This is a genomic window from Anaerovibrio slackiae (genome assembly GCF_009695585.1).
Classification (GTDB): domain Bacteria; phylum Bacillota; class Negativicutes; order Selenomonadales; family Selenomonadaceae; genus Anaerovibrio; species Anaerovibrio slackiae.
In genome coordinates, this window is the sequence record NZ_VUNR01000010.1 from 1 (window position 1) to 57671 (window position 57671).

At 50.8% G+C, this 57671-nt stretch carries 49 protein-coding genes (1 of these 49 running past the window's edge); 27 read left to right on the forward strand and 22 right to left on the reverse strand.

Translation table 11 applies throughout. The features are described 5' to 3' along the window. Positions 1–104: 104 nt before the first annotated feature. The 4 genes from FYJ84_RS06375 to FYJ84_RS06390 are packed head-to-tail and all read right to left on the reverse strand — an operon-like array spanning position 105 to position 5073. Entirely contained in the window at positions 105–1055 is a 951-nt protein-coding gene (locus tag FYJ84_RS06375) for a hypothetical protein (RefSeq protein ID WP_154406765.1), read from the reverse strand. Next, the gene (locus tag FYJ84_RS06380; protein ID WP_154406766.1) at positions 1052–2746 is read right to left on the reverse strand and encodes a hypothetical protein; all 1695 of its coding nucleotides are present in this window, start codon (positions 2744–2746) and stop codon (positions 1052–1054) included. The genes FYJ84_RS06375 and FYJ84_RS06380 overlap by 4 nt, the downstream gene beginning before the upstream one ends. Before the next feature lie 17 nt (positions 2747–2763). After that, the gene (locus tag FYJ84_RS06385) at positions 2764–4473 is read right to left on the reverse strand and encodes an ATP-binding protein (RefSeq protein ID WP_154406767.1); all 1710 of its coding nucleotides are present in this window, start codon (positions 4471–4473) and stop codon (positions 2764–2766) included. Positions 4474–4488: 15 nt separating this feature from the next. Next, entirely contained in the window at positions 4489–5073 is a 585-nt protein-coding gene (locus FYJ84_RS06390) for a hypothetical protein (RefSeq protein ID WP_154406768.1), read from the reverse strand. Positions 5074–5584: 511 nt separating this feature from the next. Between FYJ84_RS06390 and FYJ84_RS06395 the strand changes: the two genes are divergently transcribed. Continuing rightward, positions 5585–6877, forward strand: a complete 1293-nt coding sequence (locus tag FYJ84_RS06395) for an IS110 family RNA-guided transposase (protein ID WP_328596346.1) — start codon at positions 5585–5587, stop codon at positions 6875–6877. 65 nt (positions 6878–6942) lie between these two features. Here FYJ84_RS06395 and FYJ84_RS06400 read toward each other — a convergent pair whose 3' ends face one another. Beyond that, entirely contained in the window at positions 6943–7410 is a 468-nt protein-coding gene (locus FYJ84_RS06400; protein WP_154406770.1) for a hypothetical protein, read from the reverse strand. Between the two features lie 496 nt (positions 7411–7906). Between FYJ84_RS06400 and FYJ84_RS06405 the strand changes: the two genes are divergently transcribed. From FYJ84_RS06405 to feoB, 11 genes are all read left to right on the forward strand, one after another. Further along, the gene (locus FYJ84_RS06405; protein WP_154406771.1) at positions 7907–8314 is read left to right on the forward strand and encodes a hypothetical protein; all 408 of its coding nucleotides are present in this window, start codon (positions 7907–7909) and stop codon (positions 8312–8314) included. Positions 8315–8408: 94 nt separating this feature from the next. Further along, entirely contained in the window at positions 8409–9206 is a 798-nt protein-coding gene (locus FYJ84_RS06410) for a response regulator transcription factor (protein WP_277009071.1), read from the forward strand. Between the two features lie 153 nt (positions 9207–9359). Continuing rightward, complete coding sequence (locus tag FYJ84_RS06415) at positions 9360–10178, forward strand: HAD-IIB family hydrolase (protein WP_154406772.1); 819 nt, start codon at positions 9360–9362, stop codon at positions 10176–10178. A gap of 201 nt (positions 10179–10379) precedes the next feature. After that, positions 10380–11249: a prephenate dehydratase gene (gene pheA, locus FYJ84_RS06420; RefSeq protein ID WP_154406773.1), complete on the forward strand. Its 870-nt coding sequence runs from the start codon at positions 10380–10382 to the stop codon at positions 11247–11249. 69 nt (positions 11250–11318) lie between these two features. Continuing rightward, the gene (aroF, locus tag FYJ84_RS06425) at positions 11319–12350 is read left to right on the forward strand and encodes a 3-deoxy-7-phosphoheptulonate synthase (protein ID WP_154406774.1); all 1032 of its coding nucleotides are present in this window, start codon (positions 11319–11321) and stop codon (positions 12348–12350) included. Positions 12351–12391: 41 nt separating this feature from the next. After that, complete coding sequence (locus tag FYJ84_RS06430; protein WP_154406775.1) at positions 12392–13615, forward strand: hybrid sensor histidine kinase/response regulator; 1224 nt, start codon at positions 12392–12394, stop codon at positions 13613–13615. A gap of 261 nt (positions 13616–13876) precedes the next feature. Then, the gene (gene nadA / locus FYJ84_RS06435) at positions 13877–14833 is read left to right on the forward strand and encodes a quinolinate synthase NadA (protein WP_328596347.1); all 957 of its coding nucleotides are present in this window, start codon (positions 13877–13879) and stop codon (positions 14831–14833) included. Positions 14834–14901: 68 nt separating this feature from the next. Then, complete coding sequence (locus FYJ84_RS06440; RefSeq protein ID WP_154406776.1) at positions 14902–16086, forward strand: L-aspartate oxidase; 1185 nt, start codon at positions 14902–14904, stop codon at positions 16084–16086. Beyond that, positions 16083–16940 carry a carboxylating nicotinate-nucleotide diphosphorylase gene (gene nadC, locus FYJ84_RS06445; RefSeq protein WP_205764128.1) on the forward strand — a complete coding sequence of 286 codons (858 nt, stop codon included), beginning with the start codon at positions 16083–16085 and terminating at the stop codon, positions 16938–16940. The genes FYJ84_RS06440 and nadC overlap by 4 nt, the downstream gene beginning before the upstream one ends. Before the next feature lie 3 nt (positions 16941–16943). Next, positions 16944–17480 (forward strand): transcription repressor NadR, encoded by a 537-nt coding sequence (locus FYJ84_RS06450; RefSeq protein ID WP_154406777.1) that lies wholly within the window; start codon positions 16944–16946, stop codon positions 17478–17480. 401 nt (positions 17481–17881) lie between these two features. After that, positions 17882–20230 carry a ferrous iron transport protein B gene (feoB, locus tag FYJ84_RS06455; protein ID WP_154406778.1) on the forward strand — a complete coding sequence of 783 codons (2349 nt, stop codon included), beginning with the start codon at positions 17882–17884 and terminating at the stop codon, positions 20228–20230. A 134-nt stretch (positions 20231–20364) separates the two neighbouring features. Here feoB and clpX read toward each other — a convergent pair whose 3' ends face one another. After that, positions 20365–21651 carry an ATP-dependent Clp protease ATP-binding subunit ClpX gene (clpX, locus tag FYJ84_RS06460; protein WP_154406779.1) on the reverse strand — a complete coding sequence of 429 codons (1287 nt, stop codon included), beginning with the start codon at positions 21649–21651 and terminating at the stop codon, positions 20365–20367. Between the two features lie 281 nt (positions 21652–21932). Here clpX and rpmE point away from each other — a divergent pair, with 281 nt between their 5' ends. The 5 genes from rpmE (at position 21933) to FYJ84_RS06485 (ending at position 26034) form a co-directional block, all read left to right on the forward strand. After that, positions 21933–22130, forward strand: a complete 198-nt coding sequence (gene rpmE / locus FYJ84_RS06465) for a 50S ribosomal protein L31 (protein ID WP_154406780.1) — start codon at positions 21933–21935, stop codon at positions 22128–22130. A 184-nt stretch (positions 22131–22314) separates the two neighbouring features. Then, entirely contained in the window at positions 22315–23208 is an 894-nt protein-coding gene (locus tag FYJ84_RS06470; RefSeq protein WP_154406781.1) for a DUF1385 domain-containing protein, read from the forward strand. 105 nt (positions 23209–23313) lie between these two features. Next, positions 23314–24384 carry a peptide chain release factor 1 gene (gene prfA, locus FYJ84_RS06475; protein ID WP_154406837.1) on the forward strand — a complete coding sequence of 357 codons (1071 nt, stop codon included), beginning with the start codon at positions 23314–23316 and terminating at the stop codon, positions 24382–24384. Between the two features lies 1 nt (position 24385). Beyond that, on the forward strand, positions 24386–25318 hold the full coding sequence (gene prmC / locus FYJ84_RS06480; RefSeq protein ID WP_235901378.1) for a peptide chain release factor N(5)-glutamine methyltransferase: 933 nt from the start codon (positions 24386–24388) through the stop codon (positions 25316–25318). Between the two features lie 74 nt (positions 25319–25392). Then, positions 25393–26034, forward strand: coding sequence for an L-threonylcarbamoyladenylate synthase (locus FYJ84_RS06485; protein WP_154406782.1), 642 nt, complete (start codon positions 25393–25395; stop codon positions 26032–26034). Positions 26035–26239: 205 nt separating this feature from the next. On the opposite strand, the gene FYJ84_RS06490 is transcribed toward FYJ84_RS06485, so the two are convergent. The 3 genes from FYJ84_RS06490 to FYJ84_RS06500 form a co-directional block, all read right to left on the reverse strand. After that, positions 26240–26536 (reverse strand): hypothetical protein, encoded by a 297-nt coding sequence (locus FYJ84_RS06490; protein ID WP_154406783.1) that lies wholly within the window; start codon positions 26534–26536, stop codon positions 26240–26242. 85 nt (positions 26537–26621) lie between these two features. Continuing rightward, positions 26622–26936, reverse strand: coding sequence for a hypothetical protein (locus tag FYJ84_RS06495; protein ID WP_154406784.1), 315 nt, complete (start codon positions 26934–26936; stop codon positions 26622–26624). 229 nt (positions 26937–27165) lie between these two features. Beyond that, on the reverse strand, positions 27166–27618 hold the full coding sequence (locus FYJ84_RS06500; protein ID WP_154406785.1) for a helix-turn-helix domain-containing protein: 453 nt from the start codon (positions 27616–27618) through the stop codon (positions 27166–27168). A gap of 247 nt (positions 27619–27865) precedes the next feature. On the opposite strand from FYJ84_RS06500, the gene FYJ84_RS06505 reads away from it, so the two are divergent. The 6 genes from FYJ84_RS06505 (at position 27866) to FYJ84_RS06530 (ending at position 35680) form a co-directional block, all read left to right on the forward strand. Further along, positions 27866–29998 (forward strand): autotransporter outer membrane beta-barrel domain-containing protein, encoded by a 2133-nt coding sequence (locus tag FYJ84_RS06505; RefSeq protein ID WP_154406786.1) that lies wholly within the window; start codon positions 27866–27868, stop codon positions 29996–29998. Between the two features lie 384 nt (positions 29999–30382). Continuing rightward, the gene (locus FYJ84_RS06510) at positions 30383–31207 is read left to right on the forward strand and encodes a M48 family metalloprotease (RefSeq protein ID WP_154406787.1); all 825 of its coding nucleotides are present in this window, start codon (positions 30383–30385) and stop codon (positions 31205–31207) included. A 211-nt stretch (positions 31208–31418) separates the two neighbouring features. After that, entirely contained in the window at positions 31419–31865 is a 447-nt protein-coding gene (gene rpiB, locus FYJ84_RS06515; RefSeq protein ID WP_277008843.1) for a ribose 5-phosphate isomerase B, read from the forward strand. A 50-nt stretch (positions 31866–31915) separates the two neighbouring features. Then, positions 31916–33163, forward strand: a complete 1248-nt coding sequence (glyA, locus tag FYJ84_RS06520) for a serine hydroxymethyltransferase (protein ID WP_154406789.1) — start codon at positions 31916–31918, stop codon at positions 33161–33163. A gap of 116 nt (positions 33164–33279) precedes the next feature. Then, positions 33280–33918, forward strand: a complete 639-nt coding sequence (gene upp, locus FYJ84_RS06525) for a uracil phosphoribosyltransferase (protein WP_154406790.1) — start codon at positions 33280–33282, stop codon at positions 33916–33918. 577 nt (positions 33919–34495) lie between these two features. Further along, positions 34496–35680 (forward strand): iron-containing alcohol dehydrogenase, encoded by a 1185-nt coding sequence (locus FYJ84_RS06530; RefSeq protein WP_154406791.1) that lies wholly within the window; start codon positions 34496–34498, stop codon positions 35678–35680. 169 nt (positions 35681–35849) lie between these two features. On the opposite strand, the gene FYJ84_RS06535 is transcribed toward FYJ84_RS06530, so the two are convergent. The 5 genes from FYJ84_RS06535 to cysK all read right to left on the reverse strand — a co-directional run bounded on the left by FYJ84_RS06535 (position 35850) and on the right by cysK (position 39983). Beyond that, entirely contained in the window at positions 35850–36374 is a 525-nt protein-coding gene (locus tag FYJ84_RS06535) for a 2-oxoacid:acceptor oxidoreductase family protein (protein WP_154406792.1), read from the reverse strand. Next, entirely contained in the window at positions 36374–37195 is an 822-nt protein-coding gene (locus tag FYJ84_RS06540) for a 2-oxoacid:ferredoxin oxidoreductase subunit beta (RefSeq protein WP_154406793.1), read from the reverse strand. Before FYJ84_RS06540 ends, FYJ84_RS06535 begins: the two co-directional genes overlap by 1 nt. After that, positions 37195–38343, reverse strand: a complete 1149-nt coding sequence (locus tag FYJ84_RS06545) for a 2-oxoacid:acceptor oxidoreductase subunit alpha (RefSeq protein WP_154406794.1) — start codon at positions 38341–38343, stop codon at positions 37195–37197. The genes FYJ84_RS06540 and FYJ84_RS06545 overlap by 1 nt, the downstream gene beginning before the upstream one ends. After that, positions 38340–38540: a 4Fe-4S binding protein gene (locus FYJ84_RS06550; RefSeq protein WP_154406795.1), complete on the reverse strand. Its 201-nt coding sequence runs from the start codon at positions 38538–38540 to the stop codon at positions 38340–38342. Before FYJ84_RS06550 ends, FYJ84_RS06545 begins: the two co-directional genes overlap by 4 nt. Positions 38541–39050: 510 nt before the next feature. Continuing rightward, positions 39051–39983: a cysteine synthase A gene (cysK, locus tag FYJ84_RS06555; RefSeq protein WP_154406796.1), complete on the reverse strand. Its 933-nt coding sequence runs from the start codon at positions 39981–39983 to the stop codon at positions 39051–39053. Between the two features lie 206 nt (positions 39984–40189). Here cysK and FYJ84_RS06560 point away from each other — a divergent pair, with 206 nt between their 5' ends. Further along, positions 40190–40636, forward strand: coding sequence for an RrF2 family transcriptional regulator (locus FYJ84_RS06560; protein ID WP_154406797.1), 447 nt, complete (start codon positions 40190–40192; stop codon positions 40634–40636). A 102-nt stretch (positions 40637–40738) separates the two neighbouring features. Here the strand turns inward: FYJ84_RS06560 and FYJ84_RS06565 are convergent, their stop codons facing one another. The 6 genes from FYJ84_RS06565 to FYJ84_RS06590 form a co-directional block, all read right to left on the reverse strand. Beyond that, on the reverse strand, positions 40739–42421 hold the full coding sequence (locus FYJ84_RS06565) for a phospho-sugar mutase (RefSeq protein ID WP_154406798.1): 1683 nt from the start codon (positions 42419–42421) through the stop codon (positions 40739–40741). Between the two features lie 237 nt (positions 42422–42658). Continuing rightward, the gene (gene dnaB, locus FYJ84_RS06570) at positions 42659–43987 is read right to left on the reverse strand and encodes a replicative DNA helicase (protein WP_277008364.1); all 1329 of its coding nucleotides are present in this window, start codon (positions 43985–43987) and stop codon (positions 42659–42661) included. Positions 43988–44008: 21 nt separating this feature from the next. Beyond that, a complete protein-coding gene (locus FYJ84_RS06575; RefSeq protein ID WP_154406799.1) occupies positions 44009–46117 on the reverse strand; it encodes a S16 family serine protease in 2109 nt (702 codons plus the stop codon). Then, the gene (gene rplI / locus FYJ84_RS06580) at positions 46117–46563 is read right to left on the reverse strand and encodes a 50S ribosomal protein L9 (protein WP_154406800.1); all 447 of its coding nucleotides are present in this window, start codon (positions 46561–46563) and stop codon (positions 46117–46119) included. The genes FYJ84_RS06575 and rplI overlap by 1 nt, the downstream gene beginning before the upstream one ends. Further along, positions 46535–48547, reverse strand: coding sequence for a DHH family phosphoesterase (locus FYJ84_RS06585; RefSeq protein WP_154406801.1), 2013 nt, complete (start codon positions 48545–48547; stop codon positions 46535–46537). Before FYJ84_RS06585 ends, rplI begins: the two co-directional genes overlap by 29 nt. Before the next feature lie 155 nt (positions 48548–48702). Next, entirely contained in the window at positions 48703–49659 is a 957-nt protein-coding gene (locus tag FYJ84_RS06590) for a YybS family protein (protein ID WP_154406802.1), read from the reverse strand. A gap of 248 nt (positions 49660–49907) precedes the next feature. Here FYJ84_RS06590 and FYJ84_RS06595 point away from each other — a divergent pair, with 248 nt between their 5' ends. Beyond that, complete coding sequence (locus FYJ84_RS06595; RefSeq protein WP_205764129.1) at positions 49908–51422, forward strand: phosphohexomutase domain-containing protein; 1515 nt, start codon at positions 49908–49910, stop codon at positions 51420–51422. 1217 nt (positions 51423–52639) lie between these two features. Here FYJ84_RS06595 and FYJ84_RS06600 read toward each other — a convergent pair. Continuing rightward, a complete protein-coding gene (locus tag FYJ84_RS06600; protein WP_154406803.1) occupies positions 52640–53977 on the reverse strand; it encodes an MATE family efflux transporter in 1338 nt (445 codons plus the stop codon). Positions 53978–54056: 79 nt separating this feature from the next. After that, positions 54057–55157, reverse strand: coding sequence for a LacI family DNA-binding transcriptional regulator (locus FYJ84_RS06605; protein ID WP_154406804.1), 1101 nt, complete (start codon positions 55155–55157; stop codon positions 54057–54059). Between the two features lie 320 nt (positions 55158–55477). On the opposite strand from FYJ84_RS06605, the gene FYJ84_RS06610 reads away from it, so the two are divergent. Continuing rightward, complete coding sequence (locus FYJ84_RS06610) at positions 55478–56764, forward strand: adenylosuccinate synthase (RefSeq protein WP_154406805.1); 1287 nt, start codon at positions 55478–55480, stop codon at positions 56762–56764. A gap of 189 nt (positions 56765–56953) precedes the next feature. Beyond that, positions 56954–57671: the 5' portion of an ABC transporter ATP-binding protein gene (locus tag FYJ84_RS06615; protein WP_154406806.1), read on the forward strand. It continues 35 nt past the right edge of the window; the window shows 718 of its 753 coding nt (coding positions 1–718); the start codon lies at positions 56954–56956; its stop codon lies beyond the right edge, outside the window.

Sequence of the window (57671 nt, forward strand, 5' to 3'; positions counted from 1 at the left end):
AACTGTTTGTCATGTTGTTTAGCCATTCTGAAATCCTCCTCAAGATAGGTACATATATTGTACCATGTCATGAACTTATTTAGGATTTCTCATTTTGACTTGTACTATTTATATTCTAACTCCAAGTTATTTCTCAAATTTCTAATAGCAATCTCATAATAATTTGGTGCTACATATTTTGCTCCTTTTATAAAGCCGACTTCTTTTATTTCATCTATGATAGCATCAAAATCTTTAGATGCAAAGACATTATTATCCAACAATAACAAATGTCTTTTTTCTCCGAAACGCTCCCTTGTATCTTGTATTCGATTCAATAAAGGAATGTGAGATTTATATTCAGGTTCAAGTTTTGGCACAACACAGAATGCACAGTGATTAACACAGCCTCTTGTCATGTAACCATAGTATCCATCATGTTCAGGATAAACATAATCTATCTCTTCCAATATAGAATAGTCTAATGGTAATTGCTCTATGATGATATCGTTGTCATCAAGCTCTCCACCTTTGTCCAATAATCCTACGATAGGTTTGATGCCTGTTTCTTTTTCAATCTCTTCTGGGACAACAGAAGCGGCAATACCACCAACAAAAACTTGACTTTCATCTTTACAAAACTGTTTGTAGTAATTTATCGCATCTACGGTTTTCTGCCAATAGAAGGTAAACAAAGTTGTTATGCAAACTCTATCCCACTGTGGGTATTGCAAATACTTTTTCTGATGAAAATATTTTCTATATGCTTCCAGTGTTCTTTTTACTAGAGGATATTGAGAATATTTTAATAAACTGTCTAATTTCTGCTGCCCACCTTTTGTAATGTATTCTACAAGTTCGTCCCAAAGAGTGTTCCACCTTACTGTTGGCTCATTGTTGTTTAAATTTTCCAACAGTAACTTCATGGTTTCATTAATGGCAAAATCTTTATCTGTACCCTTGTAAAAAACTACTTCGTCCCCAAGCATTCTGTGATAAGTCGCCAATTTCATAAGACTTAATGGTGGATATTTATTTTTATAGTTTGGTTCTATAAGTAGTATTTTACGTTTCATCTGTTGTTCTTTAGCTCCTCATGTATTTTTCTTACCAAATCTGTTGCTTCTTCCGCAATCATATTTTTGTAAATTACATCATAAATTCTTGAAATGATTTTTCTTGTCTTTTTATCATAACAAGAAAGTTCTTCTGTTAAATATTTAGTTTTTTCTTTTTTATCTGTTGGTTGTGTAGTTGTGTATTTTTTTGAAGGATGTGTAGCTTTTGTAGCATTAGTAGTTGTGGTAGGATTTTCAGTTTCAGTAGAAGTATTTGTTTCATTGATAGTCTTGTAGGAACCAAAAGCTTCTTCAACTTTATCCATATCTACATTTTTGTCGCTCTTTATGGCATTGACAATTTTGGCTACGGCAGAGTTCTTATCTTTATTAGCTTTCGTGTTATACTTTTTTATTGTAGCTAACCCTTCCTTGGCTTTTTCTTTTGCTTTAGCCAATTCAGCTTCCATTTGGTTTTTGTTTTCAGGTGAAATAAATCTGGTTTGTAAACTTTCATTATACTTTTCTTGTAACTTTTCAGCTTTATCAATGTTGTTATAGCTACTATTGATTTCACTACCGGCTTTATAAAGTTTTGACAAGCCTTTAAAATACTCTCTTAACGCATCTTCCAATTCTCTAACTTCTATTGTTTCATTAAAATAATCTCTGCGGGCATTAGGACGCAACTTTGGCGAAATCGTATGAATTTCTCCCATAAAGTAACTGTTGCCTCTAGTTTCTTTAAAAAATTTTACCAAAGTAGTTTTATCGCCAATCTGAATATTAAACTGTCTTAATCTCAACCCTTTGTAAGGATTGCCCATATCGTTTATTGCCCCCTTGAAGGAAGAAATAGCATACCAAATCCAAGCAATGGGGTTTCCTTTAGTGTCATATATGATATCGGTCTGTACGCCTTTTATGTCATCTAATCTCTTTTTTTCTTTGCCTGCCATCTTGTAAATGGCATTAGGATATTCTTTGGAAATATAGTTCAATTCACCATCTTGTCTTCTGATGCCTATATCATAACAATGAATAGGTGGAACTTCTTCATTGTTTTTTACAAAATTGTAAATTTCACTTCTGAATAGAAATGTTTTCTTAAAATCAACAGGGGCAACTTCTGAAATATACTGCTTTATATCCTTATAGTCAAGTAATTTATCATTTCCTTCTGTAATTCCAAGCATTTGAACTTCAAAGTAATGAGCATCTTCATCTGCTTCTTTTGCTTCATAAGTAATAATTTCGTCTAAAATAGCTTCTGCTGACATATGATTTTTAGAATCCCAAAAGATTTCCTGTAGCCTTTTTGCGTTCCAAATCATTGTGGTTTCTACTTTTTCTCCACGGAAACTTGTAATAAATCTAAGTTCATTACAATAACCAATGCCACCTAATCTGCCAATACCTCTAAAACCTTTATTTTGTCCCTGTACTTTTTCAGAATCAGCAACGTCACCCAGGCGTTTTTCTACTTCTTTTACAGAAATACCATTAGCGTTATCTCTTATAAAAATATTACGTTTTTTTTCATCTATGGTAATGATAACTTCTAATTTTTCATCAGGAAAAGAGTTCTTCTCTTTAGCAACATCTATTTGGTCACAACTATTTTGCAAATACTCTCTGTAAACAATTCGTGAATCATCATACATTGCCTGTGTCAGATTTTCCAAGACACCTTTGCCAATCTTGCTCATAAATATCTCTCCATCTTTTATTTAAACTGCTTGTAAATAGGTTCAGGGAATCGTATTTTTAATAAAGAGTTAAAACAGAAACTTTGAATCATATATTGTCCTGGCTCTAAACGTGTCATCATGTTTTGATAAACCTTTGGTATATACTTGTAGTTTGACTTGGAAACTTCAATAGCGTTTGTCCTTCCATAAGCGAAAGAACCGCAGTTGCCTGAAACCCTATTGTGGATAGCACTCATAAACTGCTCTGCTCCGAACAAAACTACGCCTAAAGAACGGCCACGTTCTGCTACCTCTAAAATCTGGCGGCAAATAGGTGAATTTTTAGCACCTTCGGAAGGTGCATATTTGTTAAGCTCGTCCATAAAGATTATGATTCGAGAAGGTGGCTTTTTGCCATCCTTTGGTTCAGGTTTTACGCTAAGCTGATAATCCATAATTTCTCTAACTGTTGTACCGAAGACGAATGCTTGCATATCAGAATCGAGTTTTGCTATGTCAATTACATAAACATCATTAGCGTTAATGTTTTTTATCATATCGCCAATACGAGCTTCTCCATCTTGGGTTGAACCAAACAGAACATTATTAGAGATAGATTTTTTTATTAAACGATAGAATTTACGCCATGATAATACCGGAATTTCTTTATCCTTCTTGCTTGAACCTCCACCTGCTTCCTGCATGGATTCAACTTCATTTATGAAGCGGTGCCATTCTTGAATGTTTTTAAAACCACCCTGACCACTAATAATGTAGTTAATAATGGAATCAATTGTCTGATTTGGGTCATCAATGTTAGAAAACATCATATCTAAGTTTTGTTTGTCTTTGTTGTAATCAAACTTGTACTCAAATGCCTTTTTCTGTGATTTTTGCCTTTTCAATCTTTCAGGTGGTACAAAGCTGTTTTTATGGTTATGGTCAGATGCAGGATAGAGGTAAGTTACGTTTTTAAATGCCTCTTGCGTTAAACCAAGATTTTCATACTTTTTCAAAACAGTTTTTCTGTCGCACATGCTTTGCTTAAAGTCATTCATTTCATCTATTGCCAAAAGGTCATTTCCTTTTACGTTAAAAGCAACAATTGCTACGCCGTTACTATCTTCATCTTCATCATCAATAGTATTTTCTGCATCAGCAATATATTTGTCCTGGATAGCTTTTAACAGAAACATAGCATAGGATGTTTTGGCAGCTAAGCCTGAAATGCCGCTAATATTCAAATGAGCCCCTTCTGGTCCAATCAAGAAGTCGGCACTCAAATGAACAGGTAAAATCTCTTTTTTGCCATGATTATCTTTATCGTGTACTTCCAAATAACCACATACAATAGGATTCTTTACTTTATTTAAGCCTAAAGCGGTGATAATTTCATCCTTGTTAGCCAAATATACCTTTGAGTTACTGATGACAGGAGAATCTATATTATGTGAATTTCCTACAACTTTTACTTTGACATAGTTCATACCAATTCGATAAGTAGAATCTTCAATTTCTGTATCACCAAAGTCATTGGAAATAAAACTGCTCAAAAAGCTTGCGGAGTCAGTAATATGAGAAATTTCTTCAATAACACCATAAGTTGTACTGTCATTTAAATGTTTAACTTTCACAACATCAAATGGGCGTAAAATGGTTTCAGGTTGTGTCCAAAAGTGAAAACTATCTATTGTAGTAGGAACTTTTTCTGTGGCAATAACTTTACCGATTGGTTTGTTTGGCATAACTATTCTCTCCCCTTAAAACAGTTTTAAAAAAGTATCATTAAAAATGTATTTACTTTTAGCAAATAATTCTGTCACATATACAGGATACAAGTGATTTGCCCATCTGCCATCTTTGCCATAAGCAACAGGGTTTCTTTCCAACAAAAGCCATGCAGAAATTCTGTCTATAATCTCTGAATCTATGCCATCTTGTTTTTCATCTTCCTGAATAAGTTTTTCGATTTTTACAATACCATCGAAAACATTTTTTGTATATTTGCTATCTCTAAGTCTTAAATACCAAACACAGAAAGATACTCCTTCACCTGAAATTTTAGAGCGGTAACAATAAGCAGGTGTTCTTTCGTTCTTTTTCAATCCTGCAACAATGCTGGAATTTGTACCTCCGCCCTTCACTTGACACATAGTTGGATTAAACGATTTAGAAACTCCAATAACATATTGGTACGCATTTTTCATTTTGGCATCCGTCAAATCCATACTTCTGTTATTGGTTGCCTTATATTCCAAGGAGCCATCTTTGATTAAATACGCATCATCTCTTATTTTTCCCTCTTTTACTAATTTTAAAACTGCTTTTTTCTCTTGTTCAATCATATAATCTTGAATTTTTGCAATTCCTTTATTTTCAAACTTTTCGCCCCTATCAAGATTATAGAGAAGGATATCGTCTAATTTTAAATTTCTCTTTGTTAAGTTTGTACTTTGGTTCAGTTTTCCTAAAAGTTTGGTTGCTTCGATATCTTTGTTAAACTCACTCGTATAATAAGTTTTGTAAGCAAGATATCCGCCTTGTATGCAAAACTTATTTTTCTTTTTACAACTAAATATTTTTCTATGAAATTGGATTTCCTGATGCTACAATAATCAAAGAGATTATGCGGCAAAGGCAACGTCTTTCACTCCTCGCAGCATCTTTGTATGACTGCTTAATTAGCTTGACGCCTGCCTTAATCGTCAAATACTGCTTACACAGGTGTTGCAGCCCTGGGCGAGAGCACTACCAGCAAGCATTACTCTCACAGGTGACTGCTTATTAGCGAGGGTGCAGTCAGCGATTAAGATCAGGATAATCCTTGCCCATCATCCATCACTAGCCGGAAAGGTGGTGTTTACTTTGAAGAAGGCGGATCTTCTTTCTACTCTATTTGTCGGTATTGACATCAGCTCAAGGGAAAATGTTGTGGCCCTCATGGACTTTGAATCCACTAAGCCAATTGCATCTTTTGCAGTGCCCAATAATGAGCCAGGTGCCGAGAAAATGGCTAAGAAAATATCAGAGTTTTTTACACCTGAAAGTGGTCTTCGTAGACTTGTAATCAGCTTGGAATCTACATCCTTTTATGGAGTGCATATCGCCAATTACTTGTCTACATGCCGCATCCTTATGCCATTTCACACCGAAGTGTACTGTTTAAATCCTAAAAGTATTGCCAACTACAAGAAGTCCTATATTGGGCTTGGCAAAAACGACTACGTTGATGCATTCATCATTGCCGACTTTGCCCGTGTTGGCAGGATTACTACTAAACCATGGCGCGGTTGCCAGTATCTCGCTTTGCAAAGGCTGACACGCCATCGCCTTCATCTGGTCAAAGCCCTTACAAGGGAAAAGACCTACATGCTCTCTAATATATTCCTCAAGTTCAGCGAATTTACCATGCTGGATGCAGAGGAGCAGCCATTCTCCAATGAGTTCGGAGCTACAGCATCTGCGGTTCTTACCGAATTCCTCTCTACTGAAGAGATTGTTGACATGCCTATGGAAAAGCTTGTTGAATTCATCTGCGAGAAAGGCCGCAATAGATTTACAGATCCTCAGAAAACAGCCAATCTCTTGCAGGCAGCTGCAAGAAATTCCTATCGTCTGGATAAGTGTCTGTATGAGCCTCTTACAGTCGCAATCGCCTCATCCTTCACCATGATCTCTACATACAATGCGGAAATCAAGAAGGTTAATAAGGCTATCGAAACAACCATTAAAGGGCTCAATCCAAATGCTTTCCTGTCGCTCCAGTCTATCCCTGGCGTTGGCCCGGTTATGGCTGCAGGAATCATGGCTGAAATCGGAGACATACACATTTTTAAATCTCAGGAATCGTTAGCCAAGTATGCTGGCCTGGTATGGCGTGAAAACCAATCCGGTCAGTTCAAAGCTGATGATACACCCATGAGCAAGGCCGGTAACTCCTATCTTAGATATTATCTACTGGAAGCGACCAGCCATATTAGAATCCATTGCCCCGAATACGGGGAATATTACTCCAAGAAATACGCTGAGGTGAAAACCCATCAGCATAAACGTGCACTCGCTCTCACAGCTCGTAAAGCCATAAAGTTGATTTTTGGATTGCTGGCCAGGAATCAGCTCTACTCCAGAAACAGAGTAGGCCAAGCATAATATTTACAAACATGCCTTTGGGATTTTTGCTTATAATCCTGAAGGTTTGTTAAGTGCACTTTATTTCAAGAATTTGCTTCAAAAACTTTTGAGAAAACCTGTTGACATATTACCAGGTTGCTAACAATGGCACCGGTCGGAATACAAATAACAAGTTTTCGTTCAAAAAACTCTGTCATCATTTTTTTATTAACACGTTTGCAACAGCTAATACCTACTTGTCCTGCCAATATTGGATAGACATTTTCTCTTAAAGCTATATCATCAATTTTGTAAGTGTGCCTTGACCCATCTAAAAAGTATTTGAACCATGACTCTTCTTGAGAATTCCGAAGTATTTCTACCAACCCTGTCAAATCTTTTGCCTTTTTTATATGCTCTGATTCGCCATATTCTTCCCATTCTACTTCCTGGTCAGAATCATATTCTACTACTGAATTATTTTGAGTATCATAACAAAACTTGTGTGATTGATACCTCTTGCTATGAAGCTTTTTGGTGGCTTCTATAAATGTGTCCATAACTCCATTCATGTTCTGTGCCCCTTATATCCTATATATGTTCTTAGGTAAAAAGCTATAATAGACTTTTTTATTGTACTAACTCAATGATAATTTTAACACGATTGCTTTGTAAGGTCACTTAATTTTTATTCTATGAAAAAATTTTTTCAGTAAAACTATGGGAAGTGTCAGTTTTTCTGTTGATGGCTTTACAGAAGTTACGACATAAAAAGATTATAATTCGCCATCGACAGTTATCTTTATCTTATTAGTAGTACGTAGCAGTCAGATAGCATTTAGTGCTACGTGAGAGAGTATTTTTTAGCCTATAATAAGTTTATTATCTGGGTGATTTGGTTTATAATATTGACGTGAGAGCTTTGGAACGGTGCGGATTAGCTTACTGCAAAGAATATAGATGAGGACATCGACTGTTGCAGGAAATAAGGAATTATTAGCTGTTAAAGAATGGGAATGAATAATGAGAAAACATACAATACGCATTAAATGGAGTTATCCAGTGCTTTTGGAGAATATCGATAATGCAAAGTTTAAGGAATATAATGGTGTATATGCGATTTCTCGTGTCTGGGGCGAGAAAACTTCTGAACCGCAGAAGGAGAAGCTTTTGTATATAGGCAAGACTGAGAGAAGCTTCGAACAGCGTATTTTTGAACATACCCAGTATAAACTGGCTGACAAGCGTGGAAATATGTATGTGCGTTTTGGTATTATACAGAATGAATTTCCCCCGGAGGTTTTGGATGACATTGAAAGTGCTTTGATATGTAGCTTACAGCCGGAATTGAATCGCTCCAAGATAAAAGAGTACACATATAAGAGCGATTATTTTGTTTATATAATCAATGAAGGGTATAGAGGTGTCGATGTTATTGCCAAAGAGATTGATGCAAAGCTTCAATTTTATGAATAGAGGTAAAATTCTGCGTAGATTTTAAGAATGCCTGTGATATGGATGGTGCACAGATGCTCCGGCATCGTATTAATAAAAGAAAAGGGGTGGCAATGTGCTGAAAATAGCCATTGTGGAGGATGAGGAAATCATCCGCATGGGGCTGGCGTATACGGTAGACTGGCAGTCCATGGGGGCGCAGGTGGTTGGCGAGGCGGCAGATGGCCTGGAAGGGCTGGAGATAGTGGCGGCAGCCCGGCCTGATGTGGTGCTGACGGATATCAGGATGCCCCGCATGAACGGGCTGGATATGGCAAAGGTGCTGGCGGAGAAGCATCCGGCAGTCAAGGTGGTGTTCCTCACCAGCTATGCGGATTTTGAGTATGCCAGGCAGGCGGTGCGGCTGAATGCCTGTGATTATCTCCTGAAGCCGGTGGATGAGGGGGAGCTGGCAAAGGTTTTGGCCAGGCTCCATGAGGAAATGGCACCCCGGGAGGCCGGGGGGCATGGCGGCGGCGCAGATGATGCCGGGGCGGAGACGCTGGTGGACTGGCAGGAGCTTTTGGCACAGGAGGGGCTGAATGCCTATGTGCGGCAGGTGCTGGAGAAAATCCAGGTGGAATATGCCTCAAGGCTCAGCATAGAGGATTGTGCTGAGGCCATGCAGGTCAGTACCAGCTATCTGAGCCGCAAGCTGAAGGAGGTCACCGGCCATACCTTTGGCACCCTTCTGGCAAGGTACAGGCTGCAGGAGGCGTTGAAGCTTCTGGATGATGGCAGGTACAAGGTCTACGAGGTGGCGGAGTACACGGGCTTCGGGGAGTACAAGAATTTCTGCCAGGTGTTCAAGAAGTATTTGCAGGTATCTCCCAAGCGGTATATGCAGGAACGGGAGCTGAAATTGTCGAAATGAAAAGGGGCACCGGCATTGACTTGTGAAACAGTGTTGTATGATGGTAAAATAGTGGTATATATTTGTGGAATAGTGTACAATTGTGTACGCTTGTGAGAAAGTATGCTGTGGTCAAGCGAGCAGTTTGAGATTTAGTTTTTAGGAGGCAGTTTGATGGGTAAATATAGTGATTATGTGCTGATTTCGGATATGGATGGGACACTGCTCAACTCTAAGCGCGAGGTTTCCCAGGAGAATCGGGAGGCTTTGCGGCGCTTTACGGAGGGGGGCGGCAATTTCTGCGTTGCCACAGGCAGGACGCCGGAGGACACCCGTAAGTTTTTGCAGGGGATTGAGATAAATACCTCCTGCGTGTTTTTTAACGGAGCCATGCTCTATGACTACAGGCAGGATAAAATTACAAAGGCTGTGACCTTGCAGGGGCAGAAATGGCGTGATTTTGCGGCCTTTGTGGTGGAGAATTTCCCGGATTTGTGCACTCAGGTGTTTACGGCAGAGGTCTGCTATGTGGTCAGCCAGATTAATCTGGAAGACCCTTTGTGGGAGAAGGCTACTTATGAGCATATTTTCTGCCCATTGTCTGAGGTGACGGACAAGGAATGGCTGAAAATCATGGTGCACGGTGAGCTGTCACTTATCCGCCAGATGGTGGCAGAGGCCAGGAAGATGGGCATGGACGAGATTTCCAACAACTTTTTTGCGGCGGATGTCTGCTATGAGTTTGTGGACAAGGAGGCTTCCAAGGGGCACATGCTGAAATACCTGCGCCAGCTGCCTGAGAACAGGGGCAGGAAGATTATTGCCCAGGGGGATTATGGCAACGATACCTACATGCTGCAGATGGCAGATACAGGCGTGGCCTCCGGCAACGCCCACGAGGATACCAAGGCAGCGGCAGATATTGTGGGGGTTACCTGTGATGAGCATCTGGCGGCATATGTTATCGGGCTGATAGACAGGGGCGAAATTTAAGTATTGGCTGCGGTGGAGCAGCTACAGAAAAAGTCTTTGCATGGTTCAATCTGAAAAAATTGGTGATAATCTGAAAACAATTTGAAAACAATTCTTGAATCATACGAAATCATAAGATATAATATAAGGTGCCTTAGTGCCAGTATCTTTTCGGGATGGCTGGCGGCAATAGCGCAGTAGTGTGTATGGGAGACATGTCAGATGAGCAAGATGGGATTTTTGGGGCCTCCGGGCACCCACAGCGAAGCGGCGGCTATTTATTTGAACAGCCTGCTGCCGGTGCGTTATGAGCTGGTACCCTGCGGCAATATTTACGAGGCGATTCATGCCGTGGAGCAGGGGGTACTGGATTCCTGCCTGGTGCCTGTGGAAAATTCCATTGAGGGCTCTATCAACATTACCCTGGATACCCTGGCTGGCAGCGACCATCTCTGCGTGGTGCGGGAGCTTATCTGGGGTGTGCACAACAACCTCATGGTGAAAAAAACAGAGGTTGAGGGGGTGCCTATCAGAAAGATTTTATCCCATTCCCAGCCCTTGTCCCAGTGCAGGGATTTTATCCGCTGCAATTATCCTTTGGCAGAGCTGGAGGCAGTGGCAAGCACGGCAATGGCGGCAAAGCTGGTGGCCGAATCTGAGCCTTTGGATGGCTGGGCGGCTATCTGCACCAGGCGGGGCGGTGAACTGAACGGCCTGGTGCTGGTGGCAGCCAATATTGAGGACAAGGACAACAACTGTACCCGGTTTTATCAGCTGGTCAGCAAGGACAAGCGGTCAAGGCTGGAGGATGATTATGGCAGGGCGGAGAAGTCACTGCTGATTTGCCAGATTGACGGCAAGGATGCCGGGCGGCTCTGTGAGATACTGATGGAGCTTGCCACCCGGGATGTGAACCTGACGAGGATTGAGTCCAGGCCTGCCCGGACCGGGCTGGGGGAGTATATCTTCTTTTTGGATGTGGAGATACCGAAGCGGCTGGAAAATCTGGAGGGAGCCCTGCAGGGCATCCGCCGCAAGAGCATCTGGCTCCGGCAGCCGGGAGAGTTTCCTGTGTTCAGGGCCGCCAATTAAGAGGCATGTATATTTTGTTCCAAGGAACGGAGCCTGCTGCGGGCAGGCTGTGATAGAAAGGGGATTTTTATGGTTGTTATTATGCATCCTGATGCAAGTGCAGAGAGTATCAAGGAAGTTATTGAGGCAGTGCAGGATTTGGGCCTGACTGCCAAGGTTATGGAGGGCGAGTCGCAGAAGATTGTAGGCGTTATCGGTGACAAGGCCAAGATGTGCTGCCTGAACGTGGAGTCCTTCAAGGGCGTGGAGAAGACGGTGAACATCTCCAAGAGCTACAAGCTGGTAAGCCGTGAGTTCCATCCGCAGCCTACCGTAATTGATGTGGACGGCATCAAAATAGGTGATGGCAGCCTGGTGGTTATGGCAGGTCCTTGTGCTGTTGAGTCCAAGGAGCAGCTCCTGGAGGCGGCTCAGATTGCCAAGGCCGGCGGTGCCCAGTTTATCCGCGGCGGTGCCTACAAGCCTAGGACTTCCCCTTATTCCTTCCAGGGACTGGAGGAGCTGGGATTGAAGTATCTGGCAGCTGCCCGTGAAGCAACCGGACTGAAGGTTGTTACCGAGGTTACCGAGGTGGAGGCAGTGCCGGTAGTTGCCGAGTATGCAGACGTGCTGCAGATTGGTGCCCGCAACATGCAGAACTTCCGCCTTTTGAAGGAAGTTGGCCGCATTGACAAGCCTGTTATGCTGAAGCGGGGCCTGTCCGCTACCCTGGATGAGTGGCTGAATGCAGCGGAGTACATCATGAGCGAGGGCAACAGCAAGGTTATTTTCTGCGAGCGTGGTATCCGTACCTATGAGACCTATACCAGAAATACCCTTGACCTGAGTGCTGTAGCTGCTATCAAGCATCTTTCCCATCTGCCGATTGTGGTGGATCCGAGCCATGGTACAGGCAAGTGGCGCATGGTGAAGCCTATGAGCATTGCAGCTGTGGCTGCCGGTGCAGACGGCCTGATTATTGAGATGCATCCAAATCCTGCCAAGGCATTGTCTGACGGGCCTCAGTCCCTGACGCCTGAGAGCTACAAGGATTTGATGCAGGATGTGCTGAAGCTGTCCAATTTCATGCATGAGTCCGGCATCAAGCCGCAGGAAATCTGATATTCTGATATATTGATATTTTTGTAAGGTGGCCTCATATCATGGAAGATAGAAATCCCAAGGTAAAGAACCAACTGAATACAGCGGCTGATGAAAAAAAGCGCATAGAGGAGCTGTGGCAGAATATTGATTGCCGCAAGCTGCTGGCACATATGAGTCATGACCTGCGCTCTCCCCTCAGCAACGTGCTGGGACTGACGGAGCTGGCACGAAACAAGTCTGATGACAGGGAATATGTGGAGTATTGCCTGGAGAAAATTGATGCCTCTGCGCATTTTCTGATGGATATGCTGACGGATGTGCTGTATATTATCCGGCTGGAGGCAGGGGAGAATAACCTGCGCAAGAGCAGCGTTGATTTGAAGGAGTTTTTTAATTCCCTGAGCGATACTGCCAGGGCAATGGCATACGAAAAGCGGCTGAACTTTTTTGCTCATTTTGATGAGCAGATTGTGCCGCTGGTGCGGACTGATGGCAGCCGTGTCCGTCAGGTGCTGCAAAATCTCCTGTCCAATGCGGTGAAATTCACGCCGCGCTTCGGCAGGGTGGATTTTTCGGCGAAGCTGCTGGAAGCTGATAATGACAGGGTGCGCATCAGGTTTACAGTGAAGGATACGGGTGTAGGGATTGCTGATGAGCTGAAGGATATTATCTTCCTGCCCCTGACTAAGGAATATCGCGGCAGTACCAACGTGTATGGCGGCTCCGGGCTGGGGCTGGCAATCTGCAAGCAGCTGGTTGACCGGCTGGGTGGTACGCTGGACTTTACCAGCAGCAAGGGAGACGGCTCAGAGTTCTGGGTGGTGCTGGATTTTGAGCTGGACAAGGCTGCCCTGCAAAGACAGTCCGAGGCTCCGGCGCAGGCGGTTGATTTTTCCGGGAAGTATGTGCTTTTGGCAGAGGATAACCACATCAACTGCGAGATTGTCAAAAGGCTGCTTACCCGTCGCGGCCTGACGGTGGAAACGGCTGAGAACGGTCAGGTGGCACTGAACAAGTACATGATGAATGCGCCCCGGACCTATGATTTGATCCTTATGGATGTGCGGATGCCCTACATGGACGGCTTGAAGGCTGCCCGCATGATCAGGGCCTCCGGCAAGTCTGATGCTAAGACTATCCCGATTATGGCCATGACTGCCAATGCCTATGAGGAGGATATTCAGCAGTCTATGGAGGCCGGTATGAATGCCCACCTGGTGAAGCCGGTGGAGCCTAGCGAGCTGTACCGGGCGGTGCAGAGGGCATTGAACGGCGAGCTGTAGTATCTCCTGTGGTATGGGTGGTGTAATCAATCTGCCTGATTGGCAGCAGAGAAACAAATAAAATACGCGTGATAAGCAGGTATGAGACTGAGTATACTGAGTATATATCAGGCTTTGTACCTGCTTTTTTTGCATGTTTACATGAAAACATTATATGTGTCTTGTCACATGCAGGTTAAAGTGCTATACTGTTCATTGTATTTTGTGCATGTATCTGATGCATATATCTTATATGTATTGTATGTGCTATTGATGTGATGTGTGTTATATGTATTTTATATGCTGCCTGAGGGCAGCGGAAATGGGGACGAGATGACAATTCAGGAAGAAATAAGGGCTTTGAAGGAGTCCAGGGATGCGGTTATCCTGGCGCACTACTATGTGGAGCCGGAGGTGCAGGAGCTGGCGGATTATGTAGGTGATTCCTTTTATCTGAGCAAGGTGGCGGCAGGGCTTCAGTGCAAGGTGCTGGTATTCTGCGGTGTTTCTTTTATGGGGGAGAGTGCCTGCCTTTTGAGCCCGGAGAAAGAGGTGCTGATGCCTGACCCGGCGGCGGACTGCCCTATGGCGCACATGGTGACTGAGGATGAGGTGCTGAAATACCGGGGCTATTATGATGACCTGGCCGTGGTGTGCTATATTAACTCCACTGCGGAAATCAAATCCTGGTCCGATGTATGCGTCACCTCCGCCAATGCGGTGGATATTGTGCGCAGGCTGCCTCAGAAGAATATCTTGTTTATTCCTGACAAGAACCTGGGACGCTATGTGGCAGCCCAGGTGCCGGAGAAAAATGTCCTGCTGGTGAACGGCTGCTGCCCGGTGCATCAGGAAATGCAGCTGGCAGAATTGCAGGCTCTGAAGGAGGCGCATCCGGAGGCGGCTGTCTGCGTGCATCCTGAGTGCAATGAGGAGGTTACGGCATTGGCTGACTATGTGGGCTCAACCTCCGGGATTATTAAATTTGCTTCGGCAAGCAAGGGGCAGGAGTTTATTATCGGCACGGAGGTTGGCGTCCTCTATAAGCTGCAGGCAGAAAATCCTGACAAGCGGTTTTATTTTGTTGAGACCACTCCTATCTGCCGTGATATGAAGCTGGTTACCCTGGAAAAGGTGCTGGCGGTGCTGAAGGATGGCGGCAGCAGGGTGACAGTACCGGCGGAGCTGGCGGAAAAGGCGAAAAAGCCTCTGGAGCGGATGCTGGCACTGGCAAAATAATGAAAACCTAAAATAGTATGCAGTCAAAGGATATGCACAAGGATATGGCACAAGGAGACGGATTGTTCATGGCAAAGGATATAAATGTTGATGTGGTAATTGCCGGTACAGGGGTGGCAGGGCTCTTTACAGCCCTGCACCTGCCTGCTGACAAAAGGGTGCTGATGATTTGCAAGGAGGACATGGAAAGCTGCGATTCCATGCTGGCACAGGGAGGCATCTGCGTTCTGAAGGATGCTGAAGACTATGATGCCTTTTTTGAGGATACCATGCGGGCAGGGCATTATGAGAACCGCAAGGAGAGCGTGGACATCATGATACGTTCCAGCCGAAATGTGATTGACCAGCTGCTGGAACTGGGTGTAAGATTTAATAAGAATGAAGACGGCAGCCTGATGTATACCCGGGAGGGGGCCCACTCAAAGCCGCGCATCTGCTTTCACGAGGATGTGACTGGCAAGGAGATTACGGAAACCTTGCAGCGCCGGGTGCAGGAGCTGCCCAATGTGGAAATCATGGAGTACACAGTCATGGAGGATATCCTGCTGCAGGATGGCTGCTGCGCAGGCCTGGTGGCAAGGGACAGCTCCGGCGATACCCTGCATATCCATGCCGGGGACACGGTGCTGGCCACTGGCGGCATCGGCGGCCTCTATGAGCACTCCACCAATTTCCCTAGCCTGACGGGGGATGCCCTGGAGGTGGCCAAGGAGCATGATGTGGCACTGGAGCATCTTGACTATGTGCAGATTCATCCCACCAGCCTCTATACGGAGCATGATGGCAGGAGCTTTTTGATTTCCGAGTCTGCCCGGGGGGAAGGGGCGATTCTGCTGAATGGCAAGGGGGAGCGTTTTACGGACGAGCTGCAGCCAAGGGATGTGGTGTCCAAGGCCATTCAGGCGGAGATGGACAAGGAGGGCAGCCGCCATGTGTGGCTTTCCTTTGAGAATGTGCCGCAGGATGTTATCCTTGAGCATTTTCCCAATATCTACCGCACCTGCCTGGAGGAAGGCTATGATATTACCAAGGAGCCTATCCCGGTAGTGCCTGCCCAGCATTACTTTATGGGGGGCATCCATGTGGACTCCGACTCCCGGACTACCATGGAGCATCTCTATGCGGTAGGGGAAACCAGCTGCAACGGCGTTCATGGCAGGAACCGCCTGGCCAGCAACAGCCTGCTGGAGAGTTTGGTTTTTGCCCAGCGGGCTGCAACAAAAATTGCTAGTGAAGGAAAGGATAGAAGATGAACGATATAACTATGCTTTTGGCAGCTGACAGGTTTATTCGGCTGGCGCTGGAAGAAGATATAAACAGCGAGGATGTGACCACCAATGCTGTAATGCCTGAGTACAGGAAGGGGCAGGTGGAGCTGATTTGCAAGGAAGACGGCATTATTGCCGGGCTGCGGGTTTTTGAGCGTGTATTTAAGCTGCTGGATGGGAATACCGAAGTACGCTTTGATGTGCAGGATGGCGACCGGGTAACCAAGGGGCAGCACATGGCAACTGTAGTGGGGGATATCCGCGTGCTGCTGTCCGGGGAGCGCACAGCCCTGAACTACCTGCAGCGCATGAGCGGCATCGCCACCTACACCAGCAAGGTGGCAAAGCTTTTGGAAGGTACAAAGACCACTTTGCTGGATACCAGGAAAACCACCCCTTGCATGAGAATTTTTGAAAAATATGCCGTAACAGTTGGCGGCGGGGCAAATCATCGCTATAATTTATCTGACGGGGTTCTTTTGAAGGACAACCATATTGATGCTGCCGGTGGCGTGAAGGCGGCTGTGCTGGCTGCCAAGGCATACGCCCCATTTGTCCGCAAGATTGAGGTGGAGACCGAGACCTTGGCGCAGGTGCAGGAGGCACTGGAAGCCGGGGCGGACATCATCATGCTGGACAACATGACCCCTGAGCTGATGGCAGAGGCGGTAAAGCTGATTGATGGCAGGGCAAAGACGGAGTGCTCCGGCAATATTACCAGGGAAAACATTGAGAAGATTACTGCTATAGGCGTGGACTACGTGTCCAGCGGCGCCCTGACCCATTCGGCACCAATTCTGGACATCAGCCTGAAGCATCTGAAAGCATTGGAGGAATAAGCTATGATGAGCGGAGCAGAACGCAGAAAGAAAATATTGGAGATGATGCGCGAGGCCTCTGCTCCGCTTTCCGGCGGAGCCTTGGGGAAGGCCACCGGCGTCAGCCGTCAGGTGGTGGTGCAGGATATTGCCCTGCTGCGCACTGAGGGGCATCCTATCCTGGCTACGGCCAGGGGCTACATCCTTGACCAGCCCAAGCATGCGGTGCGCCGGTTCAAGACCCATCATGCCACGGAGCGGACGGAGGAGGAGCTTACCCTGATTGTGGATCTGGGGGGCTGCGTGCTGGATGTGATGGTCAACCATCGTGTCTACGGCAAGATTTCTGCGCCCCTGAATATCAAGAACCGCCGGGATGTGCAGCATTTTATGGAAAACCTGCGCACCGGCAAGTCCACGCCTTTGCTGAATGTGACCTCCGGGTATCATTTTCACAATGTGTCTGCTGACAGCGAGGAAATCCTGGATGAGATTGAGGCGGCACTGAAGGAGCATAATTTTCTCAGCGAAATCTTCCCATACGAAATAGAAGCCATCTAAGGCATTGTTCATTGCCCTGGATAGCTTCTTGATAGTATTGATAATCTATATAGTTTTTGTATAATACTCCTTAGCAAGAGGTGTACCTATACGGTAGGCGGCAAATCCTGCCCCTGAAAGGGGGGCGCTATGTATGACTCTGTATGATTTTTTGTCACTGGTCTTTCTGGTGACGATTTGTATTGCAGCCATCAAAGCATAAGAAAACCGCCTAAATGCTTGCAGGCGTAGGCGGTTTCGTTGAAATAACCTATAGTCTTGGGGCTGCCGTCTATCGGTATGCCTCTTGTCTTTATTATATACTAGCAAGTGTTTTTTTTGCAAGATTTAATCCTGCCGGTCTTGTCAGGCATGGTATAATGGTTATACAAATAAATGCAAGTATAGGTTCAGGTGATGATATGTTTTTAGATGAATTGAAGGCCGGGGAGCGGGGACGGATTTTGGCCGTGGGGGGCGAGGGAGCCCTCCGCCAGCATTTTCTTGATATGGGCGTGGTGCCGGGTTCCAGGATTACGCTGGTGAAGTTTGCCCCTCTGGGGGACCCTATTGAGTTCCGCATCCATGACTACGAGCTGACACTCAGGGTGGATGATGCGAAGAAGATAACCATTGAGAAGATAGAGCCGGAGCAGGAGCAGGCGGAAAAGCCAAGGGCTCACAAGTCTAGAAGCCACCATCCAGGCCTTGGTGAAGGTGGCAAATATCATGTGAAGCAGGGGGAAAATCCTCTGCCGGATGACCAGGTGCTGACCTTTGCCTTGGCGGGGAATCAGAACTGTGGCAAGACTACCCTTTTTAACCAGCTGACCGGCTCAAACCAGCATGTGGGCAATTTCCCGGGGGTGACGGTGGATCAGAAAAGCGGCAGCATCCGGGGCCACAAGCTGACGAAGATTACGGATTTGCCGGGGATTTATTCCATGTCCCCCTACACCGAGGAGGAGATTGTGTCCCGGCAGTTTATCCTGAGGGAGCAGCCTACAGGCATTATCAATATTGTGGATGCCACCAATATTGAGCGCAATCTGTACCTGACCTTGCAGCTGATTGAGCTGAACCGGCCCATGGTGCTGGCACTGAACATGATGGACGAGCTGACGGAAAACGGCGGCTCCGTGGATATTAACGCCATGGAGTCCATCCTGGGGATTCCCGTGGTGCCGATTTCCGCTGTCAGGGGAGAGGGCATTGAGGAGCTGGTGCAGCATGCACTCCATGTGGCTCATTATCAGGAAACGCCGGGGCGCATGGACTTCTGCGATGCGGAGAGCCGGGGGGGCGCATTGCACCGCTGCCTGCACGGCATCATGCACCTGATTGAGGACCATGCCGCCAAGGCGGAAATCCCGGTGCGCTTTGCGGCTACCAAAATCGTGGAGGGCGACAAGAGGATTATGGATGCCCTGCAGCTGGATTTGAATGAGCGGGATATGATTGAGCATATCATCTGCCAGATGGAGATGGAGGGGGGCCTGGACAGGGCGGCGGCTATTGCGGATATGCGGTTTTCCTTTATCAAGCAGCTGGCAAGGCGTTCTGTCAGGAAGGCCAAGGAAAGCCGCCAGCACGAAAGGAGCCGCCGCATTGACAAGGTGCTGACGGACAAGTACCTGGCCATACCTTCTTTTGTGGCCATTATGAGCCTGGTGTTTTTCCTGACCTTCAATGTCATCGGAGCCTTTTTGCAGGATTTGCTGGCGGCTGGCATCGAAGCCTTGCAGGGGCAGGCGGATGAGCTGCTGGGGGTGCTGGAGGTCAATGCAGCCCTTAGGTCACTGGTGATTGACGGCATCTTTACCGGGGTGGGGACAGTGCTTTCCTTTTTGCCTATTGTGGTGACGCTGTTTTTCTTCCTATCCCTGCTGGAGGATACGGGCTATATGGCCAGGATTGCCTTTGTGATGGACAAGTGGCTGAGGAAAATCGGCCTGTCCGGGCGGAGCATCGTGCCTCTTTTGATTGGCTTTGGCTGCAGCGTGCCGGCCATCATGGCTACCCGTACCCTGCCATCCAAGCGGGACAGGCGCATGACGATTTTGCTGACGCCTTTTATGAGCTGTTCTGCCAAGCTGCCGATTTATGCTTTCTTTATTGCGGCATTTTTCGGGGAGTATGGTGCTATTCCCATGATTTTGCTGTATTTCGGGGGCATCCTGATGGGTATTTTGGCGGCATATCTGGGCAAGGTGACGAAGTTCAAGGGGGAGGCGGTGCCTTTCGTGATGGAGCTGCCAAACTATCGCATGCCCGGGATGCGGAATGTCATGCAGCTGCTGTGGGAAAAGGCCAGGGATTTTCTGGAACGTGCCTTTACGGTTATCTTTGTGGCCTGCGTCATTATCTGGTTCTTGCAGACCTTTGATTTCCGCCTGGACATGGTGGAAAATTCTGCTGACAGCATGCTGGCGGCCATTGCCGGGGTGATTGCCCCTGTATTTGCGCCGTTAGGCTTCGGGGACTGGCGGATTTCCACTGCGCTGATTTCCGGCTTTATGGCCAAGGAAAGCGTGGTATCCACCCTGGGAGTGCTGTTCGGCACAAATTCGCTGGCGGAGAGCGTGCTGACGCCTCTGGCCGCGGCATCTCTTTTGACCTTCTGCCTGCTGTATACCCCCTGCGTGGCGGCCATCAGCGCGGTGAAGCGTGAGCTGGGGGCAGGCTGGGCCCTGTGGGTGGTGGCCTTCCAGTGCCTGGTGGCATGGCTGGCGGCCTTTGTGGTGCATGGTATCGGCACGTTGCTGCTGTAAAATATAAAAGCCGAAAATATATGTAAAAATAAAAGCGTACAATAAAAGCATACAATAAAAGGCTGGTGCCCTCGTTGAAGGGGCATCAGCCTTTTGCTGTTTCATTTATTTTTTTTATCGCCCGGCAGGGAAAATCAGATTTCCTCAACAGCAGGTGCTGTATGGTTGTTGATGCAGTCCTCGGTGATGGTCACCCGGCGCGGTGCATCGGAGCGTGGAATATCAAACATGATATCCAGCATGGTGTCCTCGATGATGCCCTTCAGGGAACGGGCGCCGGTCTTTCTTTCAATGGCTTTCTTGGCCACGGCCCGGAGTGCCGCCTCATCAAACTCCAAATCAACCTTGTCCATCTCCATCAGCTTCTTGTACTGCTTGACAGGGGCGTTGCGCGGCTCCGTGAGGATGCGCAGCAGGGCGTCCTCATCCAGGGTTTCCAGGGTGCAGATAACTGGCAGGCGGCCGATGATTTCCGGGATGATGCCGAACTTCATCAAATCCTCCGGCGTTACCTGATGGATGAGCTGGTTGTACTCAGGCTTTTCGCTTTGTCCCTCAATCTTGGCGCCGAAGCCGATATTGGAGTCGGTTTTCTTTAGCCTCTTGGCGATGATTTTTTCGATGCCCACAAAGGCACCGCCTACGATAAAGAGGATGTTCTTGGTGTTGACCTTGATGGTAGGCGCCTCCGGGTGCTTGCGCTGGCCCCGGGCGGTGAATTCTACCTCGTTGCCCTCCAGCATCTTCAGCAGGGCCTGCTGCACGCCCTCATGGCCCGGGTCTGCCGTGATGGTGTTGTTCTCACCGGACTTGCGGGCAATTTTGTCGAACTCGTCCAGGTAGATGATGCCGTGCTCGCAGCGGCTTACATCCTTGTTGGCGGCGTAGTAGAGGTTGCGGACTGCCACCTCCACATCGGAGCCTACAAAGCCTGCCTCGGTCAGGCTGGAAGCATCAGTAACGGCAAATGGGATATCCAGCCTCTTGGCCAGATGGGACAGGAGGGCGGTCTTGCCGCAGCCGGAAGGCCCCATGATGATGACGTTGGACTTCTCGATTTCGTCCAGCTCGTCATCCTTGTGGTCAAAGCCGTACTTCATGCGCTTGTAGTGGTTGTAGATAGCCACGGACAGGATTTTCTTTGCCCTGTCCTGGTTGATGATGTACTGGTCCAGGTAATCCTTTACCAGATGTGGCTTGATGTTGGCCATTTCCTGGTCGATGCTGGCGGCTGCCTCTACCTTCTGCTGGTCCTGCTGGTCAGCCTCATGTGCCTCGATGGCGTGATAGATATCCTTGATGCAGTGGGCGCAGATGGCGAAATCAGAGCGCGGGTCGTAAATCGGCAAATCGTACTGTGACTTTGGCACAATGCGGCGCTTGCAGAAGCTGCACTGGATTGCTGGTTCGTTGTTTGACATAATCTGTTCCTCTCTATAAAAATTTGTTTTTCAGCTAATGGATGTGGTCATATCCCCACCTTATATATTATGGTGTATATGGGCTAAATTTTCAAGATATTTTTCTAATAATCTGTTGCACCTGCGTGGCGGCTATGATATAATATCACAAGTCGGATTTTTCGATCCGCGAAGTTGATTATTTCGGCTTTGCCCCATTGAGGGAAGCTAAGTCGGACCAAGTCTTCGCAGAGAGGACTTGTAATACTCCCAAGAATGGGGAAAAGCGAGGTGTATAGATAATGCAGAACGGTATTCATCCAGAGTATTTCGAGGCAAAGGTTGTCTGCGGCTGCGGCAATACTTTTACTACCGGCTCCACCAAGGCTGAGCTGAGAGTTGATGTTTGCTCCAAGTGCCATCCTTTCTTCACCGGCCGTCAGCGTGATATTGCAGCTGGTGGACGTATTGAGAAGTTCAACAAGCGTTACGCAAAATAAGAACTGGGGAGCAGGGCAGATGTCCTGCTCTTTTTTACTATGTGGATTTACCCTTTTTCGATAGAGATTTTTCCTTTTTATGATTTTGACAGGCTAAGATACGATATAGATTAGTATAGGGCTGTGTTCTTTTTTGTTTAGTGACGAGCTATAAAAGGTTTATTGCGAAAGGTTTATATAGATTATGGAAGAAAAGAAGATTACGATTGGCGGCCAGGCGGTTATTGAGGGCGTCATGATGCGGGGACCGGAGCTGGTGGCTACGGCAGTGAGAAATCCCCAGGGGCGCATTGAGCTGGAGGTAAAGCCGGTGAACTCCATTGCAGACCGGTACCCGATTTTTAAGAAGCCCATGCTGAGGGGCTGCGTGTCATTGTTTGAGTCACTGGTGATGGGCATCCGCTCCCTGGGATACTCGGCCCAGATGGCAGGGGAGGAGGATGAGCAGCTGACGGACAAGGAGCTGGCAGGCACCATGATTTTCGCCTTTGCCCTGGCGGCAGTGCTGTTTATCGCCATTCCTACGGGGGCGGCAAAGCTGTTTCATGTGATTACGGAGGACCCGGTGTTCCTGAATCTGATGGAAGGTTTTTTGCGGCTGTTTATTTTTATGGCATATATTTTTGCTATTTCCCGCATGAAGGATATTCAGAGGGTGTTCCAGTATCACGGGGCGGAGCACAAGACTATCGCCTGCTTTGAGGCCGGGGAGGCATTGACCGTGGAGAATGTGGCAAGGCATACCAGGCTTCATAAAAGGTGCGGCACTTCCTTTTTGCTGATTGTCATGCTGGTGAGCATTTTTGTCTTTGCCTTTTTGGGCTGGCCGGACCTGGCGGAGAGGATTGCCAGCAGGATTATCCTCCTGCCGGTGGTGGCAGGGATTTCCTACGAGATAATCCGCTTTTCAGCCAATTCGGATAACTGCCTGCTGGGCTGGGCGGTGAAGCCGGGGCTGTGGCTGCAGAAGCTGACCACCAGGGAGCCGGAGCCGGAGATGATTGAGGTGGCTATCGAGTCTGCCAAGGCGGTGCTGCCGGAGGACAAAATACCGGCTGGGACGGGCTCCTACAGATAGCAGCCCTAGATGATATTTGTGTGATTGTTTTGAGCAGTATTTTTGCGCAGGAGATTGTGATTTCATCAGCCGGATAGCTGGTGGGCAAGGGGAACAGATATGAACATGATTGATAAATTGCAGGCGGTGGAGGACAAGTTCCTGGAGCTGGAATCTTTGATAAGCGACCCCTCCGTGCTGGCGGATATGCCAAGGTGGCAGAGGTTCAACAGGGAGCATGCCGGGCTGGAGCCTATAGTGGCGGCATACCGGGAATACAAGGCTGTATGCAAGGCTATTGAGGACAGCAGGGCAATGCTGGATGAGGGCATCGAAGAAGATGATTTTCGCCACATGGTGGAGGAGGAGCTGGCAGAGCAGCGCAGCCGCAAGGAGCAGCTGGATAATGAGCTGCCGGTCTTGCTTTTGCCACGGGACCCTAACGATGACAAGAACGTAATCGTGGAAATCCGCGGCGGCGTAGGTGGCGAGGAAGCAGCACTTTTTGCGGGAGACCTTTTCCGCATGTACAGCCGTTATGCAGAGGCTCAGGGCTGGCGCGTCAGCATTCTTGACTCCAATCCTACGGAGATTGGCGGCTTCAAGGAGATTTCCTTTGCGGTGGAGGGAAATGGCGCCTATAGCAAGCTGAAATATGAGAGCGGCACTCACCGTGTTCAGCGTGTGCCTGTGACTGAGTCAGGGGGGCGCATCCATACCTCGGCGGTGACGGTGGCTGTCCTGCCGGAGGCTGACGAGGTGGATGTGGATATCAAGGCGGAGGAGCTGCGCATTGACACCTATCGTGCCGGCGGTGCAGGCGGACAGTATGTCAACAAGACGGAGTCCGCCATCCGCATTACCCATCTGCCTACAGGCATTGTGGTGCAGTGCCAGGATGAAAAGTCCCAGCTGAAAAACAAGGAAAAGGCCATGCGGGTGCTCCGTGCCAGGGTTCTAGAGCAGGCGCAGCAGCAGCAGGCGGATGCCATTGCCGCTGACAGGAAGAGCCAGGTGGGCTCCGGCGACCGCAGCGAGCGCATCCGTACCTACAATTTTCCTCAGGGCAGGGTAACGGACCATCGTATCGGGCTGACCCTGCACAAGCTGGATTTTGTGCTGAACGGGCAGCTGGATGAGCTTTTGAACGGGCTGATTACTGCCGACCAGGCAGAGAGATTGAAAAAGGTGCAGTAAGATGGCTAATATGGCAGAGCGGAATGAAATTAAAGGTGACGGTGGGCAGCAGGAGGTCTGGACCATCGGCAGGATATTGAAGTGGACAGAGGGCTACTTTCAGAAGGCGGGGCTGGACTCCCCACGGCTGGATGCGGAGGTGCTGCTTTCCCATGTGCTGAAGAAGGAGCGCATCTTTCTCTATGTGCATTTTGACCAGCCTATGGAGGCGGCAGAGCTGGCAGTCTACAAGGACTGCATCAAGCGCAGGGTGCAGCATCAGCCTGTGGCGTATATTACGGGGCACAAGGAGTTTATGGGGCTGGATTTCCGGGTGACACCGGCAACCCTGATACCTCGCCCTGATACGGAAATTCTGGTGGAGGCAGTTCTCCAGCGGCTAAAGGCAGGCACGGAGGCAGAGGGGAGCATGATTGCAGATATCGGCACCGGCAGCGGTGCTATCTGCCTGTCCCTTTTGAATTATCTGCCCCGGCTGCAGGCTGTGACGGTGGATATTTCCCCGGAGGCTCTGGCAGTGGCAGAGGAAAATGCCAGGGAGCTGGGGCTTTCGGAGCGGGCTGAGTTTTTGCAGGGAGATATGCTGGTACCATTGAAGGAGCAGTCAGCAAGGTTCTCTGGCAGGCTGGCGGCGATAGTTTCCAATCCGCCTTATATTCCACGGGGGGATATTGCCGGGCTGGCGCCTGATGTGAGGGCTTTTGAGCCTATAGGGGCGCTGGATGGCGGTGAGGACGGGCTGGATTTTTATCGCAGGCTGCTGGCTGAGGGAGCAGAGTTTTTGCAGGGGGATGGCTTTTTGGCTATGGAAGCAGGTATTCATCAGGCGCAGCAGCTGAAGGCTCTGGCAGAGTCCCTTCCCCAGTGGGGCAGGTGCGAAATCATCAGGGATTTGGCCGGGATTGAAAGGGTTGTGGTGCTGTGGAAGAAGTAGCTGGCATATGGGCTGTTTTTTCAGAGGTGCACAGTTGGCGGTTATCGGTTGGCTGCTACGAGGTGATTTAGGTTATGGAAACGGAAATATTGCGGATAAGTGATGTAGTTAGGCAGCAGAGGGAGATAGCCCGGGCGGCGGAGCTTTTGCGGCAGGGGCAGCTGGTGGCATTTCCTACGGAAACGGTGTATGGCATCGGAGCCCTGGGGCTGGACATGGCAGCTGTGGAAGCCCTGTATGAGGCGAAAAACCGCCCTGCCAGCAAGGCATTTTCCCTGCAGGTGGCGGATGTGAGCATGGTGCCGCAGGTGGCGGCCTATGTGCCCAGGTCTGCCAGGCTGCTGATGGAGAAATTCTGCCCGGGGCCCATCACGGTGGTACTGCCCAAGGCTGCCGCTGTACCCTATAAGGTGACAGGCGCCCGTGATACGGTGGGAGTCCGCATACCGGCCCACCCGGTGGCACTGGCATTATTGCAGGCTGTGGGGAAGCCTCTGGCTGTGCCCAGTGCCAATATTTCCGGCCATACCAGCCCATTATCTGCTAACGATGTGTATGCTGATATGGCTGGCAGGCTGCCCTTGATACTGGACGGTGGTACATGTCCTGTAGGTGTTGAGTCCACCATCGTGGACTGCACCGGCAGCAAAATAAAAATCCTGCGGCATGGCGCCATCAGCGAGGCTGAAATCAGGGCAGCAATAGAGGAAGTATAGGCAATATAGGCAGTATAGTTCGATATCATTCTGGCCAAAAGAAAAAGAGGGCGGCTATCACAGACTTCTGGCTTTGCGAAGCCTGTGATAATGCCGCTCTCTTTTCATGTTAGGTTGATTGGAATCAATATTATAAAATTCATTTGCCTTTGCGGGTTGCTTAGCTTAGCGTTGTTCAATTCAACTTAATTTAAGTTAATGTAATTCAATTCATCCAGATAACATCCATCTGAGGATTTCTTTCTTTTCTCCTGGCAATAACGGCATCTACCTTCTCTGCCGGGACACCGCTCATCTTGCCGGTGCAGATAGAAACGCTCATGGAGGAAACAGAACCGCCTGCCAGCAGTTTTTTGAAGGCATCGATATTTCCTTGGCCGGAAACGTAGAACATATCAACCTTACCATCCTCGCGCTTCTTCAGAAAGGTAGCAGCGGCACCGCCTGTTACCATGTCCAGCTCATCATCGTTCAGCATAGCATCTTTCTTTTCCATAGTCATTGTCATCGCCTCTTTCTTTGTTTTTTAGCTATTGTCATTTTTGCAAGGAGATCTGTACTCTTTTTGCGTTGCAAAACTTTGGGTATTAGGAAATCCATTCAAAGGTTACATTCGGGTTGCGCATCCTCATATTGCACATCATAGTATCGACCATATCGGCATCGATGCTGAGCTGACTAGTGGTGCTTATTAAAAAAACATCGCTGGGGTAATTAGAATTGCCATTGAGGCCTTTACTGCTTAGTATTTTCTTAAGGGTATTGGTATTGTGGCTGCCGCGAACGATGAACATGTCTACTGTGCCGTTCGCGTTCTTCTTCAACAATGCGGTGTCAGCACCGCCTGTTACCATATCCAGCTCATCGTCAGTCAGCATAGCATTTTTCTTATCCATAGTCATTGTCATCGCCTCTTTTCCTGGTTAGTAGCTATCTATCTACTCATTTGTTGTTTTCTGGTCTTTGTCCTTTATACGCGGTAATGGGGGCTTCATTACAAAAAACGCAAAAAATTATAAACCTAAATTGCAATAAGAAAGTGAACATTGCGGTGTGTGACTGAGAAAGAGAGCCTTTAGTCCGGATGGCGTATTTTGCCATCTTGACTAAGGGCTTTTGGTTTATGAAAAATTACTCGGTGCAGCTGGTGGCTGGGGGGAGCTTATTGAGCGTGCAGATGCGTGGTGCAGTCTCCTTGTGTGCTTCTGCAAGGCGCAGCTGTTCCCTGTATCCGGCAGCCAGCATCAGGGTTTTGCCCGGGCGGTCAAGGGAGTCAAAAAGCTCCGTAAGCTCCCGATGAGCTTCGTCCTTATCCGGCACAGCCTGATAAGGTGTGGTGCTGTTAATGATGTCGTGGTTATCGGATTTTTGGCCGGAGACTGTTTCATTTTCGCCAGTCAGCAGCCATATCGGTGACACGCCTAAAAAAGCCGCAATTGCGACTATATACTTTGCAGGAGGATCACTGCCACGGGATTTCCAGGAGGTAACGGTGCTGGGAGCAACATTTATACTGGCAGCAAGTGCCCGAAGCCGTGCGTTATCCTGTCCCATACGTTTAAAAATGCGTTGACATATACTCATAATTGGTCACATCCTTGTAAAAAGCATGGAAAAACGCTGAATTTTCAATTATTTTTCATGTAGGGTATTGAAAATATACGCAATTGAGAGTATAATAAACGCATAGTTGTTTAAAAGTTAAAATTTCATACGAAAATGCAAAAGGGATTGCGTTCATAACCCATCAAATTGCGTATTTATTATTATATCACAAAATGATTGGGTAAGTCCGCGTTACCGGAAAATAAGGTATGGGAGGATATTCAATATGAGGATGAAAAAGAGCAATAAGAAGCTGGCGGCTTTAGTTGGCTTGACATTAGGGTTTTATGCAGCTCATAGTGTTACCTTGTATGATGCGCCGTTAAATGATGGTTGGGGCATAAGTGTTGCTTGTGCAGAAGAAAGCGGTGGCGAAGGCAGCGGCGGTGAAGGCAGCGGCGGCGAAGGCAGCGGCGGCGAAGGCAGCGGCGGCGAAGGCAGCGGCGGTGAAGGCAGCGGCGGTGAAGGCAGCGGCGGTGAAGGCAGCGGCGGTGAAGGCAGCGGCGGTGAAGGCAGCGGCGGCGAAGGCAGCGGCGGTGAAGGCAGCGGCGGCGAAGGCAGCGGCGGTGAAGGCAGCGGCGGCGAAGGCAGCGGCGGTGAAGGCAGCGGCGGCGAAGGCAGCGGCGGTGAAGGCAGCGGCGGTGAAGGCAGCGGCGGCGAAGGCAGCGGCGGTGAAGGCAGCGGCGGTGAAGGCAGCGGCGGCGAAGGCAGCGGCGGCGAAGGCAGCGGCGGTGAAGGCAGCGGCGGCGAAGGCAGCGGCGGCGAAGGCAGCGGCGGCGAAGGCAGCGGCGGTGAAGGCAGCGGCGGCGAAGGCAGCGGCGGCGAAGGCAGCGGCGGTGAAGGCAGCGGCGGCGAAGGCAGCGGCGGTGAAGGCAGCGGCGGCGAAGGCAGCGGCGGCGAAGGCAGCGGCGGTGAAGGCAGCGGCGGTGAAGGCAGCGGCGGCGAAGGCAGCGGCGGCGAAGGCAGCGGCGGTGAAGGCAGCGGCGGTGAAGGCAGCGGCGGTGAAGGCAGCGGCGGCGAAGGCAGCGGCGGCGAAGGCAGCGGCGGTGAAGGCAGCGGCGGTGAAGGCAGCGGCGGTGAAGGCAGCGGCGGTGAAGGCAGCGAAAGCGGCATAGAGAGCGCAATTGCCGCAGCAGATGAGGTATTGCAGTCTGTGAGTGAAGCTGTTGGTGGTATAGTTGAGCTTGATGCAGTAAAAGTAGCTTCAGTTGATCCATTCAAGTCTGTTTTGCCAAATGCAAATGATATAGCAAAACTGCTAAACCCTAGCGCAGAGCAAATTGCAGAAATAAGCGCAGCACGGTCGGCATTGTTGGAAGCTCGTGCAGAGCTTGTGGCTTTTGTCAACAATAGCCGGGTAAGGATTTCTACGGAGGAAGCAGTACAGCAGATTGCTGAAATAGATGAAAGGCTGGATGCTCTTGATTTAGAAAAACAGGCAGCTAGAATAACTGCTGCTGTCCAGCAGGCAGGTAAAACTGCAGCTGCCCCTGGCGTAACTTCTGCCCGTGCCGCAACTGCCATCACCAACGTGCTGACAAACAACGTGGTGAACCGTACTGCGGAAATCCGTGGCTTTGCTTCCGCAGTTGATGAGGGACGCCCTGCTCCTGACAAGATGTGGTTCCAGTACAAGCATACCAACATGGATGTAGATGGCGGCGATGTTTATAACAAGTCCACCATTAACACCAACAACTTCCAGCTGGGTTATGATACCCAGATTGGCGAGAACGATTACCTGGGTGCTTATATCGGCACTACTACTGGCAATGCAGATTTCAATGGCCCGGCTCAGAGTGGGCGCATTGATATTGACAACTCCTTTGACTTTGGTGTGTACGGTACTCATATGCTGCCGAATGACCAGTATATTGACTACATGATTCATACCGGCAAGTTTGACAGTGAGTATGACAGCAGCAAGTGGGGAACTACGGACACAGGTGCTATGCTGGGCTACGGCGCAAAGATTTCCCAGAGCGACCGCCTGACTCTGAACCCTTACATCCAGCTGGCTTATGATAAGATTAGCGTGGATAGCTATACCACCAGGGTTGGCAACGTAATCAAGAGCGATGACAGCAACAACTGGACTGCTAAGCTGGGTGTAAACCTGATTGATGCCAGCGGATTGTATGGCGGTGTTGCTTATAGCAGGGGACTTTCCGGCAGCTACAATGCCTACATCAATGGCGTGGCTATGCCTACTAATGATTACAATGCCAACGTGCTGTACCTGAGTCTTGGCTACCGTGCAAGCATGGCAAAGAATGCAGTGCTTGACCTTTCCATGGAGAAAACATTCATGGATTACAAGGGATGGACTGCGGCAGGCAAGGTGAATTTCTACTTCTGATAAGTGGTGTCCCAACTCCAAAAGGTAAGATGATTTTAGCAGAAAGCTTCTGTTTCCGTTTTGCGGAGGCAGGGGCTTTTTGCATTAGCATAACCGTGCATTATAGGATAAAAAATTACACAAAAAATCCTGCAATATCACATTGCAGGACACAAACGTATTTGCTATAATAAAAATGGTGCTACCATAACGGTAGGCGGTTAGCCATCCTGAACACGATAATGATAGGCAAAGATATTAACGATAGACAGAAATAACCGCCGGACGCCAAACGAGTGGTTATTTTGACTAACATCGGGGGCTAACCGTCTACTGGTAGCACTTTCTCTATATCTATTATAAAGACGGGGGTTATTTTTGCAAGGGGATTTTGAGGTGGTTGGCATGAGGGGTATGATATTGCTGAACAGGGTGCTGGCAGGGCTGATAATTTGCGTATTTTTGCTGCCTGTTGCGTATTGCCGGGCAGGGGAAAGGGAAGAAGCGGCTATCAGGTATTTTACGGCGGAGCCTGCCGGGCGGTACTATATGTATTCCTTTCTGCGTGAGAAGCTGAAGGGTGAGGAAGCTTTGCCGGAGGAGGAAGACAGGGTACGGCGGTTGCTGGAGAAGCTGATAACAGCGGCAATTAGCGTACATGAAATTTCAGGGAATGGGGAGAGCTGGCAAGGGGACAGTGAACCCTGGGTGCTGGTGACGCCCAACGAGAAGTTTAATGCCTACGCTTTGCCGGGGGGAATTTTTGTGGTGAACCGTGGCGTGCTGAATATTTTATCAGATGATGAGCTGGCAGTTATTCTGGCTCATGAGCTGGGGCATCAGGTGCTGGGGCATCCTGTGGCGGCCATGAAGCGTTCACCGCTGGCCTGCCGTTACCTGCGCCGGGCGGCAAAGGAGCTGGCAAAGGAACTGGCGGCAGAAGGGCAGGCAGGTGATGCGGAACCTGAAAATACGGAGCTGGCTAGAAAATCCGTAGAAGCCTTCTGGGAAGCGGTGCAGCTTTCTCATGTGCTGAAACGAGAGGAAAGGGAAGCAGATGAATGGGCGGCGCAGCTGATTGCCACCAGCGGCTTTGATGTATATGCGGCTGTCAATCTCTGGCCCTGGCTGGAGGAATTGTATGGCCCTGTGCCCAATGCCAGCAACCACCTGAGCTACAAGGAGCGCAGTAAAATATATGAAGCGGCAGGCCGGTATGTAGAGCAGTAAGTGGTTTGCAATGATTTTTAGCTTATAAGCAAAATATTTCTGCACGCTTTCATTTTCTATGGTAAAATGGTATAGCATTTGTTGGAAGCACAATTGTATTTTGACGGTTGCGTGGCAATATGCACATATTTCTTGTTTATTTTGCGATTTTGCCTGCCTATGCCTTTGACTATGCTTATGCTGGCTGGCAGGCTGGAAAGGGGATACTGTAGTGAAATTAGTGATTGGCTGCGACCACGGCGCGGTAGAGCTGAAGGATTCCGTGAAGAAGGTTCTGGCTGAGTTTGAGGATATTAAGGTGGAGGATGTAGGCACATTTGACGGCAATTCCGTGGATTATCCTGATATTGCGGAGAAGGTCTGCGGCAAGGTTGCCAGCGGCGAGGCTGACAGGGGCATTGTGCTCTGCGGCACCGGCCTGGGGATTTCTATTGCTGCCAACAAGGTCAAGGGCATCAGGGCGGCTCTCTGCCATGATGTGTTCTCTGCCCGCATGTCCCGTGAGCACAACGATGCCAACGTGCTGGCTATGGGGGGCAGGGTAATCGGCTTCGGGCCTGCCGGTGAGATTGTCCGCGTCTGGGTAACTACCGATTTTTCCCATGAGGAACGCCATCAGCGCCGTATTGACAAGATGATGGCTTTGGAGAATAAGTGATGTATTTTTTATGATATATTTAAGAGTGTATTTTAGGAGGATTTATTTAGATGGCTTTGATGAATGATTTGAAAACCGTAGATCCTGAGGTGGCAGCAGCGATTGATGCGGAGCTGAACCGCCAGCGCAACAAGCTGGAGCTGATTGCTTCTGAGAATATTGTCAGCACGGCAGTAATGACTGCCCAGGGCAGCGTGCTGACCAACAAGTATGCCGAGGGTTATCCTGGCAAGCGTTATTATGGCGGCTGCGAGCATGTGGATGTGGTTGAGCAGCTGGCTATCGACCGGGCCAAGGAGCTGTTCGGTGCCGGGTATGCCAACGTGCAGCCTCATTCCGGTGCCCAGGCCAATATGGCAGTTTTCTTTGCCCTGCTGACCCCTGGCGATACCGTTATGGGCATGAACCTGACTGATGGCGGCCATCTTACCCATGGTTCTCCTGTCAATATGTCCGGCAAGTATTTCAACATCGTGCCTTATGGCGTAAGTGCTGAGACTGAAGCCCTGGACTATGACGAGGTGCAGAGGATTGCGGAGGAGTGCAAGCCGAAGCTGATTGTGGCCGGTGCTTCTGCCTACGCCCGTACCATTGATTTCCCTCGCATGGCGGAAATCGCCCACAGTGTAGGCGCATACCTCATGGTGGATATGGCGCATATTGCCGGCCTTGTGGCAGCTGGCTATCATCCGAGCCCTGTGCCTTATGCTGATGTGGTAACTACCACTACCCACAAGACTCTCCGTGGCCCTCGCGGCGGCCTCATCCTCTGCAAGGATGCTGAGTTTGGCCAGCAGTTCAACAAGGCTATCTTCCCTGGCATCCAGGGCGGCCCTCTCATGCACGTTATTGCAGGCAAGGCAGTAGCCTTGAAGGAAGCCCTCTCCCCTGAGTTCAAGGAGTATGCGGCCCAGATTATCAAGAATGCCAAGGCTTTGGCTGATACCCTGGCGGCAGACGGCTTCCGCATTGTTTCCGGCGGCACTGACAACCACCTGATGCTGGTTGACCTGACCAGCAAGAACATCACCGGCAAGGTGGCTCAGAACCTTTTGGATGAGGTGGGCATTACTGCCAACAAGAACACCATTCCATTTGAGAAGCTGAGCCCGTTCGTAACTAGCGGCATCCGTCTGGGCTCTCCTGCTTTGACCACCCGCGGCTTCAAAGAGGATGACATGGTAGAGGTTGCCAATATTATTGCCCTGGTGCTGGACAATCCTGAGGATGAGTCCGCCCGTGAGCAGGCACGTCAGCGTGTAGCGGCTCTCTGCGCCAAGTATCCTCTGTATGAGTAAACAATCATAGTCGTTTGACATTAATATTTTGCATAAATACCAGGCTGGGGGCGTGGAGATTTAGCCCCCGGCTTTGTAGTATGGTATGAAATTTTGACTTTGAAGGAGTGGTTGAAATGGCAGATTTGAAGGTAACTGTGATTGATCATCCGCTGATTCAGCACAAGCTGACTATCATGCGCATGAAGGAGACCGGCACCAAGGATTTCCGCCAGCTGCTGGAGGAAATCAGCATGCTGATGACTTATGAAATCACCCGGGATTTTCCTTTGAAGGATGTGGAAATCGAGACTCCGATGGGCAAGTGCACAGGCAAGCAGCTGGCTGCCTCCCGAAAGGTGTGCGTGGTGCCTATCCTGCGTGCAGGGCTGGGGCTGCAGAGTGGCGTGGTAAACATGATTCCTACCGCCAAGGTAGGCCATATTGGCCTGTACCGTGACCCGGAGACACTGAAGCCGGTGGAGTATTACTGCAAGATGCCTAGCGATATTGCGGAGCGCACCATGCTGGTGGTGGACCCGATGCTGGCAACTGGCGGCTCCGCCTCGGCAGCTATTACCATGCTGAAGGAGAAGGGGGCGAAGAACCTTATTCTCATGTGCCTGGTGGCAGCACCGGAGGGTGTGCAGGTCATCAATGAGGATCATCCTGATGTGCCTGTCTATGTGGCTGCGGTGGATGACCATCTGAATGACCATGGATATATCGTGCCGGGACTTGGTGATGCCGGTGATAGAATCTTTGGAACAATCTAGGTGAATTTCAGTTTATACAGCGGTTGGCAGTTGCAAGTTTCGTCAGCCACTTCGCCCCCCTATTTCAGGCTTATTCGTAAAGCTGTATGGGGCACTATGGTAACAAATAATGTATGTGGTTCTGTCATTTTGTTTATATCTGTTCAGACAAAGAAAGGGATGAGTGAGGACAGTACCCATAGAAAACCTTTGTTGTACCTCGGTGCGCGGCGGGTGATATGCCGGTGGCATATCACCCAGCACAAGACAACTGCAATGCGTTGTCTTGTGCTGCGACTACGCAAGCCGTAGGCGTAGCAAGAGCTTAGCATCCGCTAGGTACAACTAGGAGCGCGAGCGTGTTTTCTATGGGTAGCTGTCCCGCTCAGCCCATTTTTAGTCTGAACAGAATCCACAAACTAACAAAACTTATCCGTTAATGTTCCAAAAGTCTCGTACCTTCACGACGATAAACTGAAATTTATATACTAATAACTATTCATTTACGTCAATTTGTGTTAAAATGGGACATAAGAATAAAAAGCAATGCTTTTCAAGCAGGTTTTTGATAAGGGTTCAAAACAGGAGGGGTAAATTTATGCAGAGCTTTGAGTATTATAGCCCGACAGAAATCATCTTTGGCAAGGGGGCCGAGGAAAAGACGGCAGAGAAGGTAAAGAAGCATGGCGGCAGCCGTGTGTTCATAGTATATGGCGGCGGCAGCGTGGTCAAGAGCGGCCTTCTGGCAAGGCTCCAGAATCAGCTGGAAGCAGCCGGCATCCCTTATGACTCCATTGGCGGCGTGCAGCCGAATCCGCTGATGTCCCTGGCGAGAAAGGGCATACAGCAGGCACTGGAGTTCAAGGCTGATTTCATTCTGGCAGTAGGCGGCGGCAGCGTAATCGACACATCCAAGGCTATTGCCCACGGCATTGCCGATCCTGAGGTGGATATCTGGGAGTATTGGAGCGGCAAGCGTCCTATTACCAAGACCACCCCTGTAGGCGTGGTGCTGACCATCTCCGCGGCAGGCAGCGAGACCAGCAACTCAGCTGTGCTGACCAATGACGAAATCGGCAAGAAGTGTGGTACCAACACGGATTTGAACCGCCCGCGCTTTGCCATCATGAATCCGGAGCTGACCTATACCCTGCCACCTTATCAGATTGCCTGCGGCACTGCCGATATTATCATGCACACCCTGGAGCGCTACATGACCCACACCGAGGGCAACAACTTTACTGACCGGGTGGCAGAGGAGCTCATCAAGAACGTGATGAAGTTCGGCAAAAAGGCACTGGCAAACCGCAAGGACTACGAGGCCATGAGCGAGCTGATGTGGTGCGGCAGCGTGTCCCATACTGGCTTTACCGGCCTGGGGCGTGTCATGGATTTCGCAGCCCACAAGCTGGGCCATGAGCTGGGCGGCAAGTTCAACATCACCCACGGTGCTTCCCTGACCATTATGTGGCCTGCCTGGGCAAGGCATGTGTACATGGACAAGCCGGAGCGCTTCGCCCAGTTTGCAGAAAGGGTATGCGGCGTCAACTCCGGCACCGTGGAGGAACGTGCCCGTGCCGGTATCCGCACCATGGAGGAGTTCTTTAAGAACGACCTGGGGCTGCCGACCTGCTTCTCCGAGTCCGAAATCGGCGTGCAGGATGAGTCCGTGCTGGAATACCTGGCAGATATGTGCACTGGCGGCGGCAAGAACAAGGTTGCTAACTTCCGTCCTCTGGACAGGGAAAACTGCCTGGCTATCTACAGGGCTGCCAACCATTAAGCCATTTCCTTGCCTGAGAGGCAAATCTGACTGGCAGGGAGACTTGCCGATGATGCAAATTTGTCTGTGATGTGAAGGCTCAGTCTGGGCTTCTAATTTCTGGCAATAAAAAACTCCGTTGTTTACCACAATCCTGAGGGAGGCAGGTAAATAGCGGAGTTTTTATTTTTTATTTTACAGCATCATAGCCCAGCTGCAATGCCTTCATGTTTGCCTCGATGGTATGAGGCGGTACCCGGTGGGAAACGGCAGTCTTGACGGTTTCCAAATCTACCAGGCCGATGATTTTGGTCAGTACCCCCAGAGCCACGATGTTGGCAAAAAGGGACTTGCCAACCTGCTCAATGGCAATCTTGGTAATCGGCACCCGTACAATGTTCTTGAAGGCTGGCGGCTCAGGTACCAGGTCGGTGTCCAGCACCAGGATGCCGTCCTCATGCAGGTCGCCATAATACTTGTCAGCAGCCTTCTGAGTCATGGCAAGCACCACATCAGGAGTCTTGACATGAGGATGATAGATAGGGCCGTCATCGATGATGACCTCGGACTTGGAGGCACCGCCGCGAGCCTCCGGGCCGTAGGACTGGGACTGAACTGCTTCCTTGCCCTCTGCTACAGCAGCCTCGGCATAAATAATGGCAGCGGTGATAACACCCTGACCGCCGGAACCGGACAATCTAATCTGCTTTCTCATTACTTTGCACCTCCAGCTACTTCAATTACATGGTCATAGGCAGTAGCGTAGTCCACGCCCTCCTCCTGATACAGGAGGCCGATAGGGAACTTGTCGCCGGTCTTCTTGTCCTCAGGCAGCTTGTCCCAGGCAGCCTTCATTACGGCATTGTCCCGCATCCACATCATCAGCTTGGCAGGGTCTGCCATCTTGTTCTTGCGGCCGAAGGCAGTAGGGCACTGCACCATAGCCTCGATGAAGGAGAAGCCCTTGTTATCAAGGCCCCCGGCAATCATGTCGGTGAGATGCGGTACATGGTAGGCAGTGGAGCGTGCCACATAGGTAGCACCGGCAGCCTCTGCCAGCTTGCAGGCATCAAAGGTCGGATCCACGGCACCATAAGGGGCGGTGGTGGCTTTCTTGCCGGTCGGGGTCATCGGGGATGCCTGGCCGCCGGTCATACCGTAGATGTTGTTGTTGAACAGGACTACGGTCAGGTCCACGTTGCGGCGGCAGCCGTGGATGAAGTGATTGCCGCCAATGGCGGTGCAGTCGCCGTCACCGGTGATGACGATGACGTTCAGCTCAGGGTTGGCCAGCTTGATGCCGGTGGCAAAAGGAATGGCACGGCCATGAGCGGTGTGCAGCGTATCAAAATCCATGTAGCCGGAAGCTCTGGAGGAGCAGCCGATACCGGAAACGATGATGGTCTTATCGCGGTCCAGCCCCTTTTTCTCAATGGCCTGGACGATAGCTTTTGTGGCAATACCGTTACCACAGCCTGGACACCAGAGGTGTGGCAGGCGGTTCTGGCGAAAATACTGTTCAAAGGATCTTTCCATTATTTATTACCTCCTGCAACAAGGTCTTCAATACCCTCAAGGATTTCCTCAGGCTCGAAGATAGTCATATCATACTTAGCGCAAAGCTCAACAGGGCACTGGCCGGCAGCGGCGCGCTCAACCTCGCCTACAATCTGGCCGTAGTTCAGCTCTGCCACCAGGATGCCCTTTACCTTTGCAGCCAGAGCCTTGATTGCCTTGTCAGCAAAAGGCCAGATGGTTACAAGGCGCACCATGCCCACCTTGATGCCCTTCTCACGGGCAGCCAGCACGGCCTCATAGGCGGTACGGGCGGTGCCACCGAAGGCAACAACTGCATACTCGGCATCTTCCATGCAGTATTCCTCTACATGGGTGATTTCGTCACGGGCGATATCAATCTTCTTGTGCATGCGGTCGATGGCCTCACGGGTAACCTTCGGGCTGCCTACAGGGAAGCCGGTTTCATCGTGGATAAGTCCGGTAACATGGATGTGGTAACCTTCGCCAAAGTCTGCGATATTCGGTACCAGGTCCTCCGCAGGGGCATATGGCTCATAGCCCTCGGCACGGGTCTTGTCCGGCTGGCGGCGAGGGTAAACCTCGATTTCCTCAGCAGATGGCAGCTCAACCTTCTCACGGAGATGTCCTACAATCTCGTCCATCAACAGGATAACAGGGGTGCGGAACCGCTCGGAGTAGTTCACTGCCATGACAGCGGTATCAAATGCCTCCCGGACGCTCCAAGGGGACAGGGCAATCATCGGATGGTCACCATGTGTGCCCCAGCGTGCCTGCATAACATCGCCCTGGGAAGGGGCAGTTGGCTGGCCGGTAGATGGACCCACACGCTGCACGTTGACGATAACGACAGGAATCTCCGCTGCTGCAGCGTAGCCAATCAGCTCCTGCTTCAGGGAAATGCCCGGGCCGGAGGAGGCAGTCAGAGACTTCTTGCCTGCCAAAGAAGCACCCAGCACAACGCCCATGCTGGCAATCTCGTCCTCCATCTGGACGAACTTGCCGCCAACCTGAGGCAGGAGCTTTGCCATGCCCTCGGCAATTTCTGTGGAAGGGGTAATAGGATAGCCGCCGAAGAAACGGACACCGGCTGCCAAAGCACCCTCGGCACATGCCTCATTACCCTGCATCAATCTAGCTTTACTCATTTTGCCACCTTCTTATCTACAAAAATCGCATAATCAGGGCAGCGCATCTCGCACTGGCCGCAGGCTATGCAGTCATCAGGATTTTCGATAACAACCTTGCCCAGCTCGGAAAGCCCCAGCACCTTTTTCGGGCAGAAGGCTACGCAGATGCCACAGCCCTTGCAGCGAGGCAGCTTTACCGTAATTTCAGAATTCATATCTGACCCTCCAATACACATACACAATATACATTACTCATACTAAAATGCGCATAAATATGCACACAAGGTAAAGCAAAGCAAAAACACACGAAGCAGTCCCAGCTTTTCGCCTTGCTAAAGCTGAGCACTGCTTCATTGCAAGAGCTATTATATCACTTTACAGTGGACTTGTGTAGTATTTTTTTGATATAAATTGGAAAAAGATAAAAGAATAATGTATACAAGCTATATTCATATTATTATGGCTTGTATATGAAAAAAGTTACACTTAAGCAGAAATCTTTTTCATGAAATATCTGGTGGCAGCTGTTGAAAATAAGGGAAATTTAAAGAGAATAACATAAAGCAACACAAAATGACATAGAATGACGTAACATGATGCGAAATGGCATAATATGACGCAAAATAAGAAAACGCCGCCTGCCTTGCAGCAGTTGCGGCGTCTCCTGATTGGTGATTGTGTATATTTGGAGAGTATATTAAAAAAGTGAAAAGCTAAAAAATTAATCAGTCGGCAAACAGGGAAGTTGAAAGGTAGCGGTCACCGGTATCCGGCAGCAGTGCTACGATGGTCTTGCCCTTGTTGGAAGGACGCTTGGCAAGCTCTACGGCGGCAGCCAGGGCTGCACCGGAGGAAATGCCGATCAGCACGCCCTCTGCCTGGGAGAACTGGCGGCCAAACTTGAAGGCGTCCTCGTTCTCGATAGGAATAACCTCGTCATAAATCTTGGTGTTCAGGGTGTCAGGCACGAAGCCCGCGCCGATGCCCTGAATCTTGTGCGGGCCGGCAGTGCCCTTGCTGAGTACAGGGGAGGTGGCAGGCTCTACAGCCACTACCTTAATCTCAGGGTTCTTGCTCTTGAGGAATTCGCCGGTGCCGCTGAGGGTACCGCCGGTACCTACGCCAGCTACGAAGAAGTCAATCTTGCCCTCGGTGTCCTCCCAGATTTCAGGGCCGGTAGTTGCCTTGTGAGTGGCAGGGTTGGCCTGATTGGTGAACTGGGACGGGATATAGGAATGAGGGATGGAAGCGGCAAGCTCCTCTGCCTTGGCAATGGCGCCCTTCATGCCCTGGGCACCGTCGGTCAGGACGATTTCTGCCCCGTATGCCTTCAAAAGGTTGCGGCGCTCCACGGACATGGTCTCAGGCATGGTGAGGATAGCTCTGTAGCCACGGGCTGCCGCCACGCTGGCCAGGCCGATGCCGGTGTTGCCGCTGGTAGGCTCGATGATGACGGAATCCTTGGTGAGCTTGCCCTCGGCCTCAGCCTTCTCAATCATGGCCTTGGCGATACGGTCCTTGACACTGCCTGCCGGGTTGAAATATTCCAGCTTTACCAGGATATCAGCCTCCAGGCCGTTGGCCTTGATAAAGTTATTGGCACGGAGCAGCGGAGTGCGCCCGATGAGTTCTGTTACGCTATTATATACCTTTGACATAAAAACATCTCCTTAAATATTGTCCAATGCTTTATAAACATATATGATTGATATGCTTATATAATAAACTAGATTATCTACTTTGTCAATAGGTAATTGAAAAAATTTATAAAACATATTATTACTGTATGATATATTGATTTTGTATGCCATTTTTGGTATCATATACTTGGTAAATCTGATAGCTTAGAAAGGATTGATTTTTCATGCGTATTTCTGCAAAGGGCAGGTACGGGCTGGCGGCCATGGCACACCTGGCACTGAACTATAGTGGCGGAAGCCCGATTACTATTATCAGCATCTCTGAGAAGATGGGGATTTCCAAGATTTACTTGGAGCAGGTCTTTGCGCTTCTGAAGCGTGGCGGCCTGGTGCTGTCTCTCAAGGGGTCCCAGGGTGGCTACCAGCTTTCCAGGGCCCCGAAGGACATTACGGCCTACGATATTCTCGCTTCTATAGAAACCTCCATGATGGAACCGGCGGACAAGACGGTGGCGGATACCCAGCCAAAGCTGGAAAATGCTTTGCAGGAGCTGGTATTTGACAGGCTGGATGATGCCATACGGGCATCCCTGGCGGAGGTAAACCTGGAGGACATCCTGCTGGATATTGAGAAGAACAGCTCCCCTGACCAGCTGATGTATTTTATTTAATGGTACAAAAAAGACCGGTGGCACGAAAGCCCCGGTCTTTTTGTATACGCACATGATGCTGCTGTGCGGTGCGGTTCTGCCCCTACGGGTATATTTGATTTATCAGGAGAACAGCGGCTTCAAGGCAGCTGCCAGCTCATCCTTCTGTGCCTGTGCCTCCGCCAGGTCCTTGCCAAGGGTGGTGAAGTAGGTCTTGATTTTTGGCTCGGTGCCGGATGGGCGAACAATGGCGGTAGCGCCGCCCTCCAGCTCATAGAGCAGCACATTGGCAGGCGGCAGGCCGGTTTCCTCGGACTTCTTGAAGTCCACAGCCTTGGTTACCTTGTACTTGCCGATGGAGGCAGGCGGATTGCTCCGGAGCTCCGTCATGATGCCGGCCATCTTGTCCATGCCGGTGAGGCCAGGGAACTCGAAGCTGTCAATCTTGTTCAGGTAGCGGCCGTACTGGGTGTAGATTTCCTCCAGGCGCTGCTTGATGCTGGAGCCGGTTGCACGGTAGTAGGCTGCCATCTCGCAGATCAGCATGGATGCCACAACCGCATCCTTGTCGCGGACATAGGTACCGGCCAGATAGCCATAGCTCTCCTCAAAGCCAAAGATAAAGCGTTCCTCCTCGCCCTTCTTCTCCAGGCCCAGAATCTGGTCGCCAATCCATTTGAAGCCGGTGAGCACGCTGCGCAGCTCTACGCCATAATGCTCTGCCACAGCCTTGGCCAGCGGGGTAGATACCAGGGACATAACGGCTACAGGGTTCTTCGGCATGGTGCCCTTCTCGATGCGCCCTGCGCAGATGTAGTCCAGGAGCAGCACGCCCATCTCGTTGCCGGATACCAGCTCATAGGAGCCGTCAGGGCACTTCATGGCAATGCCCACCCGGTCAGCATCAGGGTCCGTAGCCAGCATCAGGTCAGCATCACATTCCTGCGCCAGCTTCAGGCCTGCCTCCAGGGCGGCATAAATCTCAGGATTCGGGTAGCTGCAGGTGGTGAAGTAGCCGTTAGGGTACTCCTGCTCAGGCACGATGGTAATATCGGTGATGCCGATATCCTTCAGCACCTGGGTAACAGGCACCAGGCCGGAGCCGTTCAGCGGGCTGTACACCAGCTTCAGGCCGCTGGTCTTGGCAAGGCCCGGACGTACCTGCCGGGACTCAATTGCCTCGTAGAATGCCTTCTTGCAGTCATCCCCTACGAAGCGGATGAGGCCGTCTTCCACGCCCTGGGCAAAGGAAACCTGCTTGGCGCCATTCAGCACATCAATCTTCTGGATTTCCTCATACACGATATCCGCTGCCTGGTCAGGCATCTGGCAGCCGTCAGGTCCGTATGCCTTGTAGCCGTTGTACTTGGCAGGGTTGTGGGAGGCAGTCACCATGATACCGGCGTTGCAGTTGTAGTACCTGGTGGCAAAGGAAAGGGCAGGTACCGGCATGGCAGCATCATAGATGCGTACATTGATGCCGTTGGCAGCCAGCACCCCTGCGGCAGTCTTGGAGAAGACGTCGCTCTTGAGACGGGTGTCGTAGCTGATGGCCACGGTCTGGGTGCCGCCCTGGGTCTTTACCCAGTTGGCAAGGCCCTGGGTAGCCTGGGCTACCACATAGATGTTCATGCGGTTGGTACCGGCTCCCAGCACGCCACGGAGACCGGCCGTACCGAATTTCAGGGAAACCGCGAAGCGGTCCTTGATTTCCTCGTCGTTGCCCTCAATGCGCCTCAGCTCAGGGCTCAGGTCAGCATCAGCCAGGTCGGCTGCCAGCCAGCGTTTGTATTCTTCGTTGTACATCATATAACCCCCTATTTATGCAAATATTGAAATACAGATTAGTCAGCCGATTATTTATATAACCCCATATAAAACCAGCCTATATATGTTTATAATTCGCAATAAAATAAAAAAATCCTGCTTTTCCGCAAAAAATGTTGCGAAAAAACAGGATTTTTTGCACAGCCACCTGAAACAGGGGAGCCTTGCGCTTGTGGTTTGCTTCCAATTATTCCCGGCAGCTTTGAGAATGGCTGCTTATTGCATCTTTGACAGGTTGTCAAAGCGGGTATATGCCTTCTGGAAGAACAGCTTCACCGTGTCTACAGGGCCGTTGCGGTGCTTTGCCACAATGACCTCGGTAATGTTCTTGTTGGCGGTTTCCGGCTCATAGTAGTCCTCCCGGTACAGGAACATGACGATGTCCGCATCCTGCTCCAGGGAGCCGGACTCCCGCAGGTCGCTGAGCATTGGCCGCTTGATTTGCCGTGATTCCACGCCGCGGCTCAGCTGGGACAGGGCGATAATCGGCACGTTCAGCTCCCTGGCAAGGGATTTCAGGGAGCGGGAGATTTCGGCGATTTCCGCCTGGCGGTTGTCACCGTTTCCCTTGCCGCTGCCCTGCATCAGCTGCAGATAGTCGATGATAATCAGGTCCAGCCCGTGCTGTGATTTCAGCCGCCGGGCCTTGGAGCGCAGCTCGTTCACCTGGATGCCTGCCGTATCATCGATGTAGAGGGGAGCCTTGCCGATAACCTCCGCCACCATCATCAGCTTGTGCCAGTCCTCGTCCGGAATATCGCCGATGCGCACCTTCTGGGAGTCCAGGCTGGCCTCGGAGCAGAGCATGCGCTGCATGAGCTGTGTCTTGGACATTTCCAGGGAAAAGAACGCCACGGACTTTTTTTCCCTGATGGCCACATTGGAGGCGATGTTCAGGGTAAAGGCAGTCTTGCCCATGCTGGGCCGGGCTGCCACCAGGATTAAATCCGAGGGCTGCAAGCCCGAGGTAAGCTTGTCCAGATCCGTAAACTCCGTAGGGATGCCAGTCAGGCCGCCCCTGGACTCATAGACGGTATTTATCTTGTCAATGCTTTCAATAACGATTTGGTTTATGGGTGTAAAATCCCCGGACATGTGCCGGGAGGAAGCGTCCATAATCCGCTTTTCCGCCTTGTCTAAAATGGTAGGCACATCCTCCTCCCCATCAAATGCCATGGCGGTAATATCGCTGGCGGCGTTGATGAGGTTGCGGAGGTCTGCCTTTTCCCGGACGATGTTGGCATAGTAGGTCACGTTGGAGGCGGAGGGCACTGCGTTGGCAAGCCCGGCAATGAAGGCAGGGCCGCCTACCTTTTCCAGCAGGTTTTCCTTGTCCAGCTGCTCCGACAGGGTGACTATGTCCACCGGCACGTTGTCGTTGGACAGCTTCAGCATGGTTTCAAAGACGATGCCGTGGGCATCCCGGTAAAAATCGCTGCGGTTCAGCAGCTCCGCTGCATCCGCCACAGCGGATTTTTTCATCATCATGGAGCCGAGGACGGCCTGCTCCGCCTCAATATTGTTGGGCGGCACCATTTTCATTATGTCATCCTGAGTTGCCAACTGCTATTCCTCCTTTGCCAGTAGCAGGTCAAGAGCCTCCTGTGCCCTGCTGACCGGGAAAATCTCCAGCCCCAGATGGTGCTTCGGTATGTCCTTGGTGTTTTCGGACGGGATAATCAGGCGGCTGATGCCTGCCTGTTTGGCGCCATAGGCCTTTTCAAAGACGCCGCCCACAGGGCGTACCCTGCCCTGGAGGGAAATCTCCCCGGTAACGGCAGTATCCTGACGGATTGGCTGGCCTGTGATGGCGGAAATAATGGCGGTGAGGATGGCGGTACCGGCGCTGGGGCCGTCAATATTGCCGCCGCCTACCACATTGATGTGCAAATCGTAGTCGTGAATGTCCTTGCCTGTCACCATGCGTACCACGGAGGCCGCGTTGAAAACTGAGTCCTTGGCCATGGATCCGGCAGTTTCGTTGAAGCGGACAGTGCCCTTGCCCTTTTCATGGGCTTCGAAGGCCACTGCCTCGATTTCGATGACGGAGCCCAGGAAGCCTGCTACCCCAAGGCCGAAGATATGCCCCACTTCGCACCTGTCAGAGGCTTTCTTGGTCACATAAGGGCTGAGGCGGCTGACCTGTGCCACCTTGTAGATATCGGCACGCTCAATGACCACGCCGCTGGCAGCATTAGTGCTTTCAGCAGCTTTATCGCTATCGTTATCAGCAGCACCGGCACTTGCATCAGCATCAGTATCAGTATCAGCACCTGTAACTGCATCGGTATCAGTGTCAGTAGCTTTATCACCAGCCTCATCCTTGGTTGGCTGCTGGCTGCGCTCCAGGGCAAGGCTGTAGGCATCTGCCAGAATGTTGATGGCTTTGCGCCCCTCTATAGTATACTCGCTGATGAGCTTGGCAACTCCGTCACCCAGGGTTGCCGAGAGCCTCTTGGCCGCCCGTTGGACGATTTCCTCAATGTGCTGGGGCGTCAGGGGCTCAAAGTAAATCTCCGCACAGCGGGAGCGCAGGGCTGGATTGATGGAGGAGGAGTCACGGGTAGTGGCGCCAATCAGCACGAAATCAGCCGGTGCCCCTTCCTCAAAGAGCTTCCTGATGTACGGCGGCACCTTGTCATCTGTCGGGTCATAGTAGGCTGATTCGAAGAAGGCCCGCTTGTCCTCCAGCACTTTCAGAAGCTTGTTCTGCAGCATGACATCCATCTCGCCGATTTCATCAATAAAGAGAATGCCGCCATGGGCATCTGTTACCAGCCCCGGCTTCGGCTCCGGGATGCCGGTGTCCGCCAAATCCCGGCGGGCACCTTGATAAATCGGGTCATGGACGGAGCCCAGCAGGGGATTGGTCAAATCCCGTGGGTCCCACCGGAGGGTGGTGCCGTCCGTCTCCACGAAGGGGGCATCCTGCCGGAAGGGGGACAGGGGACGCTCCTTGGAGGCCTCAAGCACCAGCCTGGCGGCGGTGGTCTTGCCTACTCCCGGCGGCCCGTACAAAATCAGGTGCTGGGGATAAGGGGAGCTAAGCTTTGCCAAAAGGGAGGCAACGGCACGCTCCTGCCCTACGATGTCTTCCAGGCAGTCAGGCCGCAGAAGCTCCATGACGGACTGGGTAAGCTTGACCTTTTCCAGCTCCTCCAGCTTTTCCCTTTTCTGCTGCTCCATAGGGGTTTCGTAGCCCTTTTTTTCCTCTTTCAGTATCTGGCGGCGGATATCCTGCACATAGTCCTGATGGTTTTCCTCCAGCCGGTCAGCGATTTTCTGCTCCAGATCTGCTTCCAGGGACCGGCGTGCCAGAAGATCCGACATCTTTTCAATCAGCTGGTCCACAAGCCGGGGGATATCCTTTTCCTCCGGCACAGCCGTCAGGGTAGGATTGTCGTACATGATTTTTTGCAGCGCAAGGACACGCTCACCCTTGATAGGGGAGCGTATCAGCTGCAGTGCCTCCATCTTGCCGGCCTTGATGACCAGCTTGTCGGAGCCGTAGTATTCCACCATCAGGGAAAGAATCATGTCAATCTTGCGGTCCAGCTCATCCTTGACGATAGCAGCGTCGCCCTCCGGCGTTGCCATATTCTGCACCGAAGCCCTGGGAGCCTTTCCCCTCTGGTCATTTCTCAGGTTAAAAAATTTGGAAAAGAAATTGTTCATTAGTTAGCCACTACCTCAACCTTGATGGTGCTGGTGATTTCAGGATGTACCTTGATGACAGCCTCGTAGAGCCCCGGGCCGGTAATTTCGGACTTCAGGGCAATCTTGCGCTTGTCCATGTCGATGTTGTGCTGCTTTTTCAGCACATCGGATACATCCTTGCCGGTTACGGAGCCGAACAGCCTGCCGTTGGCACCCACCTTCACAGGGATTTTGACGGTCAGCTTGGCCAGCTGGGCTGCCATGAGCTTGGCCTCGTCATTGTCCTGGGCCTTCTTGCGGGCGGCGGAGCCAGCCTTTGCCTTTGCCACATTCAGGTTCTCGGCAGTTGCCTCCTGGGCAAATTTCTTCGGCAGCAGGAAATTTCTGCCGTAGCCCTCGGAAACCTCCACGATATCGCCTTTATTGCCTACTTTTTTAACATCCTGCAGAAGTATTACTTTCATCTTTCTCATTCTCCTCTATAAATAATTGTGTTGCCTTAATAACATTGTTGTAAACATCCTCAAGGGAGGTGCCGGTAATCTGGGCACCTGCCACATTCTGATGGCCGCCGCCGCCGAACTGCTCCATAATCACCTGCACGTTGATGGCGCCTGTAGAGCGGGCACTGATGCCCACCGTATCAGGGGACAGCTGGAATACCACCATGCTGGCGTTGGCACCCTCGATGCGCAGCAGGGAGTCCGCTACCTGGGCGGCAATCACCTGTATATTCGGCAGCTCATCAGCACATTTGGTAATAATCAGGCCGTTTGGCAGCATCTGCGCCCTGGCCTTGGTTTTTGCCTTGGCCTGCTCCGTCTCAAAGTCAGAGCGGAACATCTGCCGTACCACGATAGGGTCGGCACCGCAGCGGCGCAGGTAGGCAGCCGCGTCAAAGGTGCGGACGCCGGTCTGTACCGCAAAGTTCTTGGTATCCACCAGGATGCCTGCATAGAGGGCGGTAGCCTCCAGCCTTGGCAGGTTCATATCCTCGTTGAAATAGTATAGAAGCTCTGTTACCAGCTCGCTGGTGGAGCTGGTGGCAGGCTCGCTGTAGGTCAGCCTGGCATTTTTGATAAAGTTGGAGCTGCGGCGGTGATGGTCGATGACCACAATATCCTTGATGCGGTCAAGAAGGTCAGGGGAAGCCGTCAGGTGGGGGATATGGGTATCCACCACGAACAGCACCGGCTTTTCCGCCGTGATATTGATCAGGCGGCTGGCAGGCAGGAACAGCTCACTATAACCCTCCTTTGCCTTCAGCCCCTCTGTGAACTTGCTGATGCCAGTGTTGAAATCGCTGAGGATGATGTGCACCGGCTTTTTCAGCTGCCTTGCCATGCGGGACACGCCCAGGGCAGCCCCCAGGGCATCAAAGTCCTCATTCTGGTGCCCCATGATAAATACTTCATCGGACTCCTGAATGATTTCGTGGATGGAATTGGAAATAATCCGCGCCTTGACACGGGTGTATTTCTCCACCGCCTTGGTCTTGCCGCCGTAGAAGTTGGTCTTGCCCCGCTGCAGCACGGCAACCTGGTCACCGCCTCTGCCCAGGGCCATTTCCAGCATGGAGTAGGCCTTGCCACCCAGCTGGTTGATGGTCTGGCTCTCAGCCACGGCAACGCCAATGCTGAGGGTGACAGACAGGTGCCGCACCGGGTTTTGCAGGGTGCGCACCTTGTCCAGGATGTCGAACTTTTCCTCCAGTGCCGTGTCCAGGTTGCGCTGCTCCATGACGACGATGTACAAATCGTCGGAAACCTTGCGCAGAAAGCCCTCCAGATGGTTTACCCAGTCGGTGATGGCCTTGTTGGTCTCAAAAATCAGGCTGTTCTGCTCCGTATCGTTCAGCCCCTGCAGTACGTCATTGTAGTTGTCAATCTGTACATACATGAGGGTGGTACGGGAGTCAGCGTGGATGCGCTTCAAAATCTCCAGGGCGGAGGCATCCTGAATGTACAGTGCCATCAGGCCGCAGGCACTCTCCTTGGTGGCCACAGGCCTGTGAATGGTATGGTAATGGATGTTTTCGTGGACGAAGACCAGGGTGCCGGTGCGTCCCCAGATGGTCTCCAAATCCAGCTCCGGCCAGAAATCCGACACCGCCATATTGTAGGCAGGCTCCGTATCAATGTGCTTTTCCAGCTCCTTGTTGAACCACTGCACCCTGCCGGCCTGGTCCGTCATCAGGATAATCTGGGGCATCTGCTCCAGGGCGTAGTTGGCAACGCTGTTGACGTTGCTGATGACCGTGTGGCAGTAATGGTCGAATTCCTCGCTGCGGCACAGGCAGCGCTCCCGGGCAAAGAACAGCAGGCAGAGCCATACCACTCCTGCCACGGTGCCGACAAATAGATTGTAAAAAGCCAGGATACCTGTCAGGATAAGGGCTGCAAAGAGAATGAAGCAGATATCCAGCCAGGCATTTAAGTTACGCGGCATAATATTACCTCTCGTTTTCTAAGTCACTCTAAGTCACTTTAGTCGCGTGACACAAAGTATAACCATTTATCCCCTGCTCCGCCTGCCCTCCGCCATTAGCCATTTATTAGCCGTTGGCAGGCAGACATCAGCAAGCAGTGAGCTGCTATTGGCTGTCAGCTGCGCCTGAAACGCTTGCGGTAGTCAAAGAGCATATCGAACAGGCCGCAGACTGCCAGTATCTGGGAAATGGCGCCATTCAGGAAGACGAACAGCACGATGAGCCAGAACAGCCAGCGGCTGATGAGGTTTCTGGCAAAGCTGCTGATGACGGCTGTCCCCTGGATAAAGCCGGCCAGGGTGGACAGCACATAGGCGTTTAGGGATACCTGCTGCAAGATTTCTATTTCCCTGGTGCTGCCCCAGTAGAGCCCCACCAGGGAGAAGCCGAAGATGTAGAGGATAGCCTTTGGCAGATGCCAGTCGTCAAACTCCGGCAAGGTGGTAACGTGGTGCCCCAGGCGGCGCAGCACCTTGCCCCCTACGGCAAAATTCAGCCAGGCGGTAATCATGCCGCTCAGCAGGAAGACTACCGGCAGCAGCAGGGTGACATATTCCATTGCCTCCATGAACTGTTTTTTGGTCTGTTCCAGCTCGCTGGCAGACATGCCCAGGGACTCGTACATCTGAAAGGCGGCTCCGGCAGCCTCCTTCATGCTCTCCACCTGCTCCGCCATAGCCAGGGGATTGATGCCGGTAATGAGCATGGTGAGCCCTGCGGTCAGGAACACGCCCACTAGTGATGCCACAATGCCGTAGAGCAGGATGCGGGCGGCGGACAGCCCCTTGTAAAAGCCGTAGCCCAGGGCAAGGCTTGGAGGTCCGAAGGCCGCCACCATGTGCACGGCACTCATAGGGGAAATCAGGATGGTCATGATGATGGCGGCGGCAGCCACGCTCAGCACGCCGTATTGCATGCCGTGCCGCACAATCAGCACGATGATGGGCAGCGGCCACAAAAGGGTGGCGGCGATGCCCACGATAGGCAGGTACACCGCCATCAGCGCCATGATGACAGTAATAGCCACCAAAAGGCCGCTTTCCGTAGTTGATTTTACTTTAAAGCTTCGCATATATTTCGTGTTTCTCCTTTAATCAAATATAAGTCGAATATAATCGAAATTGCTTAATTAAGACATTATAGCACTTTATGGGCGTTATGGCTAGATGGGAAGTCATTATAGCAAGAGTATGTTTGTGATTTGCCCATAGGCTGAAAACATAAATGTAATGTATTCGTTGATGAAAATACCATAACCATGTATAATTCATAATAGAATTGTTTTGTTAGGCGAGTATGCGAGAGGAGTTTTGATTTCATATGACAGAAAAAGAACTGATGAAGCTGCAAAATGGCAGCGATGTGCGTGGCATTGCCCTGGAGGGGGTAGAGGGCGAGGCGGTGAACCTGCGCCCGGAGGCGGCCAACCTGATTGCCGCCGCCTTTGTGAAATTTTTGGCCAAGAAGCTGGGGAAGGCAGCCGGTGAGCTGAAAATCGCGGTGGGGCATGACTCCCGCCTGTCGGCCACCAGCCTGAAGGAAGCGGCTTTGCAGGGCATCCTGGCGGAGGGGGCACAGGCTTTTGACTGCCGCATGGCTTCCACTCCTGCCATGTTCATGTCCATTGTCTTCCCGGAAACGCAGATGGACGGCTCAATCATGATTACTGCCAGCCATTTGCCGTTTAACCGCAACGGCCTGAAGTTCTTCACCGCAGATGGCGGCCTTGAAAAGGAGAACATCATCGAGCTGTTGCAGACGGCGGCAGGGCTTGAGGAAAGGAGTGCCGACCTGGGGCTGGCAAAGCCTCTGGCACTGATTGATATTTATGCGGCCAGCCTCTGCGAGAAAATCCGTCAGGGCATTAATAGCAGCGATAACTATGAAAAGCCTCTTTCCGGCATGCACATTGTGGTGGATGCTGGCAATGGCGCCGGGGGCTTCTTTGCCGGCAAGGTGCTGGCGGAGCTGGGGGCTGATACTTCCGGCAGCCTTTACCTGGAGCCGGACGGCAGCTTCCCGAACCACATCCCGAACCCTGAGAATCAGGCGGCCATGGATGCTATCAAGGGAGCAGTGCTGGCGAGCAGGGCAGACCTGGGCATTATCTTTGATACGGATGTGGACCGCATGAGCGCGGTGCTGCCGGACGGCCAGCAGATTAGCCGCAATGCTTTGATTGCCATGATGGCAGCTATTCTTGCCCCTGATTATCCGGGCAGCACCATCATCACTGACTCCGTAACCTCTGACGAGCTGGCGGATTTCCTGGAGAATAAGCTGCAGCTGAAGCACCATCGCTACATGCGGGGCTACAAGAACGTCATCAACGAGTGCATCCGCCTGAACAAGGCAGGTACTGTATCACCTCTGGCCATCGAGACCTCCGGCCACGGTGCCCTCAGTGAGAATTATTACCTTGACGATGGCGCCTATCTGGCAGTGAAGCTTCTGATTGCTGCGGCCAAGGCACGGCAGGAGGGCAAGGTGCTGGCAGATTTGGTGGCAGACTTGAAGCACCCTGCGGAGGAAAAGGAGTACCGCCTGAAAATCAAGGGGGTGGAGGAATTCCGGAGCTACGGCAAGAATGTGCTGGCTGAGTTCGAGAAGCGTGCCAAGGCCCAGGGCATCCAGATGGCTGTGCCGTCCTATGAGGGCATCCGCCTGGTGTTCCCGGGGGAGGGCTGGGTTCTCCTGCGCATGTCCCTGCATGACCCGAATATGCCGATGAACATGGAGAGCCAGCAGGCAGGCGGCTGCGCCAAGCTGACGGAGAAGGTCAAGGCACTGGTGGAGGGCTTCGAGCACCTTGACATCAGCGTGCTGGGTGGCTGATAGCAGCTAGCTGCATACTGTGTACAGTTAATGAACTAATGTGTATACATGCGTGAAAAATTGTGAAAAAATTGTTGTACAATTAGGGCTTTTGTAGTATAATATCGCCATCGGTTATATGTAAGTGAGTGACTAAGGCAGTCTGGAAGCTTTGCTTCCCGGCTGCCTTTTTAGTTACAGGAGAAGGTTGTTTGGCGAGGGAGGCCTGTATATGAAGCTGAAACAAAAATTTACTTTGCTGGCATTGATAGTAGGCATTATAGTTCTGCTGGTGTCCGCCATCGGATTTTATACTGCCTATACCAATCTGAAAGAGGATGTGGAGTAGGAGCTGTCCATGACCATGGCAGGACAGGCAGGGGTGCTGGCAAGGAAGTCTGCGGTGAACAAGTTCCGTGTATAAATGAGAAATTTCAGTTTATCGTCGTGAAGGTACGAGACTTTTGGAACATTAACGGATAAGTTTTGTTAGTTTGTGGATTCTGTTCAGACTAAAAATGGGCTGAGCGGGACAGCTACCCATAGAAAACACGCTCTCGCTCCTAGTTGTGCCTCGCGTTACTAACATTCATCTATCGCCTGCGGCTCTGATGAATGAAGTAACGAGGCACAACAAAGGTTTTCTATGGGTACTGTCCTCACTCATCCCTTTCTTTGTCTGAACAGATATAAACAAAATGACAGAACCACATACATTATTTGTTACCATAGTGCCCCTACAGCTTTACGAATAAGCCTGAAATAGGGGGGGGAGTGGCTGACGAAACTTGCAACTGCCAACCGCTGTATAAACGTACAGTGCAAACAACTCTGCTCATAATAGCAGGTTGCCTTGCATAGTTGTTGGCAGTATCAGGTCTCGCCAGCCTTCTAGCCCCCTATTTCAGGCTTGCTCGTAAAGTCAGATTGATTACCTTGGTAGCGTACAGCAGAGTATAGTTGATAACTATGTGCATATCTGTTAAGACACAAAGAGGGACAGGTGCGGCATGTACCCAAAGAAAACCTTGAGTGCAGCCTCGCTTCTTAGCGAGTGCGAGCGTAAGCGACGCAGGAGCTTAGAAGCGCGAGGCTGTGCTAAGAGCGAGAGCGAGTTTTCTATGGGTACTGCCGCTACCTGTCCCTTTATAATGTCTGAACAGAATCCACGAAATATCAAACTACATCATCAGTATATGCACGAAGTAACGAATAACCACTACGACAAACTGAAATTTTCACAAACTTTGCATCCATATTTTCTTTTTGAACACAATAACAGTCACCAGCAGCCGCACGGCTTCCTCCAGTGACAGAATGAAGTACACATACGGTATCGGCAGGTTCAGCACGAAGGCGGAGAGATAGCCCAGTGGCACGCCGAAAATCCAGGTGCCCATCAGGTCAATCCACATGATCAGCTTTGTCTTGCCGCCGCTGCGGACGATGCCGCCCCCAAGAATCATGTTCAGCACCTTGATAGGCGCCACCAGGGCAAAGGCAAGCAGGATATCGCTGGCAATTTTTTTTGTGACATCCTCCACCGCGTAAATATCCACATAGAAGGATTTGGCAGCTATCAGCAGGGCGGACAGGAGAATGGCACCTCGGAGCCCGTACCAGACCAGTTTTTTTGCATTGCCATAAGCCTCATCATAATCCCTCTTGCCCAGGGATTTGCCTATCAGGATGCCTGCCGCCTGGGAAAGACCGCTCAGGGCGCCGATCATCAGTCCCTGAATCGGGTTGGTCAGTGTCATGGCGGCACAGGCGATGGTGCCCATGTGGCCGTAGATGGAGGCATAGACATTTTCCCCCAGGCTCCACATGAATTCCGTTACCAGTATAGGCAGCAGCATCCAGATGTACTGCCGGTAGCCCTCCGCGCCAAGGCTGAGGGAAAAGTGGAAGCTGCCACCGGTTTTGCGGTAGCTCATCAGGAAGGCCCCCAGAATCAGCAGAAAATTGGCCAGCTGTGCCATGACGGTGGCAATGGCGGCACCATCCACGCCCATAGGGGCAAAGCCCAGCTTGCCGAAGATGAGGACGTAGTTGAGGCCGGTGTTGACGATAGCTGCCACGATGCTGGCATAGAGGGGCAGGGATGCCCTTTCCATGCAGCGGAGCATGGTGGACAGCAGGATGGCGCCGGCCATAGGCAGGAAGGTAAAGGCAATCAGCCGGAGATAGGAAGCGGCAACGGCACACATGGCGGCATCCTCCGTATAGATGCTCATGATGTGCCCGGGTACGCCCAGGCAGGCGGCGGTGAAGCCCAGTGCCAGCAGGATGGCGGCGGCCAGATTGACGGAAAGGCTCCTGTCCACCTGCGCCTGCTCCCCCTTGCCCATGTACTGGGCAATCATGATGCCGGCAACCACGGCGATGGCAGATACCACCACCTGATAGATAGAAGAAAATTTCCCTGCCAGCCCTACGGCAGCAATGCTGACGCTGCCCAGCTGGCCGATCATGATCTGGTCGATAATGCTGAATGAGGATTGCAGCATGCATTGCAGGGCCACCGGGACGGCAATGCTGAGGACGGTCTTTATAAAGGCATGGTTTGTACCCATTGAAAATCACTCCCTTAATTTTATGGTTATATTTTAAAATAGGATATGATAAAATGCAATAGGTTAAACGCATAACCCTTTATAAAATTCGATTTAATTGCTTAGATATTTTGCAAGGTGCAGTGCTGTCACGCAGCACCAGCTGCACGGGCAACATGCCTGGCTGCTGGAAGGGAGTGCCCTGCTTCAGCTCCCTGAGTGCCAGCAGGGCACTGGCGGCACGGCTGGCGGCATCCTGCCGCACAGTGGTCAGGGCAGGCACGAGCTGCTGGCAGATGGGAGTATCGTCAAAGCCTATAATGGACACATCCCGGGGCACTGCTACGCCCTTTTCCTGCAAAAACTGCATGAAGTCGATGGCATAATAATCTGACACGGCAAAGACGGCAGTGTGCTTCCTGATGAACTGGAAGTGCTGCTCATAAAATGTGCGGCGCAGCTCCTTCTGCATGGGAATCAGCAGCAAGTCCGTATTTTCTGCCCCGAAGCCTTCCAGAAAGCCCCGGATACGCTGGGCATCCATGCAGATTTCGTTGTCAGACAGGCACAGCGCCAGCTGATGCCCAAGGCCTTTTAGGTGCCTGCCGGCCTGCAGCCCTCCGTCGTAGTTGTCGATGGTCAGGTTGCAGAGCCGTGCAGCGGCAGCGTTGTCAGAATCGTTAATGCTGTCAATTTCGTTAGCGGCATTAGTACCGTTAATTTCATCAGCAGCGTTTTCGAAAAAGCCGTCATAAACCACAAAGGGGATGTGCATGAACTGACGGAGCTCCAGGTATTCTTCCTGGCAGAAACCGATGATGACCATGCCCTCCATGTTCCACATAGATGCGAATTTGACAACATCAGAAAGCCGGGTAGTGGTTTTCACCATCATGAAGTAGCCGGATTTTTCGATTTCGATGGACAGGGCGTTCAGGGAAGCGGACACGAAGGGGTCCTCCAGCACATGCCCTTCGTACTTGCCGTGGTTGTTGATGACGATGCCGATGATGCGCGAATCGTTCTGTGCCAGTAGCAGCCCTGCCATGCTGGGGATGTACTGCCTTTCCTCCAGCAGCTTCTGCACCCTCTTGACTGTGGCGTCGGAAATCCTTTTTGTCTTGCCGTGAATGACGTTGGAAACTGTTGCCGTGCTGACACCCAGCTCCCTGGCAATATCTACAATGCGTACTCTCTGCATATCTTTACCGCCTTTCGGATTTTTCATTTTTGATTTTATTTTATAGGCAGGAATAATTTTCTGCAAGAGGCGGTTGCGGGGCGGAATTCATTGACACAACTGCTCTATACATGCTATGATATATGAGTACATTAATGAGATGAAATATTTTATACTTGGGGCAAGGATTGCCTGAGTCTTTTTTTGATGCATTTCAGGAAAAGGCGTTAAAAAATGTTTTAGGGAGCTGTCCTGCAAGATGGCAGGGCATGGCTCTGGTACAAGGGTTGCCTGGTATTGCGGCCGGGCGGCTTCATAGAAAAACGAGGGGAGACTGCTGTATGTCAGCTGTTGTAGTTTTGGGCACCCAGTGGGGTGACGAAGGTAAGGGTAAAATCGTAGATTATCTGGCACAGAAGGCTGAGACTGTTGTCCGCTATCAGGGCGGCAGCAATGCCGGCCATACTGTTGCCGTTGATGGCACGGAGTACAAGCTGCGCCTGATGCCGTCCGGCATTCTTTACAAGGGTACTTTGTGCGTGGTGGGCAATGGTGTTGCCTTTAACCCGAAGGTTATGCTGCAGGAAATGGACGGCATGATTGAGAAGGGCATCGATGTCAGCGGCATCCGCATCAGCAACCGCGCCCATGTGGTTCTGCCGTACCACTGCGAGATGGACGGCTACATCGAGGAGCTGAAGGGTGACAACAAGGTAGGTACGACCAAGAACGGCATCGGTCCGTGCTATGCCGACCGTGACCACCGCATCGGCATCCGTGTCTGCGATTTCATTGACAAGGAAGAATTTGCCAAGCGGCTGAAGGAAAACCTGGAGCTGAAGAATCAGGAGATTGTGAAGCTGTACGGCAAGGAGCCGATGGATTATGAGTCCATGCTGAAGGAGTATGAGGGCTATGCAGATCGCCTGCGCCCTTATGTATGCGACACCATCGCATTGCTCCATGACGAAATCAAGGCTGACAGGAAAATCCTCTTTGAGGGTGCCCAGGCAACCATGCTTGATATTGACTACGGTACATATCCGTATGTTACCGCTTCCCATCCTATTTCCGGCGGCATCGGCGTAGGTGCAGGTGTTGCGCCTCGTGATATCGACAAGGTTGTAGGCGTGGTAAAGGCGTACTGCACCCGTGTCGGCGAGGGCCCATTCCCTACGGAGCAGCTTAATGAGATTGGCGACAAAATCCGCGATGCCGGTCATGAGTATGGCACTGTAACAGGCCGTCCGCGCCGTACCGGCTGGCTGGATGCCTGCGTTGTGCGCTATGCAGGTATGCTGTCCGGTATTGATTACATGGCTATCACCCGTCTTGACATCCTTGATTGCATGGATGAAATCAAGATGTGCGTGGCCTACAAGTACAAGGGCGAAATCCTCAACGAGATTCCGGCTTCCCTGAAGGTGCTGGCAGAGGTTGAGCCTGTATATGAGACCTTTGAGGGCTGGAAGACCGATATCAGCGGCATCCGCACCTATGAGGAGCTGCCTGAGAAGGCCCGCATCTACCTGGAGCGCATGGCAGAGGTTACCGGCATTGACCTGGGCATTGTGTCCGTAGGGCCGAACCGCGACCAGACCATCGTTCTGGCTAAGGATTTATTCTAAAAGTTTAGGGGTTATCATCTTGAGTAAAAAGATGGTAGCCCCTTTTGTATGTATTGCATGTCTATTATGCGTATATGGCATGTATACCATGTGTGTATTGTGTGAATTGTAAGTGTTACGTGCATTACGTGTGTTAAATGTTTGTAACATTGTGTGTTTTTTTATGTGTATTAGGAGAAGTAGATTATTATGCTGGAATTAAAGAATGTCACCTACACAGTTGCAGATGGCAATGCTGGCAAGAATATTATTGACCACATGAATCTGGTTATTCCTGATGGCAAATTTGTGGTCATCACAGGGCCAAATGGCGGTGGCAAGTCCACCCTGGCCAGGACTATCATGGGCATCAACCCCATTACTGAGGGGCAGATTGTGTTTGACGGCGAGGATATTACGGAGAAAAACATCACGGAGCGGGCTAAGCTGGGCATCAGCTTTGCCTTTCAGCAGCCAGTGCATTTCAAGGGCATCAAGGTGATTGACCTTTTGCGGCTGGCTACCGGCACCAACCTGTCCGTGGCAAAGGCATGTGAGTACCTTTCCCGGGTAGGGCTGTGCGCCAAGGAGTACATTCAGCGTGAGGTAAATTCCTCCCTGTCCGGCGGCGAGCTGAAGCGTATTGAGATTGCCACCGTGCTGGCACGGGGAACGAAGTTTTCCATCTTTGACGAGCCGGAGGCAGGCATCGACATTTGGAGCTTTCAGAACCTGATTCAGGTGTTTGAGAATATCCGTGAGACGGTGCAGGGAACGGTGCTGATTATTTCTCATCAGGAGCGCATCCTGAATATTGCTGATGAGATTGTGGTGATTGAGAACGGCAGGGTGGCAAAGCAGGGGCCGAAGGATGAAATCCTGCCGGAGCTGCTGGGAACTGCCTCCGCTGTGAATGCTGCTTGCAGCA

Excerpts from the sequence above, each read along its gene's own strand:
- FYJ84_RS06375 (WP_154406765.1), bottom strand. The coding sequence starts at position 1,055 with ATGAAACGTAAAATACTACTTATAGAACCAAACTATAAAAATAAATAT.
- FYJ84_RS06380 (WP_154406766.1), bottom strand. The coding sequence starts at position 2,746 with ATGAGCAAGATTGGCAAAGGTGTCTTGGAAAATCTGACACAGGCAATG.
- FYJ84_RS06385 (WP_154406767.1), bottom strand. The coding sequence starts at position 4,473 with ATGCCAAACAAACCAATCGGTAAAGTTATTGCCACAGAAAAAGTTCCT.
- FYJ84_RS06390 (WP_154406768.1), bottom strand. The coding sequence starts at position 5,073 with ATGATTGAACAAGAGAAAAAAGCAGTTTTAAAATTAGTAAAAGAGGGA.
- FYJ84_RS06400 (WP_154406770.1), bottom strand. The coding sequence starts at position 7,410 with ATGAATGGAGTTATGGACACATTTATAGAAGCCACCAAAAAGCTTCAT.
- FYJ84_RS06415 (WP_154406772.1), top strand. The coding sequence starts at position 9,360 with ATGGGTAAATATAGTGATTATGTGCTGATTTCGGATATGGATGGGACA.
- pheA (WP_154406773.1), top strand. The coding sequence starts at position 10,380 with ATGAGCAAGATGGGATTTTTGGGGCCTCCGGGCACCCACAGCGAAGCG.
- aroF (WP_154406774.1), top strand. The coding sequence starts at position 11,319 with ATGGTTGTTATTATGCATCCTGATGCAAGTGCAGAGAGTATCAAGGAA.
- FYJ84_RS06430 (WP_154406775.1), top strand. The coding sequence starts at position 12,392 with ATGGAAGATAGAAATCCCAAGGTAAAGAACCAACTGAATACAGCGGCT.
- FYJ84_RS06440 (WP_154406776.1), top strand. The coding sequence starts at position 14,902 with ATGGCAAAGGATATAAATGTTGATGTGGTAATTGCCGGTACAGGGGTG.
- nadC (WP_205764128.1), top strand. The coding sequence starts at position 16,083 with ATGAACGATATAACTATGCTTTTGGCAGCTGACAGGTTTATTCGGCTG.
- FYJ84_RS06450 (WP_154406777.1), top strand. The coding sequence starts at position 16,944 with ATGATGAGCGGAGCAGAACGCAGAAAGAAAATATTGGAGATGATGCGC.
- feoB (WP_154406778.1), top strand. The coding sequence starts at position 17,882 with ATGTTTTTAGATGAATTGAAGGCCGGGGAGCGGGGACGGATTTTGGCC.
- clpX (WP_154406779.1), bottom strand. The coding sequence starts at position 21,651 with ATGTCAAACAACGAACCAGCAATCCAGTGCAGCTTCTGCAAGCGCCGC.
- rpmE (WP_154406780.1), top strand. The coding sequence starts at position 21,933 with ATGCAGAACGGTATTCATCCAGAGTATTTCGAGGCAAAGGTTGTCTGC.
- FYJ84_RS06470 (WP_154406781.1), top strand. The coding sequence starts at position 22,315 with ATGGAAGAAAAGAAGATTACGATTGGCGGCCAGGCGGTTATTGAGGGC.
- prfA (WP_154406837.1), top strand. The coding sequence starts at position 23,314 with ATGATTGATAAATTGCAGGCGGTGGAGGACAAGTTCCTGGAGCTGGAA.
- prmC (WP_235901378.1), top strand. The coding sequence starts at position 24,386 with ATGGCTAATATGGCAGAGCGGAATGAAATTAAAGGTGACGGTGGGCAG.
- FYJ84_RS06485 (WP_154406782.1), top strand. The coding sequence starts at position 25,393 with ATGGAAACGGAAATATTGCGGATAAGTGATGTAGTTAGGCAGCAGAGG.
- FYJ84_RS06490 (WP_154406783.1), bottom strand. The coding sequence starts at position 26,536 with ATGACTATGGAAAAGAAAGATGCTATGCTGAACGATGATGAGCTGGAC.
- FYJ84_RS06495 (WP_154406784.1), bottom strand. The coding sequence starts at position 26,936 with ATGACTATGGATAAGAAAAATGCTATGCTGACTGACGATGAGCTGGAT.
- FYJ84_RS06500 (WP_154406785.1), bottom strand. The coding sequence starts at position 27,618 with ATGAGTATATGTCAACGCATTTTTAAACGTATGGGACAGGATAACGCA.
- FYJ84_RS06505 (WP_154406786.1), top strand. The coding sequence starts at position 27,866 with ATGAGGATGAAAAAGAGCAATAAGAAGCTGGCGGCTTTAGTTGGCTTG.
- FYJ84_RS06510 (WP_154406787.1), top strand. The coding sequence starts at position 30,383 with ATGAGGGGTATGATATTGCTGAACAGGGTGCTGGCAGGGCTGATAATT.
- glyA (WP_154406789.1), top strand. The coding sequence starts at position 31,916 with ATGGCTTTGATGAATGATTTGAAAACCGTAGATCCTGAGGTGGCAGCA.
- upp (WP_154406790.1), top strand. The coding sequence starts at position 33,280 with ATGGCAGATTTGAAGGTAACTGTGATTGATCATCCGCTGATTCAGCAC.
- FYJ84_RS06530 (WP_154406791.1), top strand. The coding sequence starts at position 34,496 with ATGCAGAGCTTTGAGTATTATAGCCCGACAGAAATCATCTTTGGCAAG.
- FYJ84_RS06535 (WP_154406792.1), bottom strand. The coding sequence starts at position 36,374 with ATGAGAAAGCAGATTAGATTGTCCGGTTCCGGCGGTCAGGGTGTTATC.
- FYJ84_RS06540 (WP_154406793.1), bottom strand. The coding sequence starts at position 37,195 with ATGGAAAGATCCTTTGAACAGTATTTTCGCCAGAACCGCCTGCCACAC.
- FYJ84_RS06545 (WP_154406794.1), bottom strand. The coding sequence starts at position 38,343 with ATGAGTAAAGCTAGATTGATGCAGGGTAATGAGGCATGTGCCGAGGGT.
- FYJ84_RS06550 (WP_154406795.1), bottom strand. The coding sequence starts at position 38,540 with ATGAATTCTGAAATTACGGTAAAGCTGCCTCGCTGCAAGGGCTGTGGC.
- cysK (WP_154406796.1), bottom strand. The coding sequence starts at position 39,983 with ATGTCAAAGGTATATAATAGCGTAACAGAACTCATCGGGCGCACTCCG.
- FYJ84_RS06560 (WP_154406797.1), top strand. The coding sequence starts at position 40,190 with ATGCGTATTTCTGCAAAGGGCAGGTACGGGCTGGCGGCCATGGCACAC.
- FYJ84_RS06565 (WP_154406798.1), bottom strand. The coding sequence starts at position 42,421 with ATGTACAACGAAGAATACAAACGCTGGCTGGCAGCCGACCTGGCTGAT.
- FYJ84_RS06575 (WP_154406799.1), bottom strand. The coding sequence starts at position 46,117 with ATGAACAATTTCTTTTCCAAATTTTTTAACCTGAGAAATGACCAGAGG.
- rplI (WP_154406800.1), bottom strand. The coding sequence starts at position 46,563 with ATGAAAGTAATACTTCTGCAGGATGTTAAAAAAGTAGGCAATAAAGGC.
- FYJ84_RS06585 (WP_154406801.1), bottom strand. The coding sequence starts at position 48,547 with ATGCCGCGTAACTTAAATGCCTGGCTGGATATCTGCTTCATTCTCTTT.
- FYJ84_RS06590 (WP_154406802.1), bottom strand. The coding sequence starts at position 49,659 with ATGCGAAGCTTTAAAGTAAAATCAACTACGGAAAGCGGCCTTTTGGTG.
- FYJ84_RS06595 (WP_205764129.1), top strand. The coding sequence starts at position 49,908 with ATGACAGAAAAAGAACTGATGAAGCTGCAAAATGGCAGCGATGTGCGT.
- FYJ84_RS06600 (WP_154406803.1), bottom strand. The coding sequence starts at position 53,977 with ATGGGTACAAACCATGCCTTTATAAAGACCGTCCTCAGCATTGCCGTC.
- FYJ84_RS06605 (WP_154406804.1), bottom strand. The coding sequence starts at position 55,157 with ATGCAGAGAGTACGCATTGTAGATATTGCCAGGGAGCTGGGTGTCAGC.
- FYJ84_RS06610 (WP_154406805.1), top strand. The coding sequence starts at position 55,478 with ATGTCAGCTGTTGTAGTTTTGGGCACCCAGTGGGGTGACGAAGGTAAG.